39 protein-coding genes are annotated in these 57,272 nt (G+C 57.5%); 5 read left to right on the forward strand and 34 right to left on the reverse strand.

The window, feature by feature from the left end; genetic code table 11:
• From Q0K10_RS07830 to Q0K10_RS07855, 6 genes are all read right to left on the reverse strand, one after another.
• Positions 1 to 413 (reverse strand): hypothetical protein (locus tag Q0K10_RS07830; protein ID WP_294505487.1); only part of this gene is annotated, 413 nt, incomplete at its 3' end.
• 68 nt (positions 414 to 481) lie between these two features.
• Positions 482 to 4,060: a beta-galactosidase gene (locus Q0K10_RS07835; protein ID WP_294505489.1), complete on the reverse strand. Its 3,579-nt coding sequence runs from the start codon at positions 4,058 to 4,060 to the stop codon at positions 482 to 484.
• Positions 4,061 to 4,079: 19 nt separating this feature from the next.
• On the reverse strand, positions 4,080 to 4,784 hold the full coding sequence (locus tag Q0K10_RS07840; protein WP_294505492.1) for a type II secretion system protein: 705 nt from the start codon (positions 4,782 to 4,784) through the stop codon (positions 4,080 to 4,082).
• 52 nt (positions 4,785 to 4,836) lie between these two features.
• Positions 4,837 to 5,907: a LacI family DNA-binding transcriptional regulator gene (locus Q0K10_RS07845; protein ID WP_294505495.1), complete on the reverse strand. Its 1,071-nt coding sequence runs from the start codon at positions 5,905 to 5,907 to the stop codon at positions 4,837 to 4,839.
• Between the two features lie 154 nt (positions 5,908 to 6,061).
• Positions 6,062 to 7,864 carry a right-handed parallel beta-helix repeat-containing protein gene (locus Q0K10_RS07850; RefSeq protein ID WP_294505497.1) on the reverse strand — a complete coding sequence of 601 codons (1,803 nt, stop codon included), beginning with the start codon at positions 7,862 to 7,864 and terminating at the stop codon, positions 6,062 to 6,064.
• A gap of 40 nt (positions 7,865 to 7,904) precedes the next feature.
• Complete coding sequence (locus Q0K10_RS07855) at positions 7,905 to 8,888, reverse strand: type II secretion system protein (RefSeq protein ID WP_294505499.1); 984 nt, start codon at positions 8,886 to 8,888, stop codon at positions 7,905 to 7,907.
• Between the two features lie 94 nt (positions 8,889 to 8,982).
• On the opposite strand from Q0K10_RS07855, the gene Q0K10_RS07860 reads away from it, so the two are divergent.
• Entirely contained in the window at positions 8,983 to 9,114 is a 132-nt protein-coding gene (locus Q0K10_RS07860; RefSeq protein WP_294505501.1) for a hypothetical protein, read from the forward strand.
• A 4-nt stretch (positions 9,115 to 9,118) separates the two neighbouring features.
• Here Q0K10_RS07860 and Q0K10_RS07865 read toward each other — a convergent pair whose 3' ends face one another.
• The 13 genes from Q0K10_RS07865 to Q0K10_RS07925 form a co-directional block, all read right to left on the reverse strand.
• Positions 9,119 to 10,237, reverse strand: a complete 1,119-nt coding sequence (locus Q0K10_RS07865) for a LacI family DNA-binding transcriptional regulator (RefSeq protein ID WP_294505504.1) — start codon at positions 10,235 to 10,237, stop codon at positions 9,119 to 9,121.
• Between the two features lie 186 nt (positions 10,238 to 10,423).
• Positions 10,424 to 10,990: an elongation factor P gene (gene efp / locus Q0K10_RS07870; RefSeq protein WP_294477364.1), complete on the reverse strand. Its 567-nt coding sequence runs from the start codon at positions 10,988 to 10,990 to the stop codon at positions 10,424 to 10,426.
• A 134-nt stretch (positions 10,991 to 11,124) separates the two neighbouring features.
• On the reverse strand, positions 11,125 to 13,167 hold the full coding sequence (gene uvrB, locus Q0K10_RS07875) for an excinuclease ABC subunit UvrB (RefSeq protein WP_294505506.1): 2,043 nt from the start codon (positions 13,165 to 13,167) through the stop codon (positions 11,125 to 11,127).
• An 82-nt stretch (positions 13,168 to 13,249) separates the two neighbouring features.
• Positions 13,250 to 14,500: a mechanosensitive ion channel family protein gene (locus tag Q0K10_RS07880; RefSeq protein ID WP_294505509.1), complete on the reverse strand. Its 1,251-nt coding sequence runs from the start codon at positions 14,498 to 14,500 to the stop codon at positions 13,250 to 13,252.
• A gap of 590 nt (positions 14,501 to 15,090) precedes the next feature.
• Complete coding sequence (locus Q0K10_RS07885) at positions 15,091 to 17,613, reverse strand: hypothetical protein (protein ID WP_294505511.1); 2,523 nt, start codon at positions 17,611 to 17,613, stop codon at positions 15,091 to 15,093.
• Positions 17,614 to 17,638: 25 nt separating this feature from the next.
• The gene (locus tag Q0K10_RS07890) at positions 17,639 to 20,233 is read right to left on the reverse strand and encodes a hypothetical protein (protein ID WP_294505514.1); all 2,595 of its coding nucleotides are present in this window, start codon (positions 20,231 to 20,233) and stop codon (positions 17,639 to 17,641) included.
• 69 nt (positions 20,234 to 20,302) lie between these two features.
• Complete coding sequence (locus Q0K10_RS07895) at positions 20,303 to 21,541, reverse strand: hypothetical protein (RefSeq protein WP_294505518.1); 1,239 nt, start codon at positions 21,539 to 21,541, stop codon at positions 20,303 to 20,305.
• 18 nt (positions 21,542 to 21,559) lie between these two features.
• The gene (locus Q0K10_RS07900) at positions 21,560 to 22,894 is read right to left on the reverse strand and encodes a hypothetical protein (RefSeq protein WP_294505521.1); all 1,335 of its coding nucleotides are present in this window, start codon (positions 22,892 to 22,894) and stop codon (positions 21,560 to 21,562) included.
• A gap of 14 nt (positions 22,895 to 22,908) precedes the next feature.
• Positions 22,909 to 24,729, reverse strand: coding sequence for a pilus assembly protein PilM (gene pilM / locus Q0K10_RS07905; protein WP_294505524.1), 1,821 nt, complete (start codon positions 24,727 to 24,729; stop codon positions 22,909 to 22,911).
• A 74-nt stretch (positions 24,730 to 24,803) separates the two neighbouring features.
• The gene (locus Q0K10_RS07910) at positions 24,804 to 25,502 is read right to left on the reverse strand and encodes a hypothetical protein (RefSeq protein ID WP_294505526.1); all 699 of its coding nucleotides are present in this window, start codon (positions 25,500 to 25,502) and stop codon (positions 24,804 to 24,806) included.
• 26 nt (positions 25,503 to 25,528) lie between these two features.
• A complete protein-coding gene (gene secG, locus Q0K10_RS07915) occupies positions 25,529 to 25,879 on the reverse strand; it encodes a preprotein translocase subunit SecG (protein ID WP_294505530.1) in 351 nt (116 codons plus the stop codon).
• A gap of 173 nt (positions 25,880 to 26,052) precedes the next feature.
• Positions 26,053 to 26,823 (reverse strand): triose-phosphate isomerase, encoded by a 771-nt coding sequence (gene tpiA / locus Q0K10_RS07920; protein ID WP_294505532.1) that lies wholly within the window; start codon positions 26,821 to 26,823, stop codon positions 26,053 to 26,055.
• Between the two features lie 143 nt (positions 26,824 to 26,966).
• A complete protein-coding gene (locus Q0K10_RS07925) occupies positions 26,967 to 27,374 on the reverse strand; it encodes a hypothetical protein (RefSeq protein ID WP_294505537.1) in 408 nt (135 codons plus the stop codon).
• A gap of 203 nt (positions 27,375 to 27,577) precedes the next feature.
• Here Q0K10_RS07925 and Q0K10_RS07930 point away from each other — a divergent pair, with 203 nt between their 5' ends.
• Positions 27,578 to 29,065: a hypothetical protein gene (locus tag Q0K10_RS07930; RefSeq protein WP_294505540.1), complete on the forward strand. Its 1,488-nt coding sequence runs from the start codon at positions 27,578 to 27,580 to the stop codon at positions 29,063 to 29,065.
• A 16-nt stretch (positions 29,066 to 29,081) separates the two neighbouring features.
• The gene (locus Q0K10_RS07935) at positions 29,082 to 30,776 is read left to right on the forward strand and encodes a hypothetical protein (protein ID WP_294505542.1); all 1,695 of its coding nucleotides are present in this window, start codon (positions 29,082 to 29,084) and stop codon (positions 30,774 to 30,776) included.
• Positions 30,777 to 30,851: 75 nt separating this feature from the next.
• On the opposite strand, the gene Q0K10_RS07940 is transcribed toward Q0K10_RS07935, so the two are convergent.
• The 4 genes from Q0K10_RS07940 to gap form a co-directional block, all read right to left on the reverse strand.
• Positions 30,852 to 31,769, reverse strand: a complete 918-nt coding sequence (locus Q0K10_RS07940; protein WP_294505545.1) for a hypothetical protein — start codon at positions 31,767 to 31,769, stop codon at positions 30,852 to 30,854.
• A 1,236-nt stretch (positions 31,770 to 33,005) separates the two neighbouring features.
• The gene (locus Q0K10_RS07945) at positions 33,006 to 34,811 is read right to left on the reverse strand and encodes an N-6 DNA methylase (protein WP_294505548.1); all 1,806 of its coding nucleotides are present in this window, start codon (positions 34,809 to 34,811) and stop codon (positions 33,006 to 33,008) included.
• A 114-nt stretch (positions 34,812 to 34,925) separates the two neighbouring features.
• Positions 34,926 to 36,179, reverse strand: a complete 1,254-nt coding sequence (locus Q0K10_RS07950; protein WP_294505551.1) for a phosphoglycerate kinase — start codon at positions 36,177 to 36,179, stop codon at positions 34,926 to 34,928.
• 94 nt (positions 36,180 to 36,273) lie between these two features.
• Positions 36,274 to 37,272 (reverse strand): type I glyceraldehyde-3-phosphate dehydrogenase, encoded by a 999-nt coding sequence (gap, locus tag Q0K10_RS07955; RefSeq protein ID WP_294505554.1) that lies wholly within the window; start codon positions 37,270 to 37,272, stop codon positions 36,274 to 36,276.
• Between the two features lie 254 nt (positions 37,273 to 37,526).
• Between gap and Q0K10_RS07960 the strand changes: the two genes are divergently transcribed.
• Positions 37,527 to 38,948 (forward strand): glycosyltransferase family 39 protein, encoded by a 1,422-nt coding sequence (locus Q0K10_RS07960; RefSeq protein ID WP_294505557.1) that lies wholly within the window; start codon positions 37,527 to 37,529, stop codon positions 38,946 to 38,948.
• A 19-nt stretch (positions 38,949 to 38,967) separates the two neighbouring features.
• On the opposite strand, the gene Q0K10_RS07965 is transcribed toward Q0K10_RS07960, so the two are convergent.
• The 3 genes from Q0K10_RS07965 to icd all read right to left on the reverse strand — a co-directional run bounded on the left by Q0K10_RS07965 (position 38,968) and on the right by icd (position 42,730).
• Entirely contained in the window at positions 38,968 to 40,491 is a 1,524-nt protein-coding gene (locus Q0K10_RS07965) for an ArsB/NhaD family transporter (RefSeq protein WP_294505560.1), read from the reverse strand.
• A 12-nt stretch (positions 40,492 to 40,503) separates the two neighbouring features.
• Entirely contained in the window at positions 40,504 to 41,412 is a 909-nt protein-coding gene (locus tag Q0K10_RS07970; protein ID WP_294505563.1) for a CBS domain-containing protein, read from the reverse strand.
• A 67-nt stretch (positions 41,413 to 41,479) separates the two neighbouring features.
• A complete protein-coding gene (gene icd, locus Q0K10_RS07975; protein WP_294505565.1) occupies positions 41,480 to 42,730 on the reverse strand; it encodes an NADP-dependent isocitrate dehydrogenase in 1,251 nt (416 codons plus the stop codon).
• Positions 42,731 to 42,930: 200 nt separating this feature from the next.
• Here icd and Q0K10_RS07980 point away from each other — a divergent pair, with 200 nt between their 5' ends.
• Positions 42,931 to 43,728, forward strand: a complete 798-nt coding sequence (locus Q0K10_RS07980) for a hypothetical protein (RefSeq protein WP_294505568.1) — start codon at positions 42,931 to 42,933, stop codon at positions 43,726 to 43,728.
• 18 nt (positions 43,729 to 43,746) lie between these two features.
• Here the strand turns inward: Q0K10_RS07980 and Q0K10_RS07985 are convergent, their stop codons facing one another.
• The 8 genes from Q0K10_RS07985 to Q0K10_RS08020 all read right to left on the reverse strand — a co-directional run bounded on the left by Q0K10_RS07985 (position 43,747) and on the right by Q0K10_RS08020 (position 57,190).
• A complete protein-coding gene (locus Q0K10_RS07985; protein WP_294505571.1) occupies positions 43,747 to 44,598 on the reverse strand; it encodes a hypothetical protein in 852 nt (283 codons plus the stop codon).
• The gene (locus tag Q0K10_RS07990) at positions 44,595 to 47,666 is read right to left on the reverse strand and encodes a beta-galactosidase (protein WP_294505574.1); all 3,072 of its coding nucleotides are present in this window, start codon (positions 47,664 to 47,666) and stop codon (positions 44,595 to 44,597) included. The genes Q0K10_RS07985 and Q0K10_RS07990 overlap by 4 nt, the downstream gene beginning before the upstream one ends.
• Positions 47,667 to 47,670: 4 nt before the next feature.
• A complete protein-coding gene (locus Q0K10_RS07995) occupies positions 47,671 to 48,387 on the reverse strand; it encodes a type II secretion system protein (protein ID WP_294505576.1) in 717 nt (238 codons plus the stop codon).
• 13 nt (positions 48,388 to 48,400) lie between these two features.
• Positions 48,401 to 49,399, reverse strand: coding sequence for a LacI family DNA-binding transcriptional regulator (locus Q0K10_RS08000; protein WP_294505579.1), 999 nt, complete (start codon positions 49,397 to 49,399; stop codon positions 48,401 to 48,403).
• Between the two features lie 511 nt (positions 49,400 to 49,910).
• The gene (locus tag Q0K10_RS08005; RefSeq protein ID WP_294505581.1) at positions 49,911 to 51,137 is read right to left on the reverse strand and encodes a trehalase family glycosidase; all 1,227 of its coding nucleotides are present in this window, start codon (positions 51,135 to 51,137) and stop codon (positions 49,911 to 49,913) included.
• A 6-nt stretch (positions 51,138 to 51,143) separates the two neighbouring features.
• The gene (locus Q0K10_RS08010) at positions 51,144 to 54,494 is read right to left on the reverse strand and encodes a hypothetical protein (protein WP_294505583.1); all 3,351 of its coding nucleotides are present in this window, start codon (positions 54,492 to 54,494) and stop codon (positions 51,144 to 51,146) included.
• The gene (locus Q0K10_RS08015; RefSeq protein WP_294505586.1) at positions 54,484 to 55,389 is read right to left on the reverse strand and encodes a type II secretion system protein; all 906 of its coding nucleotides are present in this window, start codon (positions 55,387 to 55,389) and stop codon (positions 54,484 to 54,486) included. The genes Q0K10_RS08010 and Q0K10_RS08015 overlap by 11 nt, the downstream gene beginning before the upstream one ends.
• Entirely contained in the window at positions 55,373 to 57,190 is a 1,818-nt protein-coding gene (locus tag Q0K10_RS08020; protein WP_294505588.1) for a hypothetical protein, read from the reverse strand. The genes Q0K10_RS08015 and Q0K10_RS08020 overlap by 17 nt, the downstream gene beginning before the upstream one ends.
• Between the last annotated feature and the right edge of the window lie 82 nt (positions 57,191 to 57,272).

The following is a 57,272-nucleotide window of genomic DNA, read 5'->3' on the forward strand; positions in this document are numbered from 1 at the left end:
CTTCGGACGGCAAAAAAAATCAAAAATGGTGGTGGGAGATGGATTCGAACCATCGAAAGCGGTGCTAGCAGATTTACGCTCTGCCCGCTGTACCGGAGTATGAACATTGCGGCGGCGCTTATGTAAATTGCTGGATCTCTTTCAATGCTGTTGAGCTTGTAAACGATCTCGCGCAATTCCATGTCGAAAAGAACGGGTGGCGCGTAAAGGAGTTCCGGACGCCGCCCCGCCCGGTCAACGCCGACGATCCGGAACTTGATCCCTTCTCCCGGCAATGCCGCGCAGAGGCGGTGGAGAAGGGGTATTCCCTCTCGTTTTATCCGTGGAGAACCGGAGAAAATCCGCCGCAGGACGCCGACGCCATGATCCGGGAACGGAATCGCGCCCGGCTGAAGAAAGAAATGCCCGCTCATCAGGAACTCCGCCCGTCAGAAAGACAACAGCCGCCCGAAATTCGCAGACGGCTGTCTCATTCGCTTATTTAATCGGAATGAAACCGGAAAAACATGGGAGCCAATGGCGCCAGTTCCCCTGTCGACTCCAATGGCCGTTCGGCCATCAGATCATAAAATTCACCATCGCCGGAAAGTGTGATCCGACGCGGCTTCCGATTGTAGTTCACCACGTTGACAAGCCAACCGTCGCGATCCGGAACCGCGCGGAAAAAGAGCCCGTCCCGGTCCGGTCCATCAACCCGGAGTTGAAAAGGCAGGGGGGAACTCTCATCCAGCAGAGCCTTCCACTCTTTCCCCGCAGGAACCAGGACAAAGGCGGGACGTTTCGTCAAGGGATTTCCGTAAGAGTCGAATTGCGGAGGAGTGCCGGTTGCAAACAGTTTGCCGCCGCGCACGGCAAATTCCCGAAGCCGTTCAGCCGCCCCCTGCGAAATGTGGGTCGCGTCGGTCGCGATGATAACCCGGAGTTCTCCGAAATTTCCCGCTTCAAGCTGCTTTTCGCTGATGAACCCGATTTTGTGGCCGGTAAAGCAGAGCTCCGTATAAGTCTCCTTCAATGTCCGACTCCAGTTGGCGCTGTTCTGAATCAGCGAAGAGGGAGAGTAGAGTATCCCAACCCGGGGCTTCGCCTGTACGAAGGCCGTGATCGGCTCTTCGAGACGGTTTGCATCAAGAAGCGCCCGGGCATGAGCCACGATATTCGACGGCCGGTGGTAGATCGAGCCGCGCAACGCGGCGTCCCGATCGCGTTCAAACGTGTTTTCCAGCCAGACCCAGGTGACGATGCCGGCGGCTCCCTGCAGGAACTGCTCGAAAACCGAGGTGTAAATGTGCTCCTCTGGAATAATTTGCGTCTCACCATCCCGGATGATATGACTTTCCGTGTTCATGATGCGCATCGGACGCAGGGAGTACTGCAGGTCATGTGAAAGAGCGATGGAGCTCCACGCGCTGATCCAGTGATCGGATTTCCAGGTCATGCCGGCATCGTTTCCATTGTAGTCGCTGAACTCCGCAAAGAGCTCGGGATCCACGGCGAAATCGACCCCCATCGGCAGCCAGGTTGCCCCGACCATGATTTTCACATGAACCGGCATATCCGGCATGTACTGTTTTACTTTTTCCGCGAGAAACCGGTGAAAATCTGCAAAAGAACACCTCCGGAACTGTTCGAACTCGTAACGAACCGCAGGATTTTCTGCAGGATCGGTTCCGGCAAGTTCCTCGAAATTCCGGAAATTCCGTCCGGATATCCGGTTGAATCCGGCTATCTCGCCATACCGTTCTTCACACCATTCCCGAAACAACTTCCGGGTCATGGGATTCGACCAGATCGCCCCGGAATAGTTCGGTTCATTTGCCAGTACGATGCTGTGCAAACCATTCCGATACGGGGTGTCCCGCAACAGCGGCAGCAGGCAGTCGAGGTATGCGGAAAGCATTTCCCGCGACTCCGGCGCATTGACTTCGTAATGGGTCAGGCCGTTGCCCCGCTTCAGTTCAGGATGATCTTCCAGCCACCATTCCGGATGGTAGTGCGGGGAGAGCAGCAGCGCCACTTTGACATGGTTTGCACAGGCCGCTTTCAACGCCGGTTCTATCCGGTTGTAAAACTCTCCGGGATCGGCGGAAAATGAACCGTTTTCGCCCCGCTTCTTCAGAAAATACCGCGGCCCGGTTTCAAATTGAATCAGATTCGCACCGATGGCGGGAAAGTATGGAATGTCCCGGATCACATCATCAAAATGTCCGTAGCCGGCAAAAAACATCGGACGCAATTCCTCTTTCCCGGCAGTGACGGTCGAAACCACCGGAAGCCCGGCGCGATATTCCCGGACGGGAGAGTTTCGGTACTCCGATGCCGGAGGTACGAAACCCGCCCCCGCCGCAGCCGACTCATAATCCGCCACCGTTTGAGCCAGTTCCGGAATAACCCGTTCCCCGAGTTCCAGATAGTGCTCCAACTGTTCCGGCGACTGTTTCTGCTCCAGATATCGCTCGTGCAGGGCAAGCTGTCGTTCGATGACCGCCGCCCGGATATGCTGCACCGGGTCGCGGGAATTTTCCCGCGCGGTAGAGCGGGCCGTCTCAAACCGTTTCCGCAACGCGGCAAGTTCCGGACGCTGCCTGCCCGGAAGATCGATCTTTTCGGCACTCCCGCCGGAGATTCTCCGTCCCGGAAGGGAAAACGAAAGCTCAAAAGCCCCTTTCGCAATTTTTGCCAGTGGCAGCCTCACTTCCCGGGTGACGATCTCATCGCGCCGCACCGGCGGCATTTCCGGAAACGGCAGCGAGAATTTTTCTCCCCGGGAATCTTTCAGCTCGGCAACGGCTTCCCAGTTCCCCGTCTGCTCGATGCCGGTGAGGAAAAGTGTGCCGGTCAGTTCCGTCGGACTGCGCCGCAGCCCCGCCTTGAAGAATCCCGTCGGTTTTTCCCGTTCAAAGAGAACCAGTGTATTCAGCGTCATGTCCTTGGAGTCGTGGATGCCGCGCTGCAGAAAAGCGACTTCGCGAATTCCATCGAAATTGATGTTGAAAATGGCATTGAATGTGAAACTGTCGGCGTTTCTGAAGTCCGGATTGGGAAACAAATTCCACTTCAGTCGAGCGGCGATCCGGTATCCATCCGGCGTGATTCCGCCATGGAGATCGACTTCGTCGCGGGTCAGCTCCCGGTTCCGAGTCCAGCAGTAGGAGACGACGCCTTCGGAAGTGGGAGAGAAACCGATTTCCAGGTCGCCGGATTCATATTTTCCTGCAAAACTGCTTTCGGGACTCAGGCTGATCTGAAGAGAGTCGAAATTCCACATGGAATTCCCCGTCCCGCCCTTGACGTTTTGTTTGACCACATCTGCGAGGATGATGATTCCCTGCGAATCCCGGGCGAGTGCGATTTTTCCCCGAAACCGATCCGGTGCAATTGGCGATTTCCCTGTATAAAATCTCCCGCCGGCCGGAAGCTCAACCGTTGCAAATCCAGCGGGAATCCCCGTCTCGACAACAGACTCCAGCGGAATGTTCAATGGTTTCGCCGTCAAAAGCCTTTCCTGCTGAAACTGCTCCGGAGCGATTGCAGTCCCGCCCACCGGCTGAATTCGAACTTCGTCGATCCACACCCCGTCCGTGATTCCTTCGGAGAGAATGAGAAACGGCGCTTTGCCGTTTTTGACATCCTCCGGGGGGAGGGTGAATTCGAAATCGTGACGTTTCCAGTTTTCCGCAACTTTCGGATAGAAGCGGATCCGCCAACGGTCGCCGATCGCAAAACCGAAGTTGTTCACGTTTTCTCCTTTCAGCTTGCAGCTCAGGCGGTAGCGGAGATTCGGCCTCAGCGGCACCTGCTGAAGAACGCAGGAGTAGACGCCGGGTTTCCACGGGGAGGCATTTTTCAGAAACAGCGCCTGCCTCCCTTCGGTTGCAATGTTGTCGATGAGGTAACATTCACTGCGGGCGTTTCCCACCCGGTATTCCCACCCTTTCGGAATTCCGCCGGGAGAGCCATCTTCAAAGGAACCGTTCTCTATCGCCGCGGAACGGCTGGTCAGTCCGATGAAGAGAAGCAGAAGCCCCGTAGACAAAAATCGCTTGAATTGCATCAATTTCATCCCATCTGCTCCCAGCTGATTATAAATCCTGTATGACCAGTTCTTTCAAAATGATTTTCGTGAAGGCCTGAGGAGACTCTTTCAATTCCTCCCGGCTGCGCGCGGCGGCGTGCCCGTCCGCGTAGGCCGCATTCATCCGATTGTTGTGTGCAAGCCACGGTCCGGACGTTTTGCCATCCTGGATGATTGTCGGCATGAAATGCGCTGCGCCCCGCTCCGCATCCACGCCGGAAATCCGGACTGTGTCGACCATGAGCTCGGTCGTACCCGGCTTCGTCATTTTCCGGATCAGAAAAACATGGTATTCCGGAGACGACCTCTGCCAGCGGGCGAAATCCCCGTATCGAGCCTTTCCGTACCAGTAGGCGGAACTGTCGGCTGCCGGCCGGAAAAATCCGTAGGTGTACCAGCCGCTGTTGAAGTTCCAGGTGTAACGCGTCGACGGACAGTTCATGACTCTCGTGTTGCCCGTGTAGTTCAGATTATAGAAAATATTTCCCCAGGTGCCATTTCCCTGAATGTAAAATACGAACTGATCATTGAAATCCCCTGCGTACATCAATTGAAAACCCATGCTCTGCTTCAGATTGCTCAGGCAGTTCGCCCCCCGCCCGCGTTCCCGCGCCTGGTTCAGCGCCGGCAGCAGCATTGAGGCAAGTATTGCGATAATTGCAATTACTACTAAAAGTTCAATCAATGTAAAATTCAACTGTTTTTTCTGCATTTGACGGATTCCTGTTGCTGTTGATTCTGATCTGGATGCGATATTCATATTTTTATCCTTTCTGTGAAACCATGCCAACGGATTTTCGTTCAAATACGATCGGCAGATTCCGAACCGTGATGATCTTCTCCGGATCGGGATGAATAAAGTAGTCGTCAATAGCCTCCGCCAGCGACTTTGCACTCGCTTCCGGGCTGCATGCGACGGTTGTCACCGGCGGATTCATATAGCACGGATCGCGGGAATATCCGTAACCGATGACGCTCAAATCTTCCGGGACACGAATCTCATGCTCATTCAAAGCACGCAGCACCCCTTTGCACGAATCGTCGCTGATGACGAAGAGCGCGGTAAAGTCGAGCTTTCCGTTCCTCCGATCAAGGTAACGCATCATCGCGTCATACGCCTTCTCGACGGCATAATCCCAGGAGTTTGTCCGGCACGGGATGACTTCCACCGCGCAACCGAACAGTTGCGCATAGGCCAGAAAACTGTTGTATCGAATATTGACTTCTCCGGAAAATGGTTCGCACGGCAGCAGTCCCAACCGGTTGTGCCCGTGTTTCATCAGATAATTCACCACAAGCAGCGCCCCGTATTCGGAATTTCCGCAGGTCGAATGCATCGAAACATCGGCCATCTGTCGTTCCAGACAAATAACAGGCATGGGCAGACGGTTGATGAAAGCGGTTTCCTCATGAGTCAGCGCCTTGCCGGAAAGACCGAAAATCACGGCGTCGGCATTGCAGTTTTCGAGCAGACTCCGGATGTCGGAGAAACTTGGATATGGGACCGGAGAAAGCAGATAGGTTCCGCGATATTGGTCAAAAGCGGTTTTCAGCGACTCCCTGAGATATTGCGGAGAATCTCCCGGCCAGTCCGGATAAAGGTAGACAATCGTGCGCATCAGCGAAGTCCGTTTCACAAAGACTCCGCTTTTCGGCCGAACTTCAAGCATTCCCCGGTTTGAGAGTTCCGCAATTGCGGAGTTGACCACGCGCCGGCTCACGCCATAGCGATTGACCATTTCGCGCGCCGAATAAAAACGGCCTCCCGCATGAAAGCGGTTCAGTTCCGTTACCAGTTGCTCTGACAGCTCCCGGGTTTTCTGCTTCATCATCATGCAAATCGGCCTCCTTTTCATAAATAATTATGATGGACGTCCGCAGTTTTGTCAATTTATGTCCGCAGTTTTTTTTCGAATATAAAAAAAGCGCCCCCCCGGAAACAGCCGGGGGACATTTTTCAATTCGGGAAATCGTGTTGCACACAATGCTTCACTTTGTCGGCCGGACCACCACCACCCCGTCATCAACCCCGGTGACATCGGTGGCGTCTGGACCGACTTCAATGAGGGTCTTCAGGTACGGCCCCGGAGACTCCACCCGGTTGTTCCGGAACGTGACCCGTTCGACTTTATCGATGGAAATCAGCGCCTCCGGGTGGTAACCCAGCGCCCGGCCGCGGTCGCTCGGATTCCACTGCGGGCGGATAAACCGGTTCCCTTCGACCAGAACATCCTGCGCGTTGTCGATGTGCAAATTGGTTCCATCCTGATTCTCAAAGACGTTGCCGAGAATCCGGATGTTCTGGTGGCCGTAACCGGCCGGTCCCTTCGACGGTGCATCCGACTTGATGTTGACCGCTCCCAGCACATACGATTCCGGTTTGGTCACGCCGGTCGAATATGAGTTGCTGCGGAACGTATTGTTGCGGATCGTCAGATTCCGGCTGTAACACGACTCGTTCCAGCCGAACTGCGGCGTGGCGATCAGCCCCGCAACCGTCGACCCTTCGATGAGATTGTTTTCGATCAATCCATCGTCGGCTTTGATCAGGAATCCGCGCGCCCGGTGGTTGCGGATCACGCAGTTCCGCACCACAAAGCCGCTCCCGGCGGTGTCGGGCGTACTGAGTCGGGAACCCGCCGGAATCACCGGCAGGTCACGATCGCTCTCAAGCCGGTAATAGACCAGTTTGTCGGCCGGCAGATGCGGCAGCCGGAATCCCGATTCCGCCTTGTCCGTGGATTTTACCACGGCTTCGCAGAGAAAACGCTCCCGCGGATCGAACAGCCGGATACGCATCCCCGGCTTGAGCGGATTCACATTCTGCCGGGCCAGATAGTAGAGTTTGCGCCCATCGGCCTGCATCACAAGCATGTAGGAGGAGTGTATCGGAATCGCATCATCGCACATCCCCTCAAGCAGGCACCCTTCGAGCGTCGGTCCCTTGCGCGTACCGCCCGAGTGAAAGGCGTCGGCAACCGATGAGATCAGCGGATCAACCGTCGCCCCCTTCGGGCGCGGTCCATAGGTGAGCGTATAGTTAAAATAGTTTCCTCCGTTGCCGCCGGCCTCCTGTACGCCGAAGACTCCGGCCGACTTGATGGTGACGTTTTCGAGGCGGCAATTTTCACAGACGTCGAGCGTGATCGCCATCCGGCCGCGGGTCCCGCGAATCGCGATCAGGTCCCGTCCCGGCGTCAGATCGGTTTTCAACTTGGCGGGCATGTCGCCGTTCACCCGGATCCCGTAAACCCGGTCGGAACGTTTCATCACCTTGTTGTAATAGATGTCGTAAACACCCGGCTTCCAGCGGCGAGTGTCGGGATCGAACAGATATCCCACGCTGTTGGCATCGGGCGCCGGATACCCCTTGTCGATTTCCACTTCGAGCGTACCATCCTTCAGGTTTGCTCCGATGACCCGCCCCTGCGTGAACGGCGGAATTTCATTATAATAGAGCAGACCGCGCAGCGTCACACGCTTGCAGTCGCGCAGAAAGACTCCTCCCCGGGTCGGATCGGTGCTGACCAGCGACACCCCCGTCGCGTCGATCTCCATATCCTGAAGCCCCTTCAGGAAAAGCAGATGGTCCCGATCCGTCGCACCTCCGCGGATCACGCCGGGAGTGATCCGGACTTTTTTCACCTTGTCCCGGGAGGCCTCCATCAGTTTCTGCTGGAGTTCGTCCGGCGTCCGGGCCGTGATCGTGATCCCTTCCGCGAAAGCTGCCCCGACCGTCGCGAACGCGGTCAGCGCCACTGCCAACAACTGTCTGCAAAACGCCAACTTCATAACATATCCTTTCTTCTTCCGAATGGAGATGGGTTCGTTCTTATTCCGGCAGATCGAGTTTCTGGTCGGGCGCATCCGGAGTGCGCCCATTGAAGAAGTAACCGCCGAATTTCCGGCGTTCAAAACCGGCGTGCCCGTCGAAGAACAGCAGCCCCGCCCGCAGATTGTGCATCAGCCCGAGGCAGTCCCGCTGGCTCAACGCCAGACTGTGCCAGATGTTCCGGCCGCCATCCACCAGCGTCATTCCGTCAAAGATGACCGGAAACTCCGACGGCGTCGCCCGAACCCGGTTCGGCGCGATTCCATTGGTTTCGTTGCCGGAGTCGGCCACCATGGTGCCGACCTGTTTGAAATGAGTGCTGTATGTCGGCGCACTGTGGGTGCCGCGCATGGAATAGATCCAGGAATAGTGGGAGAATCCGCGTCGGTTTTCCGGGCAGATCAGCGTGCTTTGTTTTTCATTCACCTGCTTCCCCAGATAAGAGAGATCTTCAAACAGCCTCCCCCATGAAGAGTCGCTGCTGTACTGAACCGGATACGCTTCCGGCGTCCAGTCTCCGAAGTCCCGCATGTAAAACTGCATCATCGTGCCACATTGTTTAAGATTGTTCAGGCATTGCGCCGACCTCGCCCGGTTTCGCGCCTGATTCAGGGCCGGCAGCAGCATCGAGGCGAGGATCGCGATGATCGCAATCACCACGAGGAGCTCTATCAAGGTAAACGCCGCTTTGACCGTTGCATGGCCGTGGGTGGCGGGAGGCGTGTCCGCCGCCCCCCGCACCCCCTGCGTCCGGCAAGGTGCCGGTGCCGCGTACGGGGCGGTCACGGACTCGGCTGCGGTCGGCCGGCGCGAGGGGAAAGAGCCGCAAAAACGCGAACGGCTCTTCCCGCTTTTCTGCGGAAAGACCCATTCGCGTTTTTGCTCCACTTCGCCGCTTGCCGAGCGGAAACTTTGTTGCGGAGCGATGACTGGCCGACGGGGAGTTTGATGGTTGTTCGGTACGGGGAGAGACGCGGCTGCCATAGCCGCTTTCTCTCCCCCGAACCCCTCTCTTGACTGCCCGGTGCAGACAAGGAAAGAATGGTATATTTGACAAGTTTTCACCACGAGGAGCTCGATGAGTGTAAATTTCTGTCTGACCGTTGCCGGATACGGTTCATCAGAACTGCGGGTCGCAGCAGTGGAACTCCATTCCGAGTGGATTTTCTTCCGGGGAAACATGTCCGGCGCGGTTATCGGGAAGCTGTGACGTTTCATAAGATCGTTTCTCCTTTGATGATGAGGTGATGGTCGGCAGTAAGATTGAGCGTGCAGAGCGAACCGCGTTCCACCAGCGTCCCGGAGAGCATGCGGTTGCTGATCGGCAGCGTCAATTCGCGTTTTGCCGCGTCGATGCGGGAGAACAGTTCGATCGCCGCCATTTTGCCGATCTCGTCGAGCGGATTGTGAATGCTCGAAAGCGGCGGATGCAAACTTGCACAAATCGAGATCTGATTGTCGAACCCGAGAATACTTAAATCCTGCGGGATCCGGATTCCGCGTCCGATACATGCCCGGTAAAGCCCGACACATCCCCAGTCGTTCGCCACCACCACCGCAGTCACTCTCTCCGGATAAGAGAGAAATCGTTCCAGCGTCTTGTCCAGCAGCGGGGGAACCGGATCGGGACTCGGAGCCGCAACGGTCGCGAATTTCCGTGAGATGAAAAGTTCGGGACGCCACAAACCCGCCTGCATCATCGCCTCCCGAAACCCCTCGCCTCGCGAGCGAAACATCTCACTTTCCGGATTGTGGTTGATGAACGCAATCACGCGATGTCCGCGGCCGATCAGTTCCCGGGCTGCAATCGCTCCCGCAGAACGATTGTCCAGAAAGACCTGCGAATAGCGGCAATGAGGGTAATTCGTCCCGAATCCAACCACCGGAATCACCTCCGCCAGCGCATTGAGTCTTTCGCATCCCGGATCGTTCGGGCCGAAATTGTGCTTGATGAGAAGCCCGTCAAACCGCGCCAGCCGCCGGAAAAAAGCATCTCCGCCAAGATCCTCCAGCGTGAAAAACTGTGTCTCCGCCCGGTAAGCACCGCAGACCGCTTCAATGCCGGCAGCATAAGAACGGGCGAAATAGGAATCCTTCCATCCATTGCGCGTATCGTAAAAAAGCACACCGATCCGACCGCCCTCCGCCGGATTGCGCCGGCTGCTCCGGCGCGGGCGGCGCAAGGGGACGTAATGATTCGCCCGAATCACGGCAAGCGTCTGCTCCCGAAGTTTCGGGTCGATGTTTGCGGCGTTGTTCAACACACGGCTGACTGTACCCAGCGAAACGCCCGCCTTCTCCGCAATGTCTCGAACGGTGAACGGTTTTTCCATACTGCAAATCCTGTTTTTCATGAAGTAATTATAATGAAATTGGAAGGAAAAAGCAAGATCAAACGAATTTTCCCGTGAAAAAACCTCCTCCGAAATCGGCTGTTTCATGAACTATCCGGCTTTGCAGATAAAAAAACGCCCCCCCAGGAATCGGGAGGACGTTCTTTGAAGCGGTGAAGAAACGCCTTACGCCTTGCTGACACGTTCCGCGTAGGCGCCGGTGCGCGTATCGATCTTCACGATGTCGCCCTGGTTGATGAAGAGCGGCACCTGAATCTCGTAGCCATTGTCGATCTTGGCCGGCTTGGTCACGTTCGTGGCCGTGTCTCCGCGGACGCCCGGCTCGGTGTCCACGATCTCCTTCTCGATGAAGGTCGGCAGCGTGATCTCGATCGGCTCGCCGTTGAAGAGCAGGAAGTTGCAGAGGCTCTCCTCGATCAGGAAATAGACCTGGTTGCCGAGCGTCTCGGCCGAAACCGCCATCTCTTCGTAGGTGTTCGGATCGCTGAAGATGTAGTGGTGCCCGTCGAAGTAGGAGTAGTACATCTCGCGCTCTTCGAGATTCGGTTTCTCGATCTTGTCGGTCGGACGATAGGTTTTCTCCATGCCGGAGCCGTTCACGAGGTTGCGCATGCGGCAGCGGTAGAGCGCGGTGCCCTTGCCGGGCTTGCAGAAGTCAAATTCGGTGATGACCCACGGCATCCCGTCGATCTGGATTTTGAGGCCTTTCTTCAGGTCGGAAGCGCTGAACATGTTCGTTTTACTCCTTGAGTCAACTGGTTTCTGTCGTTGAAATTTTTACGTGAACTGGATAATATACACCCGGTTACGGCTGTTTTCAAGCCGTCGGGCGTCGGCTTTTGATTCTGAAAACAGAAGTTTTGAATTTATTTGCCGCCCGACTTCTCTTTCGCCCCCTGCGGACGGAGTTTGCGGATCTGATCCCGCAGATCGGCGGCGCGTTCGAATTCGAGCGATTCAGCCGCGGCGCGCATCTCTCCGGTAAGCTCGGCGATCAGTGCGTCAAGATCTGTATCCGAAAGTCCGAGTTCGGAAATATCGGTCGCATCCGTGAACATGTTTCCGGCAAGTTTCGGCATTTTCGTCTTTTTCTTCCCGCCGTCGTCGGCAGGGGCAACGATCTCGCTGATCGTCAAACTCTTTCCCTTCCGGATTGTCTCCGGGACGATTCCGTGTTCCTTATTGTATGCGATCTGCCGTTCGCGGCGCGCATTGGTTTGATCGATCAGCTTCTGCATGCTCGGCGTGATCTCGTCGGCATAGAGAATCGCGCGACCGGCCTTGTTGCGTGCGGCCCGCCCGGCGGTCTGCACAAGCGACCGCTCCGAACGCAGAAACCCCTCCTTGTCCGCGTCAAGAATCGCCACGACCGCGACTTCCGGCAGGTCGATTCCTTCGCGCAGAAGGTTGATTCCGATCACGCAGTCGAAGTCGCCGTCGCGCAGTTTGTTCAGCACGCGCACCCGTTCAAGAGCGTCGAGTTCGCTGTGCAGATAGGCCGCCTTGATGTCAAGTTCGGCAAAATAGTCCGCGAGCCGCTCCGAGGCCTTCTTGGTCAGCGTCGTGATGAGCACCCGCTCCTTCGCCGCCGCGGCGCGCTTGACTTCCGCAATCACATCATCGATCTGTCCTTCAAGCGGCCGCACCTCGATGACAGGGTCGAGCAGTCCCGTCGGGCGAACAACCAGCTCCACCGGTTTTCCGGAGCGGACCAGTTCGTACTCGCCCGGCGTCGCCGAAACGAAGATCGTATCCCCGGTGATCTGCTCAAACTCCTCAAACTGCAGCGGCCGGTTCTCCAGCGCCGACGGCAGCCGGAAACCGTGATCGACCAGCACCTGCTTGCGGTTCCGGTCGGCGCGGTACATCGCCTGAAGCTGCGGAATCGTAACGTGCGATTCGTCGATGATCGTCAGAAAATCGTGCGGAAAAAAGTCAAAGAGGCAGTAAGGCCGCGCCCCGGGACGCCGGTTTGCAAGGTACATCGAATAATTCTCGATCCCGCTGCAGTAGCCGATCTCCTTCATCATTTCGATATCGTAGGTCACACGCTGGTAGAGTCGCTGCGCCTCGACCAGAAGATTGTTCCGTTCGAACCACGAGACCCGGTCCGCCATCTCGGCAAGGATCGCATCCGCCGCCCCCTGAATCCGCTCCGGCGGGAGCACGAAGTGGCGGCATGGAAAGAGCGTGACGAATTTCGGTCGGGTCTTGATCTTGTTCGACCGTACGTCGCGCCGCTCGATCGATTCGATCTCATCCCCGAAGAACGAGATCCGGATATAGTCGTCGCGCTGCGGCTCAAATACGTCGACCACGTCGCCGCGCACCCGGAACTCCCCCTTTTCCGGGGCGGTGTCGTTTCGCGTGTATTGAATGTCGACGAGCCGCCGCAGGATTTCGTCACGTCCAAGTGTGTCGCCGACTTCGACCCGCACACAGAGGTCGGCATAATCGTCCGGAGAACCCAATCCGTAGATGCATGAAACGCTGGCAACGACAATCACATCGCGCCGTTCAACCAGGCTCGCGGTCGCGGAGAGCCGCAGTTTTTCGATGTTCTCATTGATCGCGGCATCCTTGGCAATATAGGTATCGGTTTGCGGGATGTACGACTCCGGCAGATAGTAGTCGTAATAACTGATGAAATATTCGACCGCATTCTCCGGAAAAAATCCCTTGAACTCGCTGTAGAGCTGCGCCGCAAGCGTCTTATTGTGCGAAAGCACCAGCACCGGCCGATCAAGCTGCGCAATGGCATTCGCCAGCGTGAACGTTTTCCCGGAACCGGTTACGCCGAGCAGCGTCTGGTAACGCTGACGATTGCGCAGATTCCTCACCATCTGTTCGATCGCCTGCGGCTGATCCCCCGCCGGTTTGTACGGAGCGTGTAACTGAAACAAACTCATAGTCTTGTAACTTGAAAATTAAAAAGTGACGAAAAAACAACGGGAAAATGACGGCTCAAGATCCCCTCCTGTTCTTCAACATTCACCCCGGGAAACCATTTGCAGGCGGGACCATGCCGGAGAGGTCGCTGCACTGTTGATAGACCCGCAGCCCGAACACCGGCAGAATTGCGAGCAGATGGTCGAAGATGTCGGACTGAATGCCTTCGTAAACCGCCCAGCGTGTATCATTGGTAAAACAGTAAATCTCCAGCGGAATTCCGGTGGCTCCGGGCTGGAGCTGTCGGACAAGCAGCGTCATATCCTGCCGGATATGGGGGTTGTGTCGAAGGTACTCTTCCACATATGCACGGAAAGTTCCGAGATTCGTGACCCGTCGTTCGTTGACGGGGCGTGCTCCCATCTCTTCGAGTTTCCGGTTCCACTCCGCAAGTTCTTTCCGTTTGTGTTCAAGGTAGCGGTTCAGCACAACAAATTCTTCCAGTCGGACAACTTCTGCATCCTCAAGAAAGCGAACGCTGCGTTGATCAATAAAGAGGGACCGCTTGATGCGCCGACCGCCGGCCTCCTGCATACCGCGCCAGTTCTTGAAGGAGTCGGTGATGAGTTTGCGCACGGGCAGCGTGGTAATCGTCTTGTCCCAGTTGCGTACTTTGACGGTATGAAGAGCGATTTCGATCACGTCACCGTCCGCGTTCTGACTCGGCATTTCAATCCAGTCGCCGATCCGTACCATGTCATTGGATCCGATCTGGAGACTTGCCACAAGCGAGAGAATCGTATCCTGAAAAATCAACATGAGTACCGCGGCCATCGCACCAAGTCCGGAGAGCAGGATCAAAGGATTCCGGTTGATGAGGGTCGCGATGATGAGGATTGCTGCGACACAGAAAATGACGAGTTTACCGAGCTGCAGGTAACCCTTGATCGGTTTGTTCGGAGCGTCCGGGCGTCGGTTGTATAGGATTCCCGCCAGGTCGAAGGCCTTGGCAAGGCTGAGTCCCACCGTGAGGACGAGGAAGGCAATGCAGACATTCCGGATGATGGTCTGGAGCGTCTCGTGCACTTCCGGAATTGCGGACGCTCCGTATGCGAGCACAAGCGCGGGAACAACGTTTGCAAGTCGTGCGGCGATGGCAATTCTGGCGTTGTTTTCCTCGGCGTCCCGGGCGGGAAGCGCGTGAAGTATGCGCACAAGACCGCGCAACAGCAGCCTTTTGGTGACCCAGTTGGCGAGCAAAGCCGCCAGAATCAGTCCGGCCGCGACAATTGCGCTGTAGATTCCCGAATGTGCGTTTTGAAAGTTTTGCAGTTGTTCCAACCAGTTTTCCATATCGTCTCTCCGATTACGGTCACACCTTTCCCCAGTGGATTGCAGGCCGGGATTACGGTGTCGAGTCAATCTCACAGCGGTTCAGCGGTAAAGGAGCTCACGCCATGTTGCTCGGAGTGCCCCGGTTGCATGCAGGAATCTCAGCCGCCGAAGTTCCCTCCTTCCGCACCAGAGTCAAAAGCTCTTGAGCAGACCAACAGAAAGAGGGGTTGCATGAGCATCGAAGCTCCGCCCTGCCGCGAAAGGTAAGATAGCATGGAAAGCCCGGATTGCAAATCAGATTCCAGGAATTGCCGGGAAATCGACAGTCGATGAAATCAGGGAAACCAGCTGCCGGAAGCGGCGGAATAAGGAGGTCGATCATCCCGCGCGGAAGAATTCCCCGCGGGACGCCGTGACATTGCTGGAGAGTTCGTAAAAAATCTTCAGACGGGAAGAGACTCTTGTTCCGCTGCGGAACTTGGTTTCACGACAGCCGGGGAAGATCAGGCTTGAAAAAAGGTTCCGGTCGATTGTTCAAGAGATCCCCGCATAAAAAAACCGGAGCGGGAAATCCCTGCTCCGGTTTTGCTTTTTCTGGAAGCTCTAACTCAGAAATAATTCTGACCGAACTTCGGAACTCCGCGATTCTGCTCTTCCTGCGGATAGAACGGCGTCCCATCCGGTTTGACCAGCTTGCAGGTCAGGAAAACCAGCAGATTGCGTTTTTCCGCATTGGTGTAGCGGGACTGGAACAACCGGCCGATGAAGGGCAGATCTCCAAGCACCGGGATCTTGTCGTAAACGACTTCCGTAACATCGGAAGCGACTCCGCCGAGCACCACAGTATCACCGTCATAGACCGTGATCACGGTGTTGATTTCACGACGATCAAAAATCGGCATCTTGAAGTATTCATCATCATCACCGCTGTCGTCACCACCATCTTCATTGGCATTCTGTGCACGGGCATCAAAGATCATCCAGCCGGAGAAGGTCTGAATCGGGAACACCACCGGTGCAGTGATGGTTCGACGCTCACGATCGATCTCCGGAGTGATATCAAACACAATACCAAGTTTGCGTGGCTCAGACTCGAACTGCGGCTGAGGATCTGCACGAATCGTACGCCAGCTCGAAGAGGTCTCGTTCGTATCCCCGGTGCTGTTGTTCGTATCCAGGTCAACGGTCTCCCACTCTTCCGGGAAGTAGCGTTCGGTGACCATCTCGATGTGCGCCGTTTGCCCCGGAAGCGTCGTGACACGCGGAGACGCGAGCACATCACCGCTGTCCGCCCAGTTCAACGCGAACATCGAACCGGTGACACGGGTACCATCAGAATTTTCCCAGACATAGGAGAACGTGCTGTCCGCAAGCGGATCCCGCGCGGCAGTCGTGGCATCCCCACTGTCATCGCGGTAATAACGCATCAGCTCATTGGAGCTGTTCCCCATTTTGACCGTATGCCCGTCCGGGCTCAAAGTGTCGCGGTTGTTGATCGCGAGCTGATAATTAAACGCAAGTTCCTTGAGGTTCGTCTGAGAGATCTCAATAAACTTGATCATGATCTGAACCATCGGCTCCTGCTGATCAAGCACCTCGTTGATTACCGTTTCGACGGCGCGAAGATTTTCCACCGTATTGGTCACAATCAAACGGCTGATCCGGCTGTCATACACGATCGAAGAACCGACCGGGAACGGAATGGCATTGTCTCTTTCGAAATAATTTCTCAGAGCCGCGCTGTCCTCACCACCTCCATCGATGGAAGAAAGCGCAGACTGATCCACCGGGAAAATCCGGGTTTCCATTTCATCAAGCGCAACATTCTGCGGAGCGAGCACTACCGCATACTTCTCAACCCGGTAACGCATATTGGCGTTTTTGCAGAGGCTGGCAATCACCTGCATCAGGGTAAGGTTGTTGGTCACGAGACTGACCGGACGCTCTTCAAAGGGAATGGCATCCGGATCCGCATTCGGATCGGCGTTGGGATCCACGTTGAAATTAGCATTCGGGTTCTGAGGGAAATTCTGCCCGGGGTAGGGCTGATTGTTCTGCCCGCCATAAGGATTGACCGGCGTTCCATCCGGCCCGATCTCCCCGGACTGCTGCCGCAGAGCAGAATCATCGTAAGTGCGCAGAACAATGTTGACCCCGAGACGTTCCGGGTCAAGTCTGCGACTCTGTTCGCTCAGATTCCGGATCGCCGAAGCGATCGACACATTGTCGAAATCAATGCGCGGAATGATGATCGAATTCAGTTTCTTCTCAAGAGCACTCTCTTCCTTGTCAACTTGCTCAACGGGACCGTCAAGCAGAAGATCCGTGCCGACTTCACCGTCCGAATCCGGCGTGATCGGAATAGCAAACTTCCAATTGACCTCCGAAGTCATCTTCCGAAGTGTGTTGGAAAAACGGATCTTTCCGATACGGCCAATCTGCGTATTGGTGGCCAGAACATTCTGCAAAGCATCCGCATTATAGGGGTCGATCAGCAGAACTTCCTGAAATTTGCGCAACGCACGGGAAAATTCCCCCGCATTGAAAAGTTCGCGCCCCTGCTGGAGAAGCACCTGAATGTCATACTCCTCACGCGAATAATTGGGGAGCAATTTGCTCACCGCAAGATCCTCACGCTGCGCGGCCGCAGCCTGGCGCTTCCGGTAATGCGCAATCTTGGCCTGAAGAGCATCCCGCTCTTCCGGACAATACTTGATCGCTTCTTCGCAGAGCTTGATCGCCTCTTCAAAATCCTGTGCGACGGCACGCTCGTCCGCTATACGCATCGCCTCATTGGCCTTCTCAATATAGCTCTGCTTGATCATCCGCTGGCAGTACGCTACCCGCTCGCGGAACTCACTGGTGCTGAACTGTTCGAACTTCTTCTGCGCCTGAATGTAACAATCGCGTGCCTGCTCGAACTTTTTTTCCGTCAACAACTTATTTGCACGGATAACCAGGGCGTTCGCCTCAGTTTCCACAAGCTGCCTGCCAACGTCATACTGATTGCTCACAACCCGCATTTCAGGCGTGACGACCGGAGTCGGCGAATCCGCCGCCTGCGCGCCCGACATGCATCCGAAGCCGAATGCAACTGCCAGCCCAAGTAATTTTGACTCTCTATTCAACATATCTTTATGCCTCCGGCGTTAATTTTTACCGATTGAAGTCCGGCGAGCCGTTCTGCTGCCCCCGACGGATCGGAATGCCGTCATTGTTCACCAGACGGGTCGTAACGAACAGCAACAGATTGTTGCGAACCGTGTCTTCCGCCTGAGTTGTGAAGAAACGGCCGATAAACGGCAGATCACCAAGAATCGGCCACTTATCCGTGCGCTTGTTGACGGCACTGTCGATCATGCCGCCGAGAACAATCGTCTCACCATCATAAACCGTGACATTGACACGAAGTTTGCGCGAGGAGATCATCGGCATCCAGACGTTGAATGTCATCGATTCCTCCACCCGTTCCAGAGTCAGCATGCCGGGAATGGGAAGACCATTCTCATCCGTCGAATTGACATAACGGGTAATTTCACCGGTCACCACGATCGGATACTCATCCTTCCCGATGAAGTTCCGGAAAACCGGGTTCACATCCAATGTGATGGTGTAGTTGTCGGGATTCACAACCGGAGTCACATCGAACGAAATACCGATGTCGTCAAACTCTTCAAAGTCCGGCGTCGGAATTGTGATCGACACTCCATTGTCGTCATCATCGATCTCATACTCTTCCCAGTCGGTCGGGAACCAGTAACTCTTGACCATCTGAACCGATGCCTTGTTGCCGCTGGTCGTCATGACCTTCGGCGCGGAAAGCGTCTCGGTCTTGGAGTTCTGACTCAGAGCATTGATGGTCAGATAAAGATTGAAAGGTACATCGGAACCGAAAATGCTCTGCTTGCCGAAAATCGCGGGGAAAATATTGAGTTTGTTAATCACCGCAGTATTGATTCCCCAGAGCGCATCGTTCGAAGTCATGCCTCGCGTATTCAGCGACCGGTTCGCACCCTGGCCGAAAGCCCATCCTTTGTCGGCGCCGGCGGTCAGAGAAGCATTGCCGTCCGAATCGAAGGTCATATTCCGCGAAACAACATCCATGGACCAGTCAAAACCAAGTTCCTGCATATCGGTCTCGCTGATTTCGATCCCCTTGATCTCAACCATGACCAGCGGAGTCTGAATCGCATCGAGCTGGCGGATCAGCTCATCGAGACGACGCAAATTTTCCAGCGTATTGCGCACAATCAACTTGCTGGCACGTTTATCATAAGTGATGGAACTTCCCTGGCCGAACGGAACGCCACGGGCCTGGAAATAACGCATCAGCGCCATCGCGGTAACCGAAGGCTTGCGGGTGGAGGCCCGGTCGAGGAAGGTCTTGGATGCCTCGCCGCCTTCTCCACTCACTCCAGACGGCGTCGGAGCGGCCTCGGGCGGCATGGCCGGCATACCACCGGCAGCCATCCCCGCTTCCGTTGCATCGGCGCTGTCATCTCCTGTGATGCTGGAGATCAGATCACCGCGGACCTGGAAGTACTGAATCTGCATTTCATCGACATTCGGTCCGACAAACACGCCCGTCGGGTCAACCCGATATTTGAGCCCCGTATTCTGGCAGACATACCGGATCACTTCGCTCAATGGAATGTGCGAAAGGTTCATCGTCACATGCGGGTAACTCTCCGGACTCCGATTGCCGAATCCATAGGAGATGTTAACCCCTTCCTTGTCAGGATCATGAACTTTGCTGCGGTTGTTCAGGTAACTGAGAACGGATTTCACGTCCATGTTCTCAAACTCGATCCGCGGAAAAACGATCCGCTCCATTTTGGCGAGCGTTCCCTGTCCCGCCGGTTCCTTGCTGATCCCCTCTTTCAGGCTGGGCTGGACACTGACCGGGAATACCGGTTCAACCCACTGCCACATGTCCGACGCCAGAATACCGGCAATATCGGCCTCGCGACGATGCAACCCGGCGGTATATACCTTCTTATAAATGTCATTCATCATCTGAATCGCATCGCGCTGGTAAGGATCGATCAGATAAATTTCCTCGATTCTGGTAATCGCCTCCTCATAGCGCTGAGCATCATAAAAAACCCTGGCCTCGGCAAGCAGACGCTTGATGGTGGCCAGATTTGCTTCATGCTGCGGATAGGAATTCGCTATACTGGCCGCCTGCCGGGTCTCGAGAGCACTCTGCCGGGTTCTGCAGAACTCGATGAAATCCTCCACCTCAACGAGCAGCGGGGAATCCCCCTGAGAACCGTCCTGCCGTTTCTCCGGCTTGGATACATCCACCGCCTCGGTCGCAAGCTGAATCGCATTCGGATACCGCTCTTCCGAAGCCGCGGTCCGGGCTTGAACCAGCAACTCCCTGCCCTGGGCCAGCTTCATCGCTTCGAGCTCTTTGAGGAAAAGACGATGCCGCTCCTTCCCGAGCGTTCCGAAATTCTGCGTGGGATCTGCAAGCTCTGCGATAACCGCCTGGAACTCCTTCTTCCCATTCTCAAAGTCCATTTTCCGGGCGGCTTCAAGCCGGGCGTCCTGCTCCTCAAATTTCTTGCGGCGCAACGCCTTCTCCTGCGCACTCAACTCGTTGTCTCCCGTTCCGGTCGTCGCGACGGCAGCTGTTGTTTCCGGTTGCTCTGCGGCGAATACTTCGCCGGGAACTCCGGAAAAAGCAACCGCGAAACCAATCGCGACCATACCCCGCGAAAACAGCTTTCGGTTTGAGATTTCCATGCTCGTTGTCTACCTTAATTTGTTAATCGATCGATCTATCTCTGAATTTCATACCTTGAAATTTCACACTTATCTGCCAGGTCTCCGTACATTTCCATAAGGCCTGTTCCCATAACCGGGATTTCCATAACCGGGATTTCCGTAACCGGGCACGCCCCCCGGCATATCCTCCCGCGGTTGCGGAATCTTCACCATCAACGCAGGCGGAATCCGGCCCGACCCGGTAATCAGCATCTTTGTTCCATTCTCATCGACCGTCGGATTCTCCGTGTTTGACGGATTTTCAAGAAGCACGGTCCCCTCCTTGATGTCAAACTCCTTGACCCGGTATGTTTCCGTTCCGGAACGACGATCGCCGACGCTGACCGTATCTCCGACCACAACCGTATATTGCCGCTTGTTGGCAACATCCTGCAACACCGCCTTGTCGGAGAAGGAACGAATTGCTTCTCCGGTCGCAAGGCGCAACGTCTGACCATTCTCGGTATTTTTCATGGTCGCGACAAAACGATCCTTCTTGTCCGGACCGGCCCCGGCCTGACGCTCGACACTTTCGATCGTAAAGTATCTTCCATCGATTTCAAGCTCCATGCCGATCGTGTAGAAATTGCTCATACCGCTAGAATCGATCTGCAATTCCCACTGCTTCGGATCATCGCTGTCCATCATATTGACCAGAACGAATTTCTCCGGCAGCACAATCCGACCGACTTCAATGACTCGCAAACGATGCCAGAGCGGCGGATGAATACGCGGGTTCCCCATATCCGTCTGCATCATATATTCATAGACATTCGAAAAACCATCCCCGTCGAGATCGTAGAAGTCGCAATCCGGATCATTCGAATTCAGCCCGTACTGCTGCCTGAGCTCGTCAGGAATCGCAGGAACGATAACATCTTCCGGCGGCTTCACAAAATTGGCGCCACCCTCCTCCTTGTTGCTGCAGAAGGGACAAACCTGCATCTCGTCCATGTATTTCCGGGGAATTAACTTTCCGCAGAAAGGACACTTCACGATTTTGAATACATATGCAAGATCCGTGTAAACCCCGCTGTCGGACTTCGAACGCGGACCGGGATTCACCCAGCTCAAACTTGTCTCCTGAAAGATCTTGTCGACGTCGAATCCCTCAGCGTTCGGATCCTGGGTCTTGTAGTCCGGCTCACGTGTCGGAATCCGGAGATGGCGATCCTGAATCTCCCCGGTCTGCTTCACGATGCTCAGCACGTGAAACATCAAACCGATGAAAATCAACAGGAGCAAAAGCAGAATCAGCTTTTCGTAGTGTTTCTTCAGAATATCCAAAATAAACCTCCGCTTTCACTAAATTCCGCTGCCGGATTCCATGATATATTCCACGTCGATGATCGCACGGACAAGACCGTTCTTCCCGACTACCGGCACACCATACCCACTCCGATGATAGTAAGGAAGACTCTTCTCACGCTCAGCAATTTCCTGAGCCTGACGTTCCTCCATCTCCCGAGCCTGGCGCTCTTCCGCACTCTCACGCGGAGCGGCAGAGCCTCTGCGTCTCGTACGCGGCATTTCCGGCATGGCCATCTGACGACCTTCGACCGCTTCCTTCTCCAAGGCGAGCTCCGGCTTCACCAGAAGCAGTGCATCGTCTTCCAACTGATACAGGAATATGCTCCGAACCACATAAACCCGGTTGTCGTGATAGGCCTGATCCAGAATTCCAACCAGTTTCCGGATGCTTTCCATCGTCCCGGTCACTTCGATCGAATAATGATAAACATCGAAACTGCCTGTCTTCTCCGGCTGCACCGCACGCTTGCGGAACGATACAAAGCTGGTGATGCCGGACTCCGTCGACCGCTTCACAATATCACTCAAAATTTCCCAATGCTGAGCGATCATCGGGTAGTTGTCCGTCTGATAGTCGTTCTGGGAACCTTCTCCCCCACCCATGACTCCGGGCCCCATCCCGGAACTGCCGGACGAGGCGGCACCCGATTCAATACCTTCAAACGAGAACGAAAAGAATGTCGCCTCCTCCGAATCGAACTGAATCTTATCCTTCGTAAGTTCCAGCATTCCGTTGCGGAAGTTGGTCATCATTCTCAGAAGATTTTCCGGTTTTCCTCCCAGTTTGCGCTGAACGCCCATCGCACACTGGAAAACCTCGTCGATATTGCCGTCATTGATCGGCTCGGCAGTCGCTTTCTCCGCGACCGACCGGAAAACCCGCATCGCCTCATCCCAATTACGGAAATTGCGTTTGAACAAACTGTAATTCAGCTCCTGTTCGGCAAATTTGTCATTCTTGGTCCATTCCGCAGTGAACTCTTCCTTGAATTTCTCAAGCGTAACTTTCTCTCCATCGGTTCTGCGCAGCACCGAGATGAACTGCTCAAGCGCCGGCTGAAGCGGATGCCCGAACGGCTTGCGGATCTGCGCCGCCACCCGCTCGTAAAGTTTACGGTCCGTCTCAATCAGAGGGATGTTCCCTTCCACCGGCGCCGGAGTCTTCTTAATCAGATTCGCAATCTCCTCGCGCAGATTCTCCGTCTGCGTGATATAACGCCACATCTGAAGATACTGCATCGTCGTCCAGACCAGAAGCCCGATCGTCGCGACAAGGGAAATTCCAAGGACGATAATCAGCACCAAATTGTTTTTTACAAATCTATTCACTGTCGTTCTCCGTCCTATTTCCTGATCGGTTCCTTAAGTTTCACAAGAATCTCGAAAGAGCTCAGGTTATACTCCTTCTCCGGAGTGAACTTAACCAGAGAGGAACCTCCTTCCCGATCCTCAAAAAAAGTCGAACCTTTCAGTTGATTCAGAAACTGCTCTTCCAGAAGATCCGTCTCCAGAATCAGTGTGTAACCGATCAATCGAAGCTGTTTGACTTCCGTGATATCTGCCGGCGACGGCGGAAGATTCGACTCGGGGCCGGGCATCCCCATCCCCATCGCACCAAACGGATTCCCGCCGAAACCGGTAAACTCACCCCCGGAAGAACTCGAACCATCATCCGACGGAACCTCGTCCCCAATGCCTTCCAGACTCGCCACCCACATCGTATCCGGCATCTTCTGCTCAAGCTCAGTCAGCATATTCGTCCACTTGCCGCGATCCTGCAGGAACTGCATCGGCTCTTCAAAAGAGCTCTTGGCGGAATTCATCTGGCCGTACAGCCCATCCACCTGCTTGACCTTCTGATTGGTCTTGTCAACTTCGATCTGCACACGATCCACACGCTGCCGGTCGAAGTTCAAACGCTTGTTCACTCCGTAAGAGAAGATTACCAGACACGCAATCAGCGAAAAAGCCGAAATGTAAAAATACGGCTTCTTCCGATTCAGTTCCACCTGATTCCGGATCGATGCAGGAATCAGAGAAATATTGATCGGACACTGCGTTACACTGCGCAGACTCATACCGATCAACTCCTGGAACATCGGAGCAATCGCCTGCAACGCCTCCTTGTCAACCCCTTCCTCAATCGTAATCGCACCGAAGGTGTTCAGATACTCCACCGGCAAACGGAGTTTCTCATGGAAAAAGTCCGTAATGTACAACATGGTGGAACCACCACCCGAAAGCAGAATCCGAGTCGGCTGATGTCCGCCATGCTGCGATCTCCAGACGTTGATCGAACGACTGACTTCACCATGCAGACGCGTCATGACGTTACGCGCAATTTTGGAAATCGTCGCGGCAACTTCGGACTCCGGTTCCTCGTAAGCTCCGCCAAGCGCAACAAATCCGTGCCGGTGCTTCAGCTCCTCCGCTTCCGTAAAGCCGATGCCGAACTCCTTGGCAACCTGCTGCGTGATCGTATCTCCGCCAATCGGAATCGGACGGATGAAAACACGATTCTGATCGGAAATCATCAAATTCGACCCGCGACCGCCAATATTCAGAATCAACGCACACTCATCATCATGCAGCTGCGTTCCCTTTGCCGCATTGAACAAAGCTACCGGCGCAATCTCAACGGAAAGAATCTTTTTCCCCGAATCTTCGATCACATCGGTGTAACGAACGATCTGGTCGGTCTTGACCGCGACAAACAGAGCCTCGTACTCCTCATGATCCTCGGAGATCTCAATCGTGCTGCCATCCTCCTGGATCTCGCTGCGCAAATCCGACCAGGCATGCCGAATCAACTGGTAATCCCACACCACCTCGCTCATCGCATAAGGAACCGTCTGACGCGCCTCGTATTCCACCACTCGCGTGATCGCGCTCTTGTTGCCGAGCAGCAGCGGCAGCTTGCTCAATCTGGAAAAAGAGGACTGCCCGGATAACGAAAGTCGAACCTGCTTTGCTGTGAAATTGTTTTCCGCAAGCATTTCCAGATAGGCCTCGGCGAAAGAGGAATCCTCCCCCTCGCGCTCTTCCAACTTGCGAAATGCGAACTTGCGGAGCACTACTGCCCCGCCGGGCGGAAAGACGAATTCGGCCATTTTCAAGCTGTCGCCGCCGACGTCAATCGTTAAAACCGTGTTCTCTTTTGGCATTTTAATGATTGTTCCACATGTTCCGCACCGGATGGCATTTCCCGGTACCGTTTATTAAAAATTATATATCCCGATTACTTTTCGCGAGCACCTGCCGAACCGCCCGACTTGAGCAGATCGTATTCATCGATATTCAGAAACGCCCACGGTGTTTCATTGCGGGGGAGAATCGCTCCGGAAATCTCCGTCACGACACCCCCGTTCAACTTCGCAAAGTAATCCGCACATTCCGCATCCGACAATCCGCGTTTCCCATAATACCCCCGGCCGATCACGGTTCCGGCACGATCCTGAAACAGAACTTCAATCGTAAACGTACTGCCGGTATTGACCGTACTCGCACTTCCGCTGCTCGGAAGATAACGGTCCAGAAGCTGCGGAGGAATCATCATCGTGGCAATGTGCTTGCGACCGTCCAGAGGAACCGTCCAGAATCGACTGACCCCGCTGAAATAAAATGCCCGCGACTTCTCGTCGCTCTGCCCGTTGAACACGGCACGCACGGTCATGTCCACATCATTGATCCAGGCATTCCGCATGGACTTGGGCGCCACGGGAGTGTAGTCCACGGTGATAACCAGCCATTTGTTGCGCCAGGAGGCGCTGGTCGAAGGGGTGCCGTTACTGCTGGTGTTGCGGAAATTCGGCGGGTTTATGGAACTCAGGCTGATCTTAACCTTCGTAAACATATCCTCAGCCGCAGCAGCACACAGAACCGCCATGTCGGATAGCAGCAACACGGCGACGCCAACCAGTAACAGCCACTTTTTCATAAGAATATTTCCCCGCAACCCCGTGTTTACTGTTGTTTATCTTCCACCGGGACTTCCGCCGGCGGCGCTTCCACCACGGCTTCCGGCGCATTCTGCACCACTGCACTTTCCAGCTGACGCGTCACATCGGAAGCAGAATTGTTGTCGCGGTAACCGTGACCGATCAGCGACGCCAGAATCAAGGCAAGCAGAAAAAAGACTCCCGTCATGATCACGGTCGCCTTCGTCAGATGACTGCCCACCTGCGCGCCGAATACCGATTCACCGATCCCGCCGAAAGCAGCCCCCATGCCGCCGGACTTCGACGGCTGAATCAGAATGATCCCGATCACCAGCAGCGAAATTATCGCCACAAGCACGTAAAGAAATACGATCATGTCAATCGCGCCTTATTTTTCTTCGTTGGTTTCAGAACGAGGGAACACAGAACTACCCGTGTTCCCCATTCCGGGTCCGGTCTAACATTAGCGCTCTTCCCGGAAAAAGTCAACCCCTTTTTCAGGAATCCACACTAATATTATCAATTATTTTCCAAAAAAAACGGAAAAAATCAACCGATAAGGGCATTGTGAATCAATTTGGAGAAGCTCTCCGCCACAAGAGCCGCTCCACCGATCAGACCGCCGTCGATGTTGCGCTGAGCAACGAGCTCCTTCGCGTTCTCCGGCTTCATGCTCCCGCCGTACTGAATCCGGACCCCTTCGCCGATCTCCTTGCCGAACATGTCATTGAGCGTCATGCGAATGTAGTTGTGGGTCTCCTCGGCCATCTCGGGAGTGGCGGTCTTGCCGGTGCCGATCGCCCAGACCGGCTCGTAAGCGATCACAACCTTCGCCATCTCCTCCTTGCTGAGCCCCGCGAGTCCGCCTTCGAGCTGCGTGAACAGAACCTGCTCCGTTCTGCCGGCCTCACGATCCTCAAGCATCTCACCGACGCAGACGATCGGCTTGAATCCCGCGGCGAGCGCAGCCTTCACACGCTTGTTGACCGTCTCATCGGTCTCGCCGAAATACTGACGCCGTTCGCTGTGACCGATGATCACATACTCCACGCCGAGCTCCTTGAGCATGTCGGCGGCAATCTCACCGGTAAAGGCTCCATTCGCGGCCCAGTGGATGTTCTGCGCACCGAGCTTGATGTTGCTGCCCTTGATCGCTTCCGCGACGGCGGCAATCGTCGTGAACGGCGGGCAGACGACGATATCGGCCTTTTCGGCCGGGACATCTGCGACCAGCCCCTTCAGCGCCTCCACCAGAGCTTTCCCTTCGGCGGCGGTCTTGTTCATCTTCCAGTTTCCAGCGATAATGACTTTGCGGCTCATACTTTTTCCTCTCTATGTTATATGGAATGTGCCATGACAATAAAATGCCGGTAAGAAAAATATCACGCCGAAAAGCATTTTGCAACTCTTAAGGCGTTGTACATTCGGGATTCATCGTTTTTTTACTTGGGAAATCCGAAGTGTCACTTCTTTTTGACGGCAACTGCGGTCGCCGTCTGGCTGCGCCGCCAGAGAATCCAGAGAGAAAAAGCGCCCGTCGAGGAATCCGTGATCTGGATATCTTCCACATCCGCCTTCATCTGCCGGGCCCATCCCTTGAGCATTCCGGCCGTATACTTGTTTTCGATCCGGTTTCGGAAGGTCGTGTAGTCGCGCCGGTTCGGACGATTCGGATTGCCGCTCCACAAAGGAATATAATAGAACAGGAAAACTCCCCAGTTGCTCCCCTCCAGATTCGCCACAACCCGGGCGCCGGTCGAACTGGTCTGCCCCTCCACCGGCGGCAGGGATTTCACAACCGAAGTGTTGCAGCCCACACCTCCGGCCAGAACCGCCGCGGCCGCCAGAACCGTCAAAAATACGTTCCTCATGGGATCCTCCCTCTGTTCTCTCTGATCATGATCTTTTAATTTAGACGGCCAACGTGGAATTTGCAAGTTTTTTCCCCCGCTTCCCCGCCGTGGAATCCCGGGAAAAGCCCCGTAACCGAAAACAAACATCCTCTTCACGAAACGCTCGCAAAACACCACTACATTATACGCAAATCCGTTCAATTAGAAGAAAGGGAATCCGTATGAATCGATTTCTCACGGCAATCGCCACGGCGGCGGGGATTCTGCCCCTCGCTCTTTCCGCAGCTCCACCGGACTCCAATACCTCAAGAACGATCCGCCTTGTTCAGGATGACGCACAGGAGTACATGGCTTCCAGGGTATACAAACTCCGTTACCTGAAAGCCAACGACGTCACTCCGTTTCTGCTCGGCGTGCTCAAGCGCAGCAACACCCAGTCGACCGTCAACCGCATCAATTACAAGGCCGGCAACGAACAGCTTCTGACCGTGAGCTGCCCGGTCCGTCTGCTGCCTTATGTCGACGATATGCTCGAAAAACTCGACCGCTCCTCCCGGATCGAAGGTCGCGCGGAAGGCGATCCGATCCGCGGAACCGGAATCATCCGCCGCGTCTACCCGGCAAAATTCCGTTCCGCCCAGACCATGGTCGATGTCATGACCGGAACCGGTGTCAACGGCGGCGTCGACTCCTTCGTCGGATATGATCCAACCACGAACATCATCTACTGGAAGGATGATTTCAACAAAAGCAACGATCTCATGAAATACCTCGCGTGGCTGGATCGACCGATTCCGATGATCAACCTCGTCTTCACGGTCTACGAAGTGCGGGAGAGCACGTTACGCGATCTCGGAGTCGATTATCTGAGCTGGCGCAACGGCCCGGGGCTCGATCTGCTGCAGATCGGATATGAAGCGATGAGCCTCGATTCGGCGGGAACGGCGGCGCTTTCCGCCGCCTCGGGCGGATTCGGCGGATTCCTTATCGCACCGCAGTTCGACGCGAGTTTCATCCGTGTCCTGGAACAAAACGGCAGAGCCGACATCGCAAACAGCGCGGTTCTGACCGTCGCAAACAGCGAAAGCGCCAGCTATTCCGCCGGTTTTTCCCCGCAGTCGCAGGCGATTTTCAAACGAAACAACGACCAGCTTCAGGTCGGAATCTCCGGCGTCGGCATGAAGGGCGGAGTTCAGCCCCCGGAGTCGGCGGAACAGGCCTCCAATCCGCTGTTGAACGGCGATGAACCGCCTCCGCCGCTCTCGCTCACGGTCACGGCCCCCCGGATCAACCTGCGAGGCCCGGCCAACAGCCGCACCGGGTTGCCGGAGGAGGAGCCCGCCAGGCAGGCCCTGGTGACGTTCCATTATCTTGTCCGCACCGCCGACGTGGTCGAACGCAACAACTACGGAGCGGAACTCGCGGAAGTCAGCACTGTGACCGGAGAGTGCAATCTGCTCTCCGGCGGGGAGAAGCTGCTCGCCTCCTGGAGTCGGGAAAGCGAAGTCGAGCAGACGATCGGCGTCCCGTTCCTCATGGAGATTCCGATCCTCAAATATCTGTTCAGCACCACTACGCTCAACCGGGAAAAGAGCTTCTTCTTTCTCACGGCGAAGGGAGTGCTCGTACATCCGGACAGCCCGCCGGCCGAATCCGGCGGCGAACTCAAATCCCTCGATGAACTGATCCCGCAGAATGCCGCACGCTGAATTCAGGAGAGAAAACATGTTTCAAAAATACGCATCCGTCGCAGCGCTCACTTTCGCAGCACTTTCTCTGGCCGCCGCCCCAGGCGATTCGGCTTCGGCCCCGTTTTATACCGACAGCTCGCTTTCAGGAGCCGTCGATGTTGCCACACGCTCCAGGCCGTCCCCCGGCACCCCGCGCAATGAAAACAATTCCGACACCGCCAGCTACATGGACACCCAGGTGCAGGCGCAGCTCCGGGTCGATCTCGACGAAAAGGTCGGCGAAGTTCATTTCATCCGCGACAACAACGATCCGAAAGTCGTGACGAAAACCTATCTGCTCAAACATGCCGAACCCTACGCGTTGCGCTCCTATCTGCGCGAAATGGTTCAGACCCGCCGCGTCACCGGCAGCGACACGGCGGTCGAATGCCTGAAATTCGAGGACGGAACCGGCGTGCTCTTCATCTCCGCCGAAGAGTACCGCTTCCGGGACAATGAGAACGGCATGGGAATCGATGCGATCGTGGAGCGTCTCGACCAGCCGGGGCTGCTGAACAGTTCGGGCCAGCCGAAATATGTCTACTTTCCGGCCAACGTTCCGGCAAGCGTTCTGGAAAAGATGGTCCGGCATGTCGGCATGAATGTCTCCGGAGACACGGCCGAACTCATCGGAGGCAAGGACAAGGTGAAGCTGGATCCCGACCTGAACTGCCTCTTTTTCAACACCGCCGGGTACTCCCGCAAAAACATCGAGGAGATGCTCCGCCGTTACGACGTTCCTCTGCCGGAAATCCGCATCCGCTTCCGCGTCTACGAACTTTACGCCGAAAACGACGAAAAACTCGGAGTCGATTTCCAGTCCTGGAAAAACAACGACGGGATGGACCTTTTCAGCGCGGGCGGCCGCTATCGCGACAACTGGGCGGCAACTTACGGCGGCACAATGTCGCGCCCGCAGGGTTCGGAACGTACAAGTTTCTATCACTTCAATCCGAAGTGGAACACACGCTATCTCGATTTTCTCGCGAGCCGCGGCAAAGCGAAAATCACCCATACCGGTGAAGTCACCGTCCGGCAGAATTCCGAGAGCTCGCTCGAACGCAAGACCCAGCTCTTCTCAATCGATACAACCGCTCCGGCGTCTGGAACGCAGGAGCAGCCGGACGGAACTCATGCGCAGATGTTCGACAACATTCTGTCCGCATTCGGCAAGGCCCCGCAGGAGACCGGAATTGCGATCGACAAGGCCAATCAGCAGAATGTCACGCGCGATCCGGACTCCTACGGGTTTTCCATGACCGTCAAGGCCTCCTCGATCGCACCGGAAGCGGCCGTGCTGAAGCTCACGCTGAACAACTCCTCCCTCATCGGGTATCAATCCTCGGGTGCGCCGCGCATTCAGGAAGGGAATACGATCATGACCGATGTGATGATCTCCACCGGGCGCAACTGTTTTGTCGTCGGCGGGTTGGAGAAGCGGGAGGTCGTCCGCGGGTCAACCGGGATTCCATTTCTCAAGGACATTCCACTTCTCGGCTACCTCTTCCAGGTCGAATCCGAATCGACCCGCAAATCGCAGATGGTTCTGGTCGCCGAGTGCGAATATCTCCTCCCCGACAGCGCCATGCCGGGGGAAACCGCCGAGCGGATCGGCGGAATCCGCGACTCTCTCGCAGATGCGGGGAACAACAACCGGCATTTCTTCCGTCAGCACGGTCTTGACCGGTGATCACGATCCGCGGCTTATGATGAAAAAACGGCGGAGCCGGAGTTTCCGGTCCGCCGTTTCCCGTGCAGAAACGAACTACTTCTTTCCTTCCGGGCGCTTCGCCTTTTCCGGAGCTCTGCGGTGTTCGACCCGCTGCTTCAGCTGCTTGAGAAACTCCTCCGGCTGCTTCATCGATTCCAGACTGCGGTTCAGAAACCGGACGGAACGCTCCAGCGCCTCGGCGCGTTTGGCCTCTTCGCCCTCTTCCGGAGCGCTTTTCGCCTCCTCAAGAGCCTTCGTCTGACGATCGAGCGCCGACTGGAACACGGCCCGGAGAGACTCGATCTTCGCGGTCACTTCCGGCGTGACGGCATCCGCTTTCAGGAGTTCAAGCGTGATCTCGCGGACCTGACGACCCTCTTCCGGAGTCAGGGCCCTTCCGAACCCGCGTGCTCCGGCAGCGTCCCGGCGACCCGGCTCCGGACGCTTCCCGTCCGGGCGACGGCGCTCATCCGGACGCATGTGTTCGGCCCGCGGCCGCCCCTGCGGCTTTTCCCGGCGGGGACGAAGCAGACGCTCAAGCTGGCGATCGATCTCCTGATCCTTGTTTTCGAGTCGCTCTCTCTCGCGGGCGAGTATCTTCTCGGCCCGTTCGATCGCGAACTTCTGCTGCAGTTCAAACCGTTCGACAAGCTGCTCCTTCAGGGCGGCTTTCGTCGAATCGTTCGGCTCCGCGCGGTAGGCGGCGAGCGCTTCGGCTATCCTGGAATTGAGTTCCTCGATCTTCATGCGCTGCTCTTCATCCATCCCCGGCGCGCGGCGAATCCGTTCCGGACGCGGCAGCCGTTTCTCCGGAGCGGAACGTTCGCCGGGCGGCGGGGGCGGCAACTCTCCGGAATCGATTCTCTCATCCGGCGGCGGGGGCGGCGCCTCATCCGCTGCAAAAGTTGAGAACGGGGTCACAGTGAGCGAGAAGGCCAGCGCGGCCAGCGGCAATGTCCATTTTTTTGTCATAATCTCCACCTCTTTCTGGGATTTGAGGCCCCCTCTTCCGGGCCTTTGCTTGATTAACGCGACGACGACGCAAAATATTGTATCCGATCTGAATTTTCGCTCTAACTTTCGAATTTCGAACGATCCGGCACTTTTCCGAAATGTTTCCGTCATTTTCCCGTCATTTTTCCGGAGGAAACTTTCTTCCCCCTTGTCATCCCCGTCCGGTTGAAATGCGCGGGGAAACGATTATCTTGCAGTTTGGCCCGGTTCAATTCAACTGCAAACGTCAGAAACACGTTCCGTGAAACCCGGTGTTTCGAGGCGAAAAGTTGACAAATGTTCCGATGGGGAGAGATCCGTTTTCCATCCGGCTTCGCTCCCCGACGGCGCATACGGAAAAAAGAAAACGGGAAAACAACCAACGGCTCAAACGGCCGAAATAACGGAGAAAACCAGCAATGGAAAACGAATCAACTCCTTCAACCGAAATTCCGGACGATCTCTGCGCCCATGCCGGACGGGCCGTAAATGTTCTGACCGTGGAACGGGCGCTGATCCGCCGCTTCACGGATCTGCGGGTTCTCCCCGAATACGAACGCATCCACTACGGCGCGCTGGAACCCGACGAGGTCGGAATCACACTCGGGCTCCAGTGCTGTCGCCGCGCCTCCACATCCGGCGTACTGCGGCTCGAATTCACCCTCTGGGGAAGAAGCTGCCGCGCCGAGGAGTTCCGGTCGCGATTCCGCAAACTGCCCGGAAAACTGCCGAAAAACGGCTGCAGAATCGATCTCCCCGGAGGATCGCGTCTCGCCTTCTCCCGCCTGACAGCCCCGCACGGCGCGCTGTTCGAACCGGAACGGCTGCTCGGAATTCCCGTGCTGAACGGAATCCTTTTCCTGACGGCGGAACTCAATCTGCTCGAATCCTGTTTTCATGCGAAGGATGCGCCGGACATAAATGATCTCGTGGTCGAGGAGAGACGCCTGCCGCTGCTCGAACTCGAACGCACCGCAGGCGAATATCTGCGCCGGAGACTGCGCAAACCGGTCGAGGTGGAACTGGACTCCCTCTCGCCGCTGCGGAGACGCGGCGGTGCGGAACTCCGCCTCAGGGTGGCCCTGCCGGGAACCGATCCGGAAGCGCTCGCCGCAAGGTTCCCGATCCTCCGGCCGGAATTCGAAAATCCCGCCGACGCCCCCTGGCCATGCTGCCGGACAGCGTCCACAGGGACTATTTCACACTGCTGTGCATTTACGGCAGCGAATGAGCGATCAGTTGCGCCTCCGCCTCAGTCAAGCCGAACCGCCGGGAAAGTTCCGCCTCCCACGCAGCGTCATCCGCCCGAAGCAACTCCTCCGCCTCCGCCTCCGAGAGCGAAGGGAACGGCAACGTCTCCAGATCCCTCCGCAGGATTTTGCAGGTTCCGAACCGCTTGACGTAAAGAAACCCGATCAGCCGGGAGTTCAAATAGCGCGCAACCAGTTCGATCGGCCATGACGGCAGCCGGGGAATCAGCACGTTCGCGCTGTTCAGCGTAAGCCGTCCTCCCCGGTCCACGGCACACACCGGACGCCGCGCGATAAACCGGTACACAAGTTTCGGAACCATATGGTAAAAGCGGAGCGGCGCACTCTGCTGCAATCTCCCCGGACGCAGAAAACAACGCGGCTCACGCAGGCAACCCGGCAGAACATCTCCGCCGCGCAGAATCGGTTCCGCCCCCGGCTCCGGCACAAACGTCAACAATCGGGCGTTGTCGCCCGTGACAATTCCGAGCGCCCAATCCGCATTTCCGGACAGCGTAATTCCACCGCAACGGAAAATCTTTTCCACCACGGCCCGCTCCTGCGCCGTCACCCCGGTCTCGATGGCGCAATCGGCACGTTCAGTCACCAGATGCTGCGCCCGTTCTTCCCGGCCGGAATCATGACGAATCGTAATGTGATGTTCCGCCGGCGCGGGGGTACGGACCGCGTCGATCCGCACCACCGGAGTGAAAACACCCGAAAACCGCCGGCCGAGCAATTCGATCACATCAATTCGGCACGATTCGAGCAACTTCCGTCGCAACGGCGCATGAGCGGCAATGTTCAATACAGCCTCCGGAAGCAGAAACGACATCCGTCCACCGGCCTTCAGAAAACGCAGCGCCTGATGAATGAACAAGGAAAAGCTCTCCTCTCCTTCCGACGCCGCTCCTCCCCAGGGAGGATTTGTCGCGACAAAATCGAATGTTCCATATTCCGCCCGCAAGATCCGGCCGGTAAGCGCATTCCCGCGAAAGATCCTCGGCGTGAACTCCTCTCCGGGAAACGCCAGCAGAACATTGATTCTCGCAAGTTCCACGGCGATCGGATCGCAGTCGATTCCGTAAATCTGTTCCGCCCCCAGCCCGAGCACCGCCGACGCCCGCACCAGATAGTGGCCGCTGCCGCAGCAGGGGTCGAGATAACGCGTCGCACCGCATCCGAACGACAATGATTCATCCACGAGCGCGGTCGGCGTATAGTAGGTTCCGCCGACCGCCCGGCGGCCGATCGAAGAGAGCGCCTGATAGAGCTCCCCGAGCGATTCACCATCTTCCATCTCCGGCAGCGTGCGCAGAAACCGCAGCATCCGCTCGTCCAGCGGACATTTCAACCGGGAACACCACCCGGCCATCACGGCCGCAACCGATTTTCGAAGAAAAACAAATTCGCCCTTCTCCTCCCGGAATTCCGCCTCTCCTTCCCTGCAGAGCCGCTTCAGGACCGCTGCATACATCGCGCTCTCCAACGCGAGGTGAAGCGAGCGGAAACATCCGACGGCCTTCCGGAACCGTCCGCGATTCAACCGCGCAACGGAACGGCTCTTGTTCGCCCGACGGGTCAGTTTCGCCCCCTCGCCATCGCGGCGCGAACGCAGAAATGCCGCTACCGTCTCCGGCGCAAACCGGAACGGTGCGGCCTCGGCCGGAACCAGCAGCCCCAGGCGCGTCCAGTTGTGCACGGTCGCCCGGCAGACGCCGAGACGGGCAGCCGCGTCCCGCAGGGAAATCAACTCTGTTTTCTTTTCCATGCCGCCTATCATATCACTTCACGTGGAAATAGTCAACCGGATCCGCAAAAAAAAGCGGTTTCGCATTCCGCAAAACCGCTTTCCATGGATTCGGGCTGTGCCCGCTTCTCCGTGTTATTTGTCGGAGAGCGCCACCACGCCGGGAAGCTCCTTGCCCTCGAGATACTCGAGCGAAGCACCGCCGCCGGTGGAAATGTGGCTCATCTTATCCGCCAGTCCGGACTTGTTCACCGCCGAAACACTGTCTCCGCCGCCGATGATCGAAACGCCGCCGTTGGCTTTGACTTCCGCAACCGCCTTGCAGACACCGAACGTGCCGTTCGCAAACTTCGGCATCTCAAAGCAGCCCATCGGCCCGTTCCAGACCACGGTCTTCGCATTCTTAATCGCATTGGAGTAGAGTTCGATGGTCTTCGGACCGATGTCGAGGCCCATCCAGCCGTCCGGAATGTCGTCGCCGACGATCTGCGTATTCGCTTCGGCGTCGAACTTGTCTGCCGCGACGTTGTCGACCGGCAGCAGGAAGTTGACCTTCAACTCCTTCGCCTTCGCGATCATCTCTTTCGCATAATCAAGCTGGTCGAGCTCGCAGAGCGAGTTGCCGACATTGTGCCCCTCCGCTTTCAGGAAGGTGTAGGCCATGCCGCCGCCGATGATGAGCGTGTCAACCTTGGTGAGCAGGTTCTTAACCACAGCAAGTTTATCCGAAACCTTCGCTCCTCCGAGAATCGCCACGAACGGACGGACCGGATTCTCGACCGCGCTGCCGAGGTAGGCGATCTCCTTCTCCATCAGGAAACCCGCCACCGCCGGCTTCAGAAACTTCGTGATGACCGCCGTCGAAGCGTGAGCCCGGTGCGCCGTGCCGAACGCGTCGTTGCAGTAAATGTCACCGTAGGAGGCGAGTTTTTCCGCGAGCTTGAGCTGTTTCTCCTTCATCGCGGCCTTCTTCGCCTTGTACTCCTCGTCGGTCATGTCGTCCTTCTTCTTGACCTTGCCCTGCTCCTCGGCGTAGAAGCGGGTGTTCTCAAGCATGACCACGTCGCCCGGCTTCATCGCGGCGACTTCCTTGTCGGCATTCGCACAATCGGGAGCAAACACGACCGGTTTGCCGAGCATCTTCGACAGATATTCCGCAACCGGCTTCAGGCTGAAATCAGCCTCGTAGCCCTTCTCGGCAGGACGGCCGAGGTGGCTCATCAGCACGAGGCTGCCGCCGTTGTCGAGCACGTATTTGATCGACGGGAGCGCACCCTTGATGCGGGTGTCGTCCTTGATGACCCCTTCCTTGATCGGCACGTTGAAATCCACGCGCATGACAACACGCTTGCCTTTGAGATCGACGTCGCGAAGTGTTTTCTTATTCATGATATTTCCCCCTCAATAGGTTTGACATGTTCCTGCAAAAAGGGCGGGCGGCCTATTACCACCCGCCCTTTCAGGGAATTACATTCAGATGTAATTACTTGGCGATGACGCGGACCATCTCCAGAACCTTGTTGGAGTAGCCCCACTCGTTGTCATACCAGGAAACGACCTTCACAAAGGTCGGATCCAGCGCGATGCCCGCCTTGGCGTCGAAGACGGAGGTCTTCGCTTCGCCGCGGAAATCGGTGGAGACCACGCACTCGTCGGTGTAGCCGAGAACACCCTTGAGCTCGCCTTCGCTGGCTTCCTTCATCGCCTTGCAGATCTCCTCGTAGGAGGCCGGCGTCTTGAGTTCGACGGTCAGGTCGACGACCGAAACGTCGGAGGTCGGAACGCGCATCGACATACCGGTCAGCTTGCCGTTCAGCTGCGGCAGAACCTTGCCCACGGCCTTCGCGGCGCCGGTCGAGGACGGAATGATGTTCTCGAGGATGCCGCGGCCGCCGCGCCAATCCTTCTTGGACGGGCCGTCGACGGTCTTCTGGGTCGCGGTGGCGGCATGGACGGTCGTCATCAGGCCGCGGACAATGCCGAACTTGTCATCGAGGACCTTGGAGATCGGCGCCAGGCAGTTCGTGGTGCAGCTGGCGTTGGAGATGATCGCCTGGCCGGCGTAGGTCTTGTGGTTCACACCGTAGACGAACATCGGGGTCGCGTCCTTCGACGGAGCGGACATGATGACCTTCTTCGCACCGGCGGCGATGTGCTGCTTGGCGAGCTCTTCGGTCAGGAAGAGACCGGTGGACTCGACGACGACTTCCGCGCCGACTTCGTTCCACTTCAGATCGGCCGGGCTCTTCTCGGCGGTCAGACGGATCTTCTTGCCGTTGACGATCAGCATATTGCCGTCAACCGCGATCTCCGCGTCGAACTTGCCGTGAACCGAGTCGTACTTCAGCATGTAGGCGAGATACTCCGGATCGAGCAGGTCGTTGATCCCGACAATTTCAATATCGCTGCTGAAATTCTGGACTGCGGCACGGAAAACCATCCGACCGATACGACCGAAACCGTTGATACCAACTTTGATCATTTTGACGTTCCTTTACGTTGATGTTAGGGGTCAAGTATAAAAGTATCGATGTTCTGAAATATAGCCCCGTTTTTGGAAAAGTCAAATCGTTCAACAACTTAATTCCCCTCTTTTGCCGCAGTTTCCCCCGGTCCGGCCAGTTTCCGCGTGGCGCGGACGATTTTTCATGCTATATTAAAAGCGGGGAATCCCGCCGGAAACGCGCAAATGCCGGGCTCCGGCAACTGAAATCAAATCCGACGGAGAACATGCCGATGAAATTCGATCCCGCCACGATCCGGCGCTTTCTGCGCGACAACCGAATTCTGATCATTCTGCTCGCGGTCGGCTTCCTGCTGCGGCTCGCGGTTGCGCTGCCGGGTCTCTGCAGCGATCCCGCAACACGTTTTTCCAGGCCGGACACCCGGGGATACCTCGGACCGGCCGAAGCGCTCGCCGTCGACGGAAGCTATCTGGACGAACCCGGCGGCACACCGAACTGCGGACGGGCGCCGGGATTCCCGTTTTTCGCCTCGCTCGTTTTCCGGACAGCGGGGAGCGACAACATCGCTGCCCTCGTTCTCGCGCTCATCATCACGGGGACGCTGATCCCGCTGGCGGTCTACCGGGGGGGAACGGTCTGGGCCGACCGCCGCACCGGATTGTGGGCGTGTGCGCTCACTACGCTGAACCTGACCATGATCGCCCAGTCGCCGATGCTGCTCTCGGATACGTTGTTCGGGCTTCTCTCCGCCATCGTAATTGCTTGTTACGGGGAGTTCTACCGCAGGCGGGACATCCGGTTCTTCGCGCTCGCGCTCTTTCTGGCGGGCGTCGGCGCCCTGATCCGCCCGATCAACTCGGTCTGGCTGCTCCCCGCCCTCTTCCTGCTCGCAGTCATGCCGAAACTCGACTGGAGACGGAAACTGACGGCCGCCCTGGCCGGAACCGCCCTCTTCCTGCTTCCGCTGCTGCCGTGGATGGGGCGCAACGCCACCCTCGGCGCAGGGTGGTCGATCGATACGAACACCGGCGCCATGTACCACCAGAACGGCGCCATGCTGCTGGCCAAGGTCAACGGAACGAGCTTCGAGGCCGAAAAAGCGAAGATCCTCGCCGAACTCGAAATCGAATTTTCCGACACGGAAAAGTATCCCGACATCAAAAGCCGCAGCGACTACCGGCTGAAAAAATTCCGGGAACTCATCTTCGCCCATCCGTTCGCGTGGCTTCCGCAGCACTTCCGGCCGCACATCCTCCTCCCCGATGCGCCGACTTTCTTTGAGATTCTCGGCGTCACCAGCGCCGGGCGCGGAACCATGGATGTCATGCAGAAAGAGGGGCTCTTCGCCGCGGTCAACCACTATTTCGGCGGGAAACTCTGGGTGCTGCTGCCGGTTGTTCCGTTGCTCGCAGTCACGCTTTTCCTGTATCTGCTTGCGGCGTGGAAGCTCGTCGACTGGATCGTGCATCTCCGGCAAAACTGGTACTGGCTCTTCCTTTTCCTCGCCTTCGTCGAATACTATTTCTTCCTGCCGGGCCCGATTGTCGCACCGCGTTACCAGCTCCCGGCGCTGCCGTTCCTCGCGATTATGGCCGCCATGCAACTCCCCGCGCTCGGCCGCCTCCTGAAAAAATGCCGAAAAAAAACGAACGGCGCCGCCCCGCAGGGAGCAGCGCCGCAGAATCCGGCATGAAGAGCCGGTACCGTACGCGTTACGCGCAGAACAGGAAGTAACGCGCCATGATGTAGATCGAAGCAAGCACCATACTGCCCACAGCCACCGGAACGCCATATTTCAGGAAGCCCGTGAAACTCACGCTGTGGCCGTTTTTCCCGGCGATTCCGACGGTGACCAGGTTCGCCGCCGCACCGACCAGAGAAGCATTTCCGCCGAGGCAGACCGCCAGCGCCAGCCCCCACCAGAGCAGCTCGCTGCACGCCTCATTCCCGCGGAACGCCGGCGAGGCGCTGATGAACGTCGCAACAACCGTCACCATCGCCGCAGTGAACGAAACGTTGTTCATGACCGCAGCCGCAATCGCACTGATCCACATGATGACGAGCACCACCACCGGAACAGGCCATCCTTCCATCAGCGACAGGAAGCTGCCGATCTTGTCCATGAGTCCGCATTCAGAAGCACCGCAGACGACGATGAACAGCGCCATGAAGAAGAAAAGCGTGCTCCACTCGATCTTTTCCAGCGCATGATCCACGTCGACCTTGCAGATGCACAACGCCAGCGCGGCTCCCGACATCGCCACCACACAGGGCTGAAGCCCGACCGCACCGTGCACGAGAAAACCGAGAATCGTCAGAATCATCACGATTCCGCCGCGGATCAGATTGCCGCGGTCCGTAATCGCCGCGCGCTCGTCGAGCTCCATGATGAGCGCGCGCTTCTCGACCGTCACGCGCATCCGCTTCGAGTAGTAAACCCAGAGACAGATGCAGTAGATCACCATCAGCACGAGGATGAACGGAGTGAGATTCACAAGGAAATCCATGAAGTTCAGATCCGCAATCGAACCGATGATCAGGTTCGGCGGGTCGCCGATCAGCGTCGCGGTTCCGCCGATGTTCGACGCCATCGTCTCTGCCATCAGAAACGGCACCGGCGGCACGTCGAGCTCGTTGCAGACGAGCAGAGTCACAGGCGCAACCAGCAGAATCGTCGTCACATTGTCGAGAAACGCCGAGAGAAACGCCGTCGCAAATACAAGCAGAATCATCGTCCGGATCGGCAGTCCCCTCGCCAGTTTCGCGCAGCGGATCGCCACGTACTGGAAAAGTCCCGTTCCAGAGAGCAGATTCACAAGCAGCATCATGCCCGCAAGCGTAAACACCACGTCGAAGTTCGAATAGCGGGCGAACGTGTCGAGCTTGTCGTAAAGCCCGGCCTTTCGTTCGATTTCACTCGGACCGGTCGCGTCCGCCAGCGCCTGTTCAGTCTCGGCGAGCGCTTCCGCGGCTTTCGCCTGCGCTCCGGCGGCCTGCTCCGCAACGGCGGCGGGGACCTGCTCCGCAACAGCGGCGGGAGCCTCCACCGCAACCGGTTCCGCGGCCTCCTCGTGGGAACCTCCACTGTGGCCGGGCCCCGGCAGAATCACAATCAGCATAAGCATCGCACCGAGCAATGCCGCAACCGTTTTATGCACCTTCTCCGATGCAATCAACACATAGGTTCCGATGAAAACGATCGTACCTATCCAGAAAATCAGGGTCGAATGTTCCATAGGTGACAACTCTTATCCGCGCAGGACTTTTTTAACAATGTATTTGACCATGATCTCGCCGATATATTTGTTGTCGGCGTCGATGACGAAGCAGGTGCGCACTTCATTCTTCACCATCTTCACGGTAAACTGAATCAACGGGGTTTCCGGATGAACCGTGAGCGAGGGCGTACGCATGTAATCGCGCACCACGTGCTGATTCTCCTCCTGGAAAATCCGGTTGAACGGCTCGAAACTCGTGAGAAAATCGAGATTCTCCATCCGGAAAATGTATTCCGGAATAAAACTCTTCAAAATATCCATCGCCGCGAGCTCCCCGACCAGACGGCCATTCGAGTCGAGCACCGGAATCGTGCTGCTGTCGCCGCGGCTGAAACAGTCGAGCGCGGTCGAAAGCGTATCGTCCTCGTGCAGGACGCTCTTGCCCGTGACCATCACGTCTTCCGCCACGAGATTGCTGCGGACGGTCACGTTCGCCTCGCGAAGCACTTCGAGAAATTCCGCCGCATTCTTCACTCCGGAAAGCTTTTCGAGGTTTCCCGGCTGCGAAAGATAGCGCACCATCGCCGAAAGCGACTTCAAATACAGATCACTCGTATCCGACGAAATCAGCGACATCACCACCAGACTGCACGGAGCGACATCGCACTCCTTGAAATGCACCGGCTTCGGCAGCACCCCGACAATGATGTAGAGGTCGTCGAACTCCGGCGCGCGAAGATGCGGCATCGCACACCCTTCGTAAGGGATCTGCAAGGTATCTTCCCGCTCAAGCATTCCAGAGACGATCCGGTCGACATCCAGCTGGCTGCCGAGAACCGCCTGCGCCTTCTTGAGCATGTCCGCATAGATTCCGGAACGGCTCACGCCGTTGACGTTCGTAAAGATCAGCTCTTCATTCAGAATTGATACCAGCTTCATCTTATACTCACCTTCCTCTGTTGCAAGGTTGAAGGGGAAGATTTTCATCTTCCCCCGGTTTCCGTTTTTACATCCGTTCGACAACCGCCTCGGCGAAGCCGGAGCAGCTCACCTCGGTCGCCCCCTCCATCAACCGCGCGAAGTCGTAGGTCACCACCCGGTCGGAGATGGCCCGCTCGATGCCGCGGCTGACCAGCTCCGCCGCTTCGGTCCAGCCGATGTGACGCAGCAGCATTTCGCCGGAGAGCGCCAGCGAACTCGGATTGACCTTGTCGAGCCCGGCGTACTTCGGCGCGGTTCCGTGGGTCGCCTCGAAGAGCGAGTGCCCGGTCGTGTAGTTGATGTTCGCTCCCGGCGCAATGCCGATTCCGCCGACACAGGCGGCAAGCGCGTCCGAAACGTAGTCACCGTTCAGATTCATCGTCGCAATCACGTCGTACTCGTCCGGACGGGTCAGAATCTGCTGCAGGAATGCGTCACAGATGCAATCCTTCACGAGGATCTTCCCTTCCGGAGCCTTCCAGTCGCAATCGGCAGCGACCACGGCACGGTCGGCGTACTCGCGCCGTACGAGATCGTATCCCCAGTTCTTGAAGCCGCCCTCGGTGAACTTCATGATGTTCCCCTTGTGAACCAGCGTGACGCTGCGGCGCTTGTTCGCGATCGCATAGTCGAGCGCGGCGCGGATCAGCCGCTCACTGCCTTCGACCGAAACCGGCTTCACGCCGATGCTCGAACTCTCCGGGAAACGGATTTTCCGGACGCCCATCTCATTCTGCAGAAAATCGATGACCTTTTTTGCCTCGGGCGTACCGGCATTCCATTCGATCCCGGCGTAGATGTCTTCCGTATTTTCCCGGAAAACGACCATATCGGTCTTTTCCGGATGCTTCACGGGAGAGGGAACGCCGTTGAAGTAGCGAACCGGCCGCAGGCAGACGTAGAGGTCGAGCTCCTGGCGCAGCGCGACGTTCAGCGAACGGATTCCGCCGCCGACCGGAGTCGTGAGCGGCCCTTTGATCGCAATGAGGTATTCGCGAATCGCATCGACGGTCTCGCCCGGCAGCCACAACGTCTCGCCGTAAACCTTGTTGGCCTTCTCGCCGGCAAAGAGCTCCATCCACGCGATTTTGCGTCGGTTGCCGTACGCTTTTTCGACGGCGCGGTTCCAGATCCGCATCGATGCCGCCGTGATGTCCGGCCCGATGCCGTCGCCCTCGATGAAGCCGATAATGGGTTGATCCGGCACCTGGAGTCTGCCCGCGGCATCGGCGGTGATCTTCTCTCCCGCCGGAACTTTGATCTTCTGATAAGACATTTCAATCTCTCCTGCTGAGTGATTCCATAAGACGATGTCATTCATTATAATATACAGCCGTGCGGGGCTGTCTGCAAGTTGGAATATTCACGATCTCCGAACTTTTCCGAACAGTCGTCCCTTTGCGTCTTGCATTCCGAAAAAAAAGGGTTATGATAAAACAGATGATGAATCGCAAGCCTTTCCGGGAGAACAAAGCCATGAAAATTCGAAATTTTTTCCTGTTCGCGGCCGTGACGGCCGGATTCGCCCTCGTTGCGGCGGAGCAAACCACCTCCACCGCCACCAGCTCCTCCACGGGAAAGGATGAGTTGTGCGCGGAGTCTCCGGCATTCGAATGGCCGCCGCGCATCGGCGTCTACATCGCCGAAACCTCGACGGAGGAGCTCCCCGGCACAGTCGGAATCAGCCTGGCGGGCGTATCGGAAGGAGAATATTTCGGAGGAATCGAATTCGGCTTTTTCGGGGAGGACTTCTCCCGGCAGAGCGTGCACGGACTCTGGGCGGGGTGGTACGGGGAAGTTCGAAGCCAGACCGGCCTCCAGCTCGGATTCGTGAACGAGGCCGGAGAGTTTGCGACCGCACAGGCGGCGGCGGGTGCGAACTCAGCGGAAGTGTGCAGCGGCACTCAGCTTGCGGGACTCATCAACAACGCGTCCGATCTCGCCGGCTTCCAGGCGGCGGGATTCGGCAATCTCGCGAAGAGAGCGAACGGCTTCCAGCTCGCCGGCCTGTTGAATCAGGCGGAATACGGCAGCGGCCTGCAACTGGCTCTCTTCAATGTGACCGGAGCACCGCTGGAGGATCCCGACCGTGAACCGGACGGGAACGAGCGTCCCGGATTCGTCGTGCAGACGGGGCTGGAGAATTACAGCGTGGACCGCAGGGTGTTCCAGCTCGGACTCTACAACAGCAAAAGCGGCCCCGGTTTTCAGATCGGACTCGTGAACTGCTCCGAAACCGGGCCGCTGCGCTGGATGCTGTTTTTCAACTGGTAATTCAGCAAACCGGGAGTTCTACTCCAGAAGCAGATCGTCGATCCGGAACGAACACTTTTCTTTGCATTCCGGATTGATCGCCACGGCCCGGATCTCCGTTGCCGTTTCACGTTCCGGTGAAAAATGGAACGATGACACCGGCAGTTCAACGAGTTTCCACGTTCCGGCCGTGATGCCGAACTCCTCCGGCCGGAACTGCCGCGCGGCGGAATCCGTCGCACCGATGAGCTGCACCCAGACCGGCTTCGGCACGTCATCGAAACGGATCCAGAACGAAACCATGCCTGCCTTCGCCGTCGTCAGCCGCTTCATCACGCCGAGGTCGTACCACGGCGCATTGTTCTTCGGATCGACGGTAACTCGAATCGATCCTTTTCCCTCCTTCTTCATGCCGGAATCGGCTGCGACCTGAGAATGGTACATCGGAATCCAGCCTTCAACGGAATCGGCGGAGTCGCCCCGGACCTCGACCGGCTCGGCCACCTGCACGGGAACCAGCCGGATCGACTCGACGTAATATCCCGGCGCATTCCAGTCGACGATCCGGATCGGCCAGCTGCCATCATACTTGAGTGTACCGAATTCGTAATCCGCATATTCGGGCGCGGTTTTCACCGCTCCGGTGAACTTTTCCTCTCCGGTGATGTGATTCACCGCCTTGATCGTGAAGGTGCCGGAGTTGGCGGAGCGCAAGCGTCCGACGATTTTGTATTCCCCCGGCAGCGGACGCAATCCTGCGACGAACCAGACGTAGATGCCATCCTTGTCAAGGGTTCCGGCGTCGCCTTTCCCCTTCCAGACGAATCCGGCTTCCCCTCCGGGAAGGAGAGCTGCGGCAAACAGAAACACTGCAATCAGAATTTTTTTCATTTCTTCACCTTGAACATCACGGGTTGACGTTTTTTGAGCTCGACCGGGAAACGAACTTCTTTCCCGGAGATCAGTTCCCGCGCCGACTCGACCGGCACGCCTTCCAATTCCGGCCGGAATTCGACTGCCGGGCCGTAGTTGATCGCATAAAAGAGTGTCTCCTCCGGAGAGAGTCGCACGCTGCGCAGCTCAATCTGCCCGGGGACAACACCACGGAGCCGAACCGGCCGGGAGATCCCGCACTCCGTGAGCAGCCGGTCGAATCCGGCCGTGTCGATCGCGCCTTCGAGCCTCCTCGCCTTTTTCAGAGCCGGCAGCGGCTCGCCGTAAGGATCGCTCCGCAACGCCCCTTCCGCAAGGACAACGACGCCGCCCCGGTCAACGAACCGGTTCAGTGCATCCACGGTTTCGGAGGGAATCACGGCTGCTTCCGGCACGACGATCAACTTCAGCGAATCGAATTTCCCGCTCTCGAGCTGACGTTCGCTCACAAAACGGATCGGGGCATCGAGATGAGAGAGCGACGCATGATACTGCCGCAGCGACGGCGGATACCCCTTGTCGCAGTAAAGAGAGGCGGGCGAATAGAGGATTCCGACCTCCGCTTCCGGAATCCGCTGCTGGAAACGGACGATCTCCGGCGCGAGACGCCGGATGTCCAGCACCGACCGTCCGAGCGCCTCCAGCGCCTCCGGAATGTGCAGCATCGCGCCCGCGACCTGGATCTCCGCAGAGTATGAGTTCGACCATGCGAAATACTCACGCATCCCCTCGCCATGCAATACAGCACTCCAGTTGTCCGTCACGATCTCTTCCGGAGTGATGCCCGTCGAAACATGAAACTCCGTATCGGAGGCGGGTTTCTCCGGAACCATCGACCGGTAATAATCGAGATGGAATGTTGCGGCACAGTCGGAACCGGCGATGTCCATAAGTTCGCCGCGGGCCTCGCGCTCTACGCCAACCGGGGTGTACTGTTCCGGATTCAGGTCGGTCACGGCGATGGTTTTGATCTGGCGAAGTTTGCCGGGCGCATATTTTTCCGCCGTGTCCCGCAGGAAGCGGACGGTCTCAAGCCCTTCGGCATACCGGAAACTCTCCCAGTCATAAAATCCTCCCGTCGTACCGCGGGGCAATGCGGCCGGATCGATTTCGCCGAAATCCCGGAAAGAACTCTTCCATTTCCGATTCAGTTCCCCGATCGAACCGTATTTTTTCCGCATCGCCGCGAGAAACCGTTCGCGCATCGTCGGATGGATGTCGCCTTTGAGTCCGTCGGCGAACGACCACTCGTTCACGAGATTCAGGGAGACGAGGTTCGGCTCGTTCCGGACAATCGGCAGAAGCACAGCCCACATCTCCTCCACCATTCTCCGCGTGGCGGGGATGTAGAGCGAACTGCCGATCCAGCCGCCGCTCGCATATTCCATCATCTCCGGAAACGCCTTTTTCCAGGCGTCCGGAATCGGGTGCGGCGAAACGAGAAAATCATAGGCGACGTTCCGTTTGCGCATCTCCCGGATGTGGCCGAGAATCGTATTGCCGAAATCGGTCCGGCTCACCCCGGGAGCGGGTGCCACGTCCTGCACGATCAGCGTCCCGCCGATCAGATTGAATCCCGCGTCCGCAATGAGTTCGATGTCGGGATAGGTCTCCCACCAGCCGTGCGGCCCGATCAGGATGACCGGATCCTCTCCGGAGTAGAAGGCGCCCTTCCGCACAACGAGATTGTCGACGGAAGTGTGGGGCACGGGCCGGCGCAGCGACGGATTCTCCTCCAGCGCCCGGAGCTCGGCGGCAGCCCGGTCCAGGCTTCGATCCAGAAATTGAAACTGCCGGTTGATTTTCGCGAGCAGTGCAAACTTCCTGAGCCGTTCCGGATCGGCGAGATCGGCGTTCCGGTGTTTCAGCGTGATGTCACAGACCCCCGCGGCCACAAGCGGATAATCGATCGGAACGCCGCGCGCGGCAGCCTCCGAAAGTTTTGCGCGCAACTCCACGCATTTGGCCTTGAGTTCGGCGGAGCGCTTTTTGAGAATATCCGCAGAAAGATTCAGAATGTCCGCCGAAAGTTCAACCTTTTCCTTTCCCCACACCGCCGTGACGCGGGCTTCGAGTCCCGCACCGCGCAGCCGGCCGGTCTCATAACGGAACTGAAGCTCCGTACCACCGGGTTCAGCGGAAAGGTTCTTTTCTTCGGAATGGATGACTTTCCCGCCATCGAGAATGTCGAGCCGGACCGAGAGGGGAAGTTTCGCGTCGGTCGGGAGGCAGACGCCGATGACCACCGGGTCACCGCTCGAATACTGACTGCGGTCCGTCGTGATCGTCGGCTCGGATTTTCCGACACCGGGCGGAACCAGCCGTACGTTGCGAAACAGGAAGGCGAGTTTCTCCTCTCCGATTCCAGGCGTCCAATGCAGCCAGCCTCGCCGTTCACGGCCGTCGTTCGCATTGTAGAGAATGTTGAAACCGAAGAAGTCGCGCGTCGCAGGATCGAAGGGCGCGATCCGACTCCACGGGATCGCGACCTCATAGAACTGAACGTCTTTTGCCAGTTCCGTCACCTTGACCTTCACGTCGCGTGCCTCGCCCGCAGTGCCGTGGGCTCCGGCGACCCAGCAGTGGGCGGCGTCGCGGCCGTCGGCAAGTTTTCCGAACCCGATCTCCACGTCGTTGCCGTCGTAACCGGGCAGCAAAGTGTCATCGAGTGGATCGAATGCGACCTGAAATCCACTGCCGTAGTAGAAACGGCCGCTTTCGGTCTGTTTCACAAAACTCCCGTCATGCACCAGTCCGGCAAGGTAGAGATGCTCCTCGTCGTGCAGCAGATAGACGGTCACTTCCACGTCGTCCGGGCCGCGCCAGTCCGGAATGACGCGGTTCTCCGCTCCATTCAAAAAGAGAGGCAGCGCTCCTCGATCGCGCCAGTCGTCCGGATTCCCCCGGAATTCAAACGCGGAACTTTTCCGGCACGGATAGTCGGCCTTCTGGGCGACGACCGGATTTTCCGCATGGAGAACAGCACTTCCGACGAGAAGCGCAGCCGCACAAATTTCTTTCAACATGATTTCAGATTCCAATATAGCTGCGGGGTTGGCGTTCAACGGAAACATGACCGGCTGGACGCAGAAGGTTGAATTTGTAGGGACTTCCCGACAGCCAGTCGGATTCGGAAACCCCCATGTGCATCGAACACGACATCAGAACATAATTTTTCGTGGCGGGATCCGGCCCGAAGAAACGGGCGAGCTTCGATTCACTCTCCTGCTGGTCGGGATCCCCTCCGAGAAACCAGACATCTTTTATCCCGTGCTGATAATAGCTGCCGTAAAAAGCGGTCGAGGAAGCATTGAACGATTCCGGCGGCGGGCCGCCCTTCACCACCGCGTCCCAGTCCTTCTGGCGGCTTCGATCGGTATCGCTCGGACAGAAGTAGAGATCCGCATTCGGCAGGTATCCGCGGTACCAGAGCCGCGAAGGTCCCTGCATACACCACTTCGGATCGGTTCCGGCGATGAAAAGATGGCGGATCCCCCAGCCGTAAGCCCCCGTCCACTCCGTGCCGGGAGCATAACGACCATGGATCGCCGTCACATTCGGAATGCAATCCTTATGATCGTTCGCAAACATGGTGAATCCCAGCCCGAACTGTTTCAAGTTGTTGATGCAGCGAGCCTCCTTGCCTCGTTCCCGCGCCTGGTTCAACGCCGGCAGCAGCATTGAGGCCAGAATCGCGATAATCGCTATTACTACCAGCAGTTCGATCAATGTGAAATACCTCTTCATCAGAATACCCTTTCTACTTATGCGGGTTGTTGAAACGCATGGTTGAACCTCGAGCAATCAGCTCCGGAATAATCGTCAGCGGCTCCGGCATCAGTTCGGCCGGATCGATCGCATGCATCAGCACCTGAACCGTATGAGTTGCGATGGGACCCAGCGGCAGCCGCAGCGTGGTCAACGGCGGAGAAGTGACCACCGCGATCGGCGAATCGTCATGCCCGACGATCGACATGCGCTCCGGCAGGCGGATTCCGCACTCTATGGCTCGACGGATCAGGCCGGACGCAACAGCATCGTTTCCCGCCAGAACCGCCGTGGTGTCACTGGCGAAAAGCGAGTCGGCAACCTCGTAACCTGCCTGCAGAGTCCCCCCGGGAGCCTGAAAGATCCGTGGAGAAATTCCCATGAGTTCCATCTGTTCACAGTAGGCGGAAAAACAGGGATCGGGCAGCCCGTTCTGCGCCCGGCTGTCCGAAGGAATGATCGCAATATGGCGGTGGCCGAGCTTGAACAAATAGGCGAGGGCGGTCCGGGTTCCGGCCGCGAAGTCGATCACAAGCGGCGACTCGCGATGACGGCGATACGTCACAACCGGAATACCTCCGGCCAGTTCCACGGCCTCATCTTCGCCGAGTTCAGGCAGCGTGTTCAGAATTCCATCAACCATGCCGCAGCAGAATTTGGCCAGCAGCGACCGCCCGTCGTCGATGCGGTCGGCCGTACCGAGCACCATCTGGATCGAGTGGGAGGAGAGGGCACGCCCGAACTCCTCGAGCAAAGCGGTGTTGTGAGGATTGTTCAAACTGTCTACGAGGACACCGACGAGGCCGGTGCGGCGGGTATTCATGACTCGGGCGGCGAAATTCGGCCGATACCCGAGCTCCTTGACCGCCTGCATGACCTGACTGCGGACCTCGGCGCTGATCCGGCGCTTGCCGCTTAATGCGTGGGAGACCGTGCTCTTGGAAACTCCCAGATGGTTCGCCACGTCGGCGATCGTCACATGACCGTTCATTCTATCTCCTGTTTCGTCAACCGGAAATCAAACCGGTTTGATTATATTATGGCAAACCGGTTTGATTTTGTCAAGAGCCAAACGAAAAAAAAATGGATTTTTCTCATAAAAAAGGTCTTTTTTCCTCCCTTCGGCGTTTTCCGAAGCCCGGAAAATAAGCGAATTATTTTTTGCCATTCGACTTGAAACTCAAAAAAATGAAAACGATTTCAATGGGGAAATCAATCCGCAGAGACGGGGAAGAACATTCCGGGTTCATCATCCGCGGACATCTCTGCCGCAATGATCCCGGCGGGAAAGAGGTTTCTGATCCGCTGCGGCAGAAGCGCCGTCTTCAAAGCCCAAATGAATCTGATCATCGGAGAGACCACGAAAAACGGTATAATTCCCCGGAAGTTCCGGGAGAAACATCCGGGAATCGAACTCCGCCCCATGATTTTCCGCCTCCTCCCGGAGTCGATCGCTCTCTCCGGCCGCAAACGAACGCGGCAATCCCTTTGCGAGTGGCTCCTCAGCAGAGAAACTCCCGGTAAATCGTCACGGGAGCCAGAGCGGACCAGCCGCAGAAGTCTCGGCCCGAACAGCCCGTCGGCCGGTCGGCCTGCTCGACGGAGTAGTTCTCCCAGATCGTCCCGGTCGCCTCGAACACCGAACGGGTCGCAAGATAGAACTTTTCGGCGATATCGCGCGCGAGCTTCTCCTCCTGATAACGACGCAGTCCGCAAAGAACCATATAGGTGGCGGGACACCAGGCCGGACCGCACCAGTAGCCGTTTTCCGAATCATAATCGGGATCGTCGGCCGCGAGGCAGGGCACTCCGTGCGGGCGACAGAAGGTTTCCGGATTGCGGAGCTCCCCGATCAGCCGCTCCGCCCGCTCCGGAGGAGCCACCTGCGCAACGAGCGTCCAGAAAGCGCCGATGTGCTTCCGCCGCACGAACGTCCCTCCGAACGTGTCATAATAAAATCGGGTCTCTTCGTCGTAGCAGAGCTCGTTGATTTTCTCCGCAAGTTCACGGTGTTCCCTCTCCCAGGCCTCCGCCTCGGCGTTCCGGCCCAGAATGCGGGCGATCCGCGCAAGATTGGCGGCATTGAATGCGACCTGACAGCTGGTTTCACACCAGCCGAGTTGACGATTCCAGGAAAAATGGTATTTCGGATGCGCAACCATGAACCGGAACAGCTCCTCCCGGTTCGCTGTCGGCGTGATGGCTTCCGGCGTGAGGCAGATGCCGCCCTCATCGGTGATTTCATCCGGAGAGTTCCAGCGGGGCATATTATCCATGCCGCATCCCCAGCAGTCGCTGAAATAGAGCCCGTCCGCCCGCCGGAAACGCCGGTTGAACCCGTGCTGACGCGCCAGCATCGGATAGACCCGGGCAAGTCGACCCGGAAACATTCCGGTTTCGTACAGCTTGAGCTCAGCCCACGCCAGAATCGGAGGAGCAAAGCTCACCGGATGCCATTTCGCCCACTTGCTCAGACCGGAAGGCAGGTACTGACGGCTGATGAATCCGTCGCCATCCTGCAGCCGATAGAAGTTGTCCAGGGAATTTTCCACCGGAAAGCGCGCGGGCTCATACCGGGCCCACATCGCGCAGAACGCGGTGTCCCATAAAAAAGTGTCACGGAATTTTCCGCCGGTGCCGAGGCGGGGTGATTGAAGAACGTCGCCGGCTTCCCCCCTCACGAGTTTCCGCTCGGCAATCTTCAAAGCTTCCCGATAAAAGTGATTCATCGTTTCTCAATCCGTCAGATAAAATTTCAGGAACATTGCGGGAGATTTGCCGGTGACCATTCCGGGAGCCAGCGCCATGTGCGATTTTGCCCGCCCGCCGTCGCGGTCATGAACAATCACGTTCGCGCCGAAAACGCTCCCGGCCCCGGGGCGCAGAGGGGCAAGTTCCCTCCACGGAACCGTGATCCGGTAAAGCTGCTTTCCGCCCTCATTCGATACGGCAAACCGGAGTGCTCCGGATACATCTCCCCGCGTCTTCTCCGGCGGCGCATACCAGCGCCAGGCCACCGGCTTCGCATCACGGTCGAGCGCACAGCCGTACTCATAGTCATCGACGCTGTAACGGTCGCCGGGGCGTGCATCGTTCCGGGTATCGATCGCAAACTGAATGCAGTCGTTTTTCCAGATCTTCTCCCCGTCGAACGGATGTTCAAAATCGTCATCGGCGACCTCCGCGTGAAGCAGAAGTCCCTCGTCGTTCCAGCCGAGCCAGAGCCGGACCGAATGATCCTGCGCCCCTTTCCAGCCGACGGCGGGATCCGGCGGCAGCAGAAACTCGCGACGATCGAGAATGAAATCGGGTTCGCGATTGAGCCGGAGTCCCCGCCGGATCGGATGCAGCCCGGGCAGCGTGCGCACAAGCGCGAACTGCGCCCCCTCGTCCGAGGTGAAATCCAGCCGCAGCGGCGACGCTTCTGTGCCGGGTTTCTCCGCCAGCGGCATCCGGATCTCCTCCTCTTTCCCCGGAGCCAGCCTGATCCGCCGGGAAACGCCGGCCAGGGAGAGCTCACCGCTCCAGCCACCGGAGGATCCGGTCCGCAGCGTCACCGCCACCTCCTGCACTCCGGCAAGGCGGATTGCCGCATTCAGCGGCCGCCCCGCATCAAAACGGCGAATCAGTTCCGCTTCCAGGGCGTCGTTCCCGCCATGCAGAAAAACCGGTGAACTCCCGATTTCGAGAACGCCCGGCTCCGGAGTGCCGAACATGGAGAATGCAGAGACTCCCTGAGGCAGGGAAATCCGCAACGGTTCAGCCTCCTCGTCCGCGCTCCACAGGGCGAAGGCGTTTCCGGATTCCGATTTCCATCCCACGAGCTTGAATTCGCCGTCGTAAGCCAGACGGCAGTCGCGGGCCTGTTCCAGCTCGGCCGCGCACCAGGCATAGGCCGCGGCGGCGGGAAGAGGATGGATTCCATTGTCATTGCGGAAGATCCCGTATTCGTAATTCCTCCCCTCAAGCATGCCGAGGCAGGTGAACCAGATAACCCGGCGCAGCGAAGGAACCGTCCGGCAGAGCAGCATCGCACGGCTCAGATATTCCGCCTGACGGACCGCCCATTTTGAATCCGGGGCTGCCGCGGTGTCCAGAGCCCAGCCGAGTTCGCCCACCCAGAGTTCCTGACGGTTTCCTCCAGCGGCAAGCAGCTTTTCGGCGGCGAGCATCCGTTCCCGGATCTTTCCCTCCTCCGGGGAACGGCAGCCGATCGCGCCGACGCCCAGATAGCGCGGCTGAACGTAAGGATGCGGCGCATAAACGTCGAATGATTCCGCCGCCTGCCGAAAAACCGCCTCGGAAAATCGTTCGCCGTTTCCGGAGCTGCCGTGCACGAGCTTTGCTCCAGCACTCCGCAATACAGGCGCGGCGGCCCGCAACGCCCTGACATAAAGTTCCAGCGCCTGTTCCGCACTGTTGCCGTGACGCAGAAGCATCCAGTCCGGTTCGTTGGCGAGTTCAAAGAATCCGGTCTCCGGCAAACCGGCCGTCGCCGCACGATGCAGGTACTCCGCAAACCACTCGGGGTGTTCCGGGGTGCGGTGCGGCCCGGCAGCCCATCCGGGAACGTCGATCAGCACTTCCGTAAGGCCGAGCTGGTTCATCGGAACTCCGCCGAAATCGCGTTTCCGTATCGGCTGAATCCGGCCGCGCCGGGATTCCGCTTCACTCCATTTCATCACGGAAGCTCGAATCCAGCTGCAGCCGATTCTGCGCAGCGCACGGTACGGAACGGCCCCGGCATGGAGACCGAAAAACCCCTCCCCCGGGCGAAACGGATGCGGCTCGGGAACCACGGCAAACGCGGCATAACCGGTCTCCCCGTTCAGAGTCAGTTTCACCGGATAATATCCCGGAACACGACTTTCCGGCAGGGGAAACGCCAATTCGGAACACTCCTCCGGAGCGAGGGAGAACCGGCGCGTCTCACACCGCGACCCCAGTTCGAACTTCAACTCGTAACTCCTCTCATCGCGGGAATAGTTCACCACCCGGACCGTCAACTCCGCCGGAGAACCTGCGGTCAGAATTTCCGCGTCGGCTCCGGTCGTGGCATAGAATCCGGTCTCCTCTGCGGGTTGAAAAGGGGTCGCGCTCCGCCCCTTCTCAAACTGCACCGCGTCGATGCGGACACTCCCCCGCAGAACCCGGAATCCGACGGTTCCGTAACTCGCGCGATCGTAACGGTCGAAGGTGAACGCATACCGCTTCCACTCCTTTCCCGGCGTCACCCGGACATTCAGCGGCCGACGCCACTCCCGGGTGAAAAACATCGCATTGAGTTCGCTCTCCCCGTCAGCACGGGCGTAAAAGCTCAGGGTATAAGGGGTCTCTTTTTCCAGATCGATCCGCACCGATTCAAAACGCTCCACCTCCGGCAGGGCGGTCAGCTCAAGGCAATGACTCCCCCTGGCGCCGTCATCGGCAATATGGCGCGGCAGCGCCGCTCCGTTGCGGGGAATCCAGGCACCCGGCCCCGATTCGAAACTGGTATCCCCGGGAATCAGATTCGCGGCGGCGGGTTTCGTCTCTCCATGCAGCCAGCGAAGTTCATCGATGAACATTTCCGAAAACTCCTGGCGGTAACCGGTGATCGCGAACTCCACCGGAACGCCGAAGTCAAGACGGCGATTCTGCGGCTCGTCGCCGAAACGGGCCATCACGAAACGGAATTCGTCGAGCGGAATCGTCACCTTCCGCCACTTGCCCGGAACAAGTTCCGGAAGATGCGCCTGAAAAACCTCGCGCTCCCCGGTCATCTCCTCGAGCAGGATCGAACGGGGATACCGGTCGTCAAGCGGCTTGACGAACAACTCCAGCGCCACGCTCCCGGCGGGAATTCCGGGCAGACGCATCGCCGCCCCGCAATACGTTTCACTGCCCGGCCATGTGAGCCGCAAAGCCTGCCGCCCCTCCGCCGCGTCTCCGGAGACGATCTCCCCCGACGGTTTCTGCGACCGGGGATCACAGCGAAAACGCCACGAACCCGCCTCCCCGGGAGAGTGACGTTCAAAGTCCTCGAACCCTTCCGCCTGAAACAGGCAGAAAAGCAGAAGCGCCGCCCATATCCACCTAAAGCACATTGCTGCTCCACGCTCCTGTCGCTTCCACGACCTTGCTGCCCCGGCCGTAATAGTCCGCGGCAAACATCGCCATGTTCACACTTCGTGCCGAACCGTCCGCAAGCGCGATGTTGGCCTGGGAACTATGCCGGAAATGGATCCGGATCTGTTTCGCATTTCCGTCGAGCGAATAGATCTGCGCACCGTTCGTCGGATTGCAGCTGTCCGCATAGGTCACGAAACGGGTCGGCCGGGGATGGCTTGCGACCCGGACAAAACGATACGGTTCGGATGTCGGCGTCCACAACGAAGCGTTGATCCCGTCGCTCGCCTCCGCCTGCCAGCGACGCCCGTGAACGCCGTAGGTGCTGCTGTGATAGTTGGCGTTCGTATCCGTGATGTCAACCTTGCTCCCCGCAGGAAGCGGCTGCGACGGACAAACGACAATCCCATTGGTCACGCCGTAATTCCCCTGATAGAGCATCCGCGGCCAGTAGGTGGTGTTGTAACTGCCACCCCAGTTGGCAAGTTGAACCATGAATCCGCGATTGTCGTCCATATACATCATGGTGATGGTTCCGAGCTGCTTGAGATTCCCCAGACAGTTCGCGCTGCGCGACCTCTCCCTCGCCTGATTCAGCGCCGGCAGCAGCATCGATGCCAGAATCGCAATGATCGCAATTACCACGAGGAGCTCAATAAGCGTAAAAGCCGCACGGGACGTTGTCCGCCCGGGGGTGGCGGGACGCCGGTATCCGGTACGGATCCCTCCCGGAGCGGCGCAGGGGGCTGTTTTGCGGGACGGAACTTGGGGAGTGGAGTCGTACACTGAGCCCCCGTCCCCGACAGGAAGTTCGATGTGTCTGAAATCCATCGTCCGTTTCGGACGCCACGCAACGTCAAAGATATCTTTCATGACATTTTCCTCCCGCATTGAAATGAGTTCCATAAAGTTGTACCACCGCAGAGATGAACGCGCCTTCCGCCGTTGTGAAGAAGGGGCGCATACCGACTTCATAAATCTCGAAAAGCTCTCCCCAGACACCGGTTTCCCCGGCGAGGCGGTTCAACTCCTCCCCCGCTTCCTCGCGACGATTCGCATAGAGCAGCGCGAGGCTTTTCCAGAGCCGGTACCAGGCGCAGACGGATTTCCCCGTATCATACATATTTCCAATCCTCTGCTCCGCGGCGATGAAGGAGTCCAGAGCGGCAAGCCCGCGCGGATCGTCGCCGGGGAGAACCCCGTAAGGATAAAACCCGCCCAGAAGCCCGATCGATTCGGCCGGACCGCCCTCGTAGGCGAGAAAACGGCCGTCTTTCTCCGGAAGCCCCTCCGCAAGACGCCGCGCCAGTTCCCGAAAATGTGCGGCTTCTCCGGAAGTGTCGCCGACGATCTCTGCGGCTTCCGCAGCCGCCCGGAACAAGGCGATGCCGGAACAGGTCGTCATGAAGGCGTTCCGACGATGCTCCCCCAGTCGCTCCAGATCGGTACAGCTGCCGATAATCGTTTTGCCGCCGCACTCATAAAGCATGTGCTTTTCGTAAAGAAGAGCACAGGCTCGAATGACTTCGCGCCCTCCTTCCCGGAGCAGCATGTCGTCGCCTGACGCCTTCGCATATTCCAGAATCCCGAGCGCGATATTCGCATTCTGAAAGATATGATCCTGCCAGAATCCGGAGACCGAGCAATCGGAACCGTCCTCCGTTGTAACCGTGGGGAACCAGCAGCTGCCGTCGCCCGAACCGTCCTTGCACGCCCGGAACCGGGCCCGGGGAAGACAGGCGATGCGGTAGGCCGCGACCTTCCGCGCCTCCTCCAGCATCCCCGCCGCGAGAACTCCTCTCATGATGAAAAGTTCATCAAAACCGAAATATTTGCCGTGCCAGTGGGAATCGAACAATCCGGTGGGAATCCCCCAGCGGGTCGAAGAAATTTTCAGATGATAAAGAGCCGTCTCATAGACCCGGACGAGCTGTTCCGGCAGCGGAATCGAACGGCAGCGCGCATGAAAATCCCGCCAGGACCGCGTGTGCGACCGGAGCAATTCATCGAAAGACTCCTTTCCGGCCGCCTCAATCGCATCGTCACCCCAGGCGAGAATCCAGACACACTCCGTCAGCGTTCCGGTGCTCTCAATGCCGTCCTGGGTCAACACCGGAGCAAATTCCGGCCGGGAGGCGAAAACGGCCAGTCGTTCGGTACGGATCATGCCGAGATCATAAACGCCGTTCCAGATCCCCGGCGCCACACGTTCGAGCTTCAGCCGCCTGTGGAGAAGCCGGTGGAGAAAACGATACTCCAGCGGCCGGGAACTGCGTTTGCGGATGACGACCAGATTTTTTTCGGCATGGCAGAACACGAGCGTTTCAAGTCTCATGCCGTCCTCCCATGCCGCCACGGTTTCGACGACCGCGTCCCGGGTATCGAGCGTCATGGAAAGTTTCGAAGGTCTCTCCCGTCCGGGAAATTCCTGAAGAAAGCAGCCGAACGGGAAGAGAGTCCCCCGCTCTCCCTTCTCCCCTTCCCACCGCCAGCCCGCGCGCCGGATACCGGGTTCCATCCCCCGGTATCCGCTGATCTGCGGCCGGGAAAAGAGAGCGTAATCCCGGCGCATGGTTCCTTCCGGATCGATCTGCAGAGAGAGTTCCCCGTTGCCGATGGGCGGCAGCGTGAAAGGACGCGGATCGGAATCCGATGAGTTCCAGGTAATTCGCATATTTCCTCCTATGATAAAATTCCACTTCGATGCCGGGAAAAACTCAATTTTTTACGAGTTTGAATTGAGTAAAATCCTCAAA

It is taken from the genome of uncultured Victivallis sp., assembly GCF_944391105.1.
In the GTDB taxonomy this organism is placed as follows: domain Bacteria; phylum Verrucomicrobiota; class Lentisphaeria; order Victivallales; family Victivallaceae; genus Victivallis.

Coding starts and splice junctions, on each gene's coding strand:
- Q0K10_RS07835 (WP_294505489.1), bottom strand. CDS start 4,060: ATGAAATTGATGCAATTCAAGCGATTTTTGTCTACGGGGCTTCTGCTT.
- Q0K10_RS07840 (WP_294505492.1), bottom strand. CDS start 4,784: ATGCAGAAAAAACAGTTGAATTTTACATTGATTGAACTTTTAGTAGTA.
- Q0K10_RS07845 (WP_294505495.1), bottom strand. CDS start 5,907: ATGATGATGAAGCAGAAAACCCGGGAGCTGTCAGAGCAACTGGTAACG.
- Q0K10_RS07850 (WP_294505497.1), bottom strand. CDS start 7,864: ATGAAGTTGGCGTTTTGCAGACAGTTGTTGGCAGTGGCGCTGACCGCG.
- Q0K10_RS07855 (WP_294505499.1), bottom strand. CDS start 8,888: ATGGCAGCCGCGTCTCTCCCCGTACCGAACAACCATCAAACTCCCCGT.
- Q0K10_RS07860 (WP_294505501.1), top strand. CDS start 8,983: ATGAGTGTAAATTTCTGTCTGACCGTTGCCGGATACGGTTCATCAGAA.
- Q0K10_RS07865 (WP_294505504.1), bottom strand. CDS start 10,237: ATGGAAAAACCGTTCACCGTTCGAGACATTGCGGAGAAGGCGGGCGTT.
- efp (WP_294477364.1), bottom strand. CDS start 10,990: ATGTTCAGCGCTTCCGACCTGAAGAAAGGCCTCAAAATCCAGATCGAC.
- uvrB (WP_294505506.1), bottom strand. CDS start 13,167: ATGAGTTTGTTTCAGTTACACGCTCCGTACAAACCGGCGGGGGATCAG.
- Q0K10_RS07880 (WP_294505509.1), bottom strand. CDS start 14,500: ATGGAAAACTGGTTGGAACAACTGCAAAACTTTCAAAACGCACATTCG.
- Q0K10_RS07885 (WP_294505511.1), bottom strand. CDS start 17,613: ATGTTGAATAGAGAGTCAAAATTACTTGGGCTGGCAGTTGCATTCGGC.
- Q0K10_RS07890 (WP_294505514.1), bottom strand. CDS start 20,233: ATGGAAATCTCAAACCGAAAGCTGTTTTCGCGGGGTATGGTCGCGATT.
- pilM (WP_294505524.1), bottom strand. CDS start 24,729: ATGCCAAAAGAGAACACGGTTTTAACGATTGACGTCGGCGGCGACAGC.
- Q0K10_RS07910 (WP_294505526.1), bottom strand. CDS start 25,502: ATGAAAAAGTGGCTGTTACTGGTTGGCGTCGCCGTGTTGCTGCTATCC.
- secG (WP_294505530.1), bottom strand. CDS start 25,879: ATGATCGTATTTCTTTACGTGCTTGTGGCGATAATTTCGCTGCTGGTG.
- tpiA (WP_294505532.1), bottom strand. CDS start 26,823: ATGAGCCGCAAAGTCATTATCGCTGGAAACTGGAAGATGAACAAGACC.
- Q0K10_RS07925 (WP_294505537.1), bottom strand. CDS start 27,374: ATGAGGAACGTATTTTTGACGGTTCTGGCGGCCGCGGCGGTTCTGGCC.
- Q0K10_RS07930 (WP_294505540.1), top strand. CDS start 27,578: ATGAATCGATTTCTCACGGCAATCGCCACGGCGGCGGGGATTCTGCCC.
- Q0K10_RS07935 (WP_294505542.1), top strand. CDS start 29,082: ATGTTTCAAAAATACGCATCCGTCGCAGCGCTCACTTTCGCAGCACTT.
- Q0K10_RS07940 (WP_294505545.1), bottom strand. CDS start 31,769: ATGACAAAAAAATGGACATTGCCGCTGGCCGCGCTGGCCTTCTCGCTC.
- Q0K10_RS07945 (WP_294505548.1), bottom strand. CDS start 34,811: ATGGAAAAGAAAACAGAGTTGATTTCCCTGCGGGACGCGGCTGCCCGT.
- Q0K10_RS07950 (WP_294505551.1), bottom strand. CDS start 36,179: ATGAATAAGAAAACACTTCGCGACGTCGATCTCAAAGGCAAGCGTGTT.
- gap (WP_294505554.1), bottom strand. CDS start 37,272: ATGATCAAAGTTGGTATCAACGGTTTCGGTCGTATCGGTCGGATGGTT.
- Q0K10_RS07960 (WP_294505557.1), top strand. CDS start 37,527: ATGAAATTCGATCCCGCCACGATCCGGCGCTTTCTGCGCGACAACCGA.
- Q0K10_RS07965 (WP_294505560.1), bottom strand. CDS start 40,491: ATGGAACATTCGACCCTGATTTTCTGGATAGGTACGATCGTTTTCATC.
- Q0K10_RS07970 (WP_294505563.1), bottom strand. CDS start 41,412: ATGAAGCTGGTATCAATTCTGAATGAAGAGCTGATCTTTACGAACGTC.
- icd (WP_294505565.1), bottom strand. CDS start 42,730: ATGTCTTATCAGAAGATCAAAGTTCCGGCGGGAGAGAAGATCACCGCC.
- Q0K10_RS07980 (WP_294505568.1), top strand. CDS start 42,931: ATGAAAATTCGAAATTTTTTCCTGTTCGCGGCCGTGACGGCCGGATTC.
- Q0K10_RS07985 (WP_294505571.1), bottom strand. CDS start 44,598: ATGAAAAAAATTCTGATTGCAGTGTTTCTGTTTGCCGCAGCTCTCCTT.
- Q0K10_RS07990 (WP_294505574.1), bottom strand. CDS start 47,666: ATGTTGAAAGAAATTTGTGCGGCTGCGCTTCTCGTCGGAAGTGCTGTT.
- Q0K10_RS07995 (WP_294505576.1), bottom strand. CDS start 48,387: ATGAAGAGGTATTTCACATTGATCGAACTGCTGGTAGTAATAGCGATT.
- Q0K10_RS08000 (WP_294505579.1), bottom strand. CDS start 49,399: ATGAACGGTCATGTGACGATCGCCGACGTGGCGAACCATCTGGGAGTT.
- Q0K10_RS08005 (WP_294505581.1), bottom strand. CDS start 51,137: ATGAATCACTTTTATCGGGAAGCTTTGAAGATTGCCGAGCGGAAACTC.
- Q0K10_RS08010 (WP_294505583.1), bottom strand. CDS start 54,494: ATGTGCTTTAGGTGGATATGGGCGGCGCTTCTGCTTTTCTGCCTGTTT.
- Q0K10_RS08015 (WP_294505586.1), bottom strand. CDS start 55,389: ATGAAAGATATCTTTGACGTTGCGTGGCGTCCGAAACGGACGATGGAT.
- Q0K10_RS08020 (WP_294505588.1), bottom strand. CDS start 57,190: ATGCGAATTACCTGGAACTCATCGGATTCCGATCCGCGTCCTTTCACG.